Genomic DNA, 45500 nt, shown 5'->3' with positions numbered 1-45500 from the left:
GCTCTTCCGATCTCCGCCACTTCGGCGTACTGGCTGTGGGTCAGCGCCGCCCCAGCACCTCGGCGATCCGCAGGAAACCGTCCGCGCCGTGGCCCAGCCCGACGGCCCGGCGGGCCATGCCCTCGGCCGCACGCATCACCCCGGCGTCGATGCCGTGCGCCTCGGACGTGTGGACGATGTGCGCCATGGACGACACGGCGGAGGTGATCGGGTTGCCGTCGCCGGGGAAGCTGCCCGTGTCCATCTCCGCCGCGCCCTCCTCGAAGATGGGCGGCAGGATCGCGGCGATACCGGTGGCGAACGGCGCGAGTTCCCGAGCCGTCACGCCCTCCGCCTTTGCGACCGCCAGCGCGTGCGCGTAACCCGCCATCGCGGTCCAGAAGACGTCGAGCAGCGCGATGTCGTACGCCGCCGCGCGCCCGATCTCCTCGCCGAGGTGCGTGTGGGTGCCGCCCAGCGCGTCGAGCACCGGCTGGTGCTCCTGGTAGAGGCCGGCCGGACCGCTGTAGATGAGCACCGCTTCGGGGGTGCCGATGGTGGTGGTCGGCGTCATGATCGCGCCGTCCAGATACCGAATGCCGTAGTCGGCCGCCCACCGCGCGGTGTCGCGGGCCCGGTCCGGGGTGTCGGCCGTCAGGCTGACGACCGTGCGCCCCTCGAGCGCGGCGGTCACCGCATCGCGTCGCAGGATCGCGTCCGACGCATCGGAGTTCACCACGCAGACCACAGTCAACCCGCTCGCGGCGATCGCCTCCTCGGCGGTCCGGGCGCTCGTCGCGCCGCCCCGGAGAGCCGCGCCGGCAGCTTCCGGGCCTCACCGAGAAGGTGCTGACTCAGGCGCTACGGGAGATGGAGGGCGACGGGCTGGTGCACCGGGAGGCGTACGAGGTGCTGCCGTTGAAGACCGAGTACTCGCTCACCACTGTCGGCCGCGACCTGGCCGAGGCGCTGGCTCCCCTCTCCGACTGGGGCCACCGCCGCCTGGACAAACTCGCCGAAGCCCGTACCGCCTCCTGACCTGCCCTTTTCCGCCTCCACCCACAACCAGGTTCGTCGTGGACGCGCACGCCGGCAAGTACCCACAAAAAGTGGCTACGCCTGTTGATCGACCGCGAGACTCGGGTCATGGAATTCTTCTGCTACCACCGCGATCGGCTCGGCTCGGCGCCTCTGCGCCAGAAGCTGATCGAGGAGCACTGGGCCTACATGGACGGGTACGCGGAGCAGATGATCGCTCGCGGACCGACCCTCGCCGACGACGGCTCGCCGACCGGCAGCGTGCACATCCTGGGCCTGCCCGGCCCCGCCGCCGCCCGGGCGTTCGCCTTCGACGAGCCCAACTACCAGGCCGGCGCGTACCGGGACGTGATGCTGCGGCGGTGGCGGAACATGCTGGGCCGCACCATGTGGGAGTTCACCGGGGGCCGGAGGGGCGGCAACCGCTACCTGGTGCTCGGCCTCGGCCCGGAGCAGGGTGCCGGCCCGGTGCTGCCGCAGCGGCAGGATGAGCTGATCGCGTACGGACCGTTGCTGTCCGACGACGGCGTGAGGTGGCTCGGTACGGCGGCGCTGGTGCGGGCGGTCGACTCGGACGAGGCGCGGGCGGTGCTGGCCGCCGACCGGTACGCCGAGCTGGAGGTGCAGAACTGGACGTTCGGCGGCCGCCCGGCGTAACCGGCTACTCGTGGTCTCCCCACCGCAGCAGCCACTCGTCACTTAGGGATGCGACGACCAGATGGGCCCCGTTGATCGCGACGAGGTTCCGGCCGATGACCTGACGCCGCACCGCTTCGGCGGGCTGGAGCGAATCACGCACGGCCACCTCCGGCGGTATCGGTGCGGCGAAGGCGGTTCGCCGACTGGGACACGCCGCCACGTATCCACAGGTGGCTAGGCTGGCGACATGCCAAGCGATCCGGAGTGTGCGCGGCAGGCGCTGGCGATGTGGGACGGTTTCCCCGTTCACCGCGAGCCGCGTCCGATCGTGCTGACAGCGATGGGCATCAGGGCGCTCGACCGACTCATGGTGGACACGCAGTGGCGGTCGTTGTTCGACGCCCCCGGCGTCCCGGAGTCCGAGTTGCCGCCGGAGATCGCGCCGGCCGCCGTCGACTACTGCCGTGACGTGCAGAGCGGGGCGCAGAGGCCGCTGGCGAACATCATCCGGGCTAACGGACCGTTCGCCACCGACCGGGGCACTCGCGAACTCCCGGCATGGATGATGCACCCCGACGACCGGCGGTGGCCCTTCATCGCTCTGGACCCGGACTTCGAACGTCGGATGACGTGGCGGCCACCCGGCGTAGGAGCCGCTCATCACGAGGAGGCCGTGCTCGCGCACGATGGGCGCACCCTGACGTTCCGGTTCGTCGGAACGCCCGCGCAATACGCCGACTACCCCGACGCAGTGGTGTTCGAGACGGACACGGCGGTGCTCGTCGAGCCGGTGGAGGTCGCCCGCGACGGGAACGGCTATCGGCTGGACTACGCCGAGGAGCGCGAGGTGGTGGTGCGCCTGGCCGCTCCGCTCGGCAACCGGGTCCTGATCGGCGTCGGGCACGGTCCCGGAACAACCACCTTCGGCCTCCCCATAACGGTGCTCACCGCGGCCTGACCGGGGTGAGCACCGTTATGGCGCCACCATCCCAGAGCGCCTCAGCGCTGGACGGGAGCGACCGGCTGTGCCGTCCGAGCACGTCAATCCGTCTCGGGCGTTGATCGACGGCGTCTGCGCTCCCAACGGGCTCGTCGCTCGGCATAGGCACGACGGGCATCCGTCAGACTGAGCGCGCCGTTGGGGCCGCCCCGCACCGTGTCAGCGTCCTCGTCGTCCTGCCCGTCGTCCTCCCAACCGCAGGCGAAGCAGATCTCGAACTGACCTCGCCCTTTGAGCGTCGGGTGCCGGCAGCAGGGACACGCGTAGGGTTCACCACCCGCTTCAGCCACCACAGAACGCTGGTTCAACCCCTCGACGTACTGCTCAAACCACCTGGTGCGACGCGCCAGTTCCTCTGCGGACGGCCCTTCCTGCTCGCCGGCATGCTCGTCCATCCTCTGCACCGCGCGTTGTCGATCGGTGAGAAGTGACCGGGATACCGCTACTTCCAGCGGAAGTGGACGAACAGGCGGCCGAAGTTCTTCGAGTCCTTCTCGACCCGGTGGTAGAGCTGCTTCACGTCCTTCTGGTCGAGGAACCGCAGCACCTTCTTCTTCAGCGCGCCCGACCCCTTACCCGGGATGATCTCCACGAGCGTGGCCTTCTTCGCCACCGCCTCGTCCATGATCCCGCGCAGCGCACGATCGATGTCGTGGCCCTTGTTGTAGATGTCGTGGAGATCGAGCTTGAGCTTCACGGTCCCATCCTAGGTACGCGGAAGGGCAGCCCGCCCGGGCTGCCCTTCCGCGTCATCGGTCAACGACCGACCTTGCCCTCCACCCGGCGCAGCGCGGTGGCGTAGTCGGTGTTCGTCGAGTACATCGCGGCCGCGATGCGCAGGTGCCGCAGCGCGTCCACGGGCCGGTTCATCCGCTCCAGCGTGCGGCCGAGCACGTGGTGCGCGTAGTGGTCGCTCGGGTCGCGGTCGACCAGCTCGCGCAGCTGCTCCTCGGCCCGGTTGAGCTGGGCCGACTGGAAGTACGCGCGGGCCAGCAACTGCCGGACCGAGGAGTTGTCCGGCTCCGCCTCGATGATCGGTTCGAGCAGCCGGGCCGCCCCGGTCGGGTCACCCGCTTCGAAGAACATGGTCGCCCGCCGGTACTCCGCCAGAAGATCCACTCGACCCACCTCCTCGTGTCGCGCCAGGCCCTAGGTCCGACGCTGGCACAACACCGGCGGAACCGCGAGTGTTCCTGCGGTCGAAGATCAGGTGGTCGGGTCGTACCGGCCGCCGATCAGGTCCCAGGCCCGGACACCACCGACGATTCCAGCAGTGTTCGGGACGATCACCACGTCGTCGCCCATCCGGGCCACCTGCTCGGGCCGGATCAGCCGGGAGTTGCCGCCGCCGAGATACAGCCGGTCCCAGCGGAACACCGGCCGCAGGCCGTCCACCACCTGCCGGATCCGCCGCGACCAGAACGCGTCGCCGAGCCGCCGCCGTTCCGGCTCCCCCACGTACGTGTCGTACGTGGTGTTCCACCGCACCGGCGCGTGCGACAGCTCCAGGTGCGGCGCCAGCACCCCGCCGTCGAACAGCGCGCTGCCCAGCCCGGTGCCGAGCGTCAGCACCAGCTCGCAGCCGGTCCCGGCGACCACGCCCGCGCCGTGCACCTCGGCGTCGTTCAGCACCAGCGCCGGCACGCCGAACGCCTCGGCCAGCGCGGTTCGCGCGTCGTACCCGGACCACTCGGCCAGCAACTCGGGGTCGACGCGGCTGCGCGGCCCGGAGCGGGTCACATAGTGCGGCGTCGCCACCACGACGCCGTGCCGGATCATGCCGGGCATGCCGACGGTGAGCCGGTCCGCCGTGGGCAGGCGGGCGCCGAGATCCAGCAGCGTCTTGACGAACAAGGCCGGCGGCAACGGGTACGGCGTGGGCACGCGCATCGGCCGCGCGCGCATGGTTCCGGCGGCATCCAGTACGGAGGCCTTGATCCCGCCGCCACCACAGTCGATCGCCAGTGTGGTCACCACGGCTGTGAGTCTCCCTCAGACCGGTGCCGCCGTGAGCGCGGGTCACGGTAATCCGGATGCGCCCGCCGGTAGGCTCGGTCACCTGATGAGCGCCACGTTGATCGCCAAGGACCTCACCGCCGGCCACGGTGACCGCCTCCTCTTCGAAGACCTCGACCTGGTCGTCGCACCCGGCGACGTGGTGGGGCTGGTCGGGGTCAACGGCGCGGGCAAGTCCACGCTGCTGCGTACCCTCGCCGGTCTGGTCCCCCGCGAGCAGGGCTCGGTCTCGCTCAGCCCGCCCACGGCGACCGTCGGCTACCTGCCGCAGGAGCCGGAGCGCCGGCCCGGCGAGACGGTCCGCGAGTTCCTGGCCCGGCGCACCGGGGTGAGCGCCGCGCAGGCCGCGCTTGACGCCGCCACCGAGGCGCTCACCGCCGGGGCGGCGGGCGCCGACGACGCGTACGCGAATGCTCTGGAACGTTGGCTCGACCTCGGCGGCGCGGATCTGGACGAACGGGCCGCGCAGGTCGCCGCGGAGCTGGGTCTCGACGTCGGCCTCGACCATCCGATGACCGGCCTGTCCGGCGGGCAGGCCGCCCGCGCCGGGCTCGCGTCGCTGCTGCTCAGCCGGTACGACGTCTTCCTGCTCGACGAGCCGACGAACGACCTCGACCTGGCCGGGCTGGACCGGCTGGAACGCTTCGTCACCGGGCTGCGCGCCGGGACCGTGGTGGTCAGCCACGACCGCGAGTTCCTCACCCGCACCGTCACCCGGATCGTCGAGCTGGACCTGCACCAGCGGCAGGTCAACCACTACGGCGGTGGCTACGCGGCCTATCTGGAGGAGCGGGAGGTGGCGCGCCGCCACGCCCGCGAGGAGTACGAGGAGTACGCCGACACGAAGGCCGACCTGGAGGCGCGCGCCCGCACCCAGCGGGCGTGGATGGAGAAGGGCGTCAAGAACGCCCGCCGCAAGGCCACCGACAACGACAAGATCGGCCGCAAGTACCGCGCCGAGTCGACCGAGAAGCAGGCCGCGAAGGCCAAGCAGACCGCCCGGCTGATCGAGCGGCTGGAGGTGGTCGAGGAGCCGCGCAAGGAGTGGGAGCTGCGGATGGAGATCGCCGCCGCGCCCCGCGCCGGCGCCGTCGTGGCCTCACTGCGAGGAGCGGTGGTACGCCGTGGCGGCTTCACGCTCGGCCCGGTGGACCTGCAGATCGACTGGGCCGACCGGGTGGCGATCACCGGGGCGAACGGCTCCGGCAAGAGCACCCTGCTCGCCGCGCTGCTCGGGCGGCTGCCACTGGACGAGGGACACGCCGCGCTCGGCCCCGGTGTGGTGGTCGGCGAGGTCGACCAGGCCCGGGGACTGTTCCTCGGCGACCAGCCGCTGCTCGACGCGTTCGGCGCCGCCGTAACCGATCTGGCCCCGGCGGACGTGCGGACGCTGCTGGCGAAGTTCGGGCTGCGCGCCGACCACGTGCTGCGGCCGGCGGCGACGCTGTCCCCCGGCGAGCGGACCCGGGCCGCGCTGGCCCTGCTCCAGGGGCGGGGCGTCAACCTGCTGGTGCTCGACGAGCCGACGAACCACCTCGACCTGGCCGCGATCGAGCAGTTGGAGTCGGCGCTGGCGAGCTACCCGGGCACGCTGCTGCTGGTGACCCACGACCGGCGGATGCTCGACGCGGTGAGCGTGAACCGGCGGCTGCGCGTCGCGGACGGACGGATCGCCGAACACTGATCCGTGCCGACCGGCGCGCGCGGGTCCACAATGAGCGCATGCTCAAGTGGGAGTACGCGCTGCTGGTCCGCCGCCGCCAGGCCGCCGCCACCGACGCCGGGTGGGAGGTCGTCTTCATCTGGTACGGCCCGGACGGCTCCATGATCGACGTGACGCCGTACGGCGACACCGCGCTGGCCCACCTGAACCGGGCCGGGGACCAGGGCTGGGAACTGGTCGCGATGAGCGAGGATCCGTCGTTGCCGGGCAACAACGAGCTGCACCGCTACCACCTCAAGCGCCCGAAGGCAGCCGCCGCCCAGCCGCGCCAGCGCATGCGAGGCTCCCGAACAGTCCGCCGAACCCTCTCCCCCTGACCGCCCTCGCCCCCGCCTGTTCCCTGTTCCCCTGTTCCCGTTGATCTTGCAGTTGCCCCCCGGTGCCCCTTTTGCGAGCTTGGTCCGGGCCGCAAGCGCAAGATCAACGGCGGCGGGGCGCGGGAGCCGGCATCGGCGCGCACACCCCCGACCGCCGCCCAGGTGATCAAGGAGTTTGCGTCAACGTCGCGCTCACAACAGGACACGAACTCCTTGATCATCGAGGACTGCGACCTCGGGCACCCTGCTTGATCAACGTGTGACGGGGGCGGTGCCGGTGGGTGGGTGGGGGCATATCGGGGCGAATCGGGGGTAACGGGCCGCCGGAGGTGGCGCATGGTGGCGATGGGGCAGACCGCGCTCTCGGGTGAGCGACTCCGGCAGACCGACGGCTTCCTCGCCGAGGCGTGGGCCGACATGGTCCGGCACGACGAGCGGCTTCGCGGAACCGCGGTCGAGGTGCGCTTCGACCGGGGAGTCGCGCACCTGACCGGCGAGGTCGCCGACCAGGAACAGCTACGGCTGACACGGGAGCTGATCGGCCGGCTGTCCGGCGTACTCGGGGTCTGGTGCCGGGTGACAGTGGCCGGGCGGGCGCCGGTCGTGGTCGACCTGGGCTGCGGCGCGACCAAGCAGTGGCCGGGCAACCTCGGGCTGGACATCTATCCGGCGCCGGGCGTCAACGCGGTCGCCAACCTGGCCGGCTCGCTGCCGCTGCGCGACGACTCGGTGGACGTGTTCTTCGCGGTACACATCGTCGAGCATCTGATCGACTTCCTGCCGCTGTTCGACGAGTGCCACCGGGTGCTGCGGCCGGGTGGGGTGCTGCACGTGATGAGCCCCTGGTGGCGGCACGTCAACGCGGTGGCCGACCCGACGCACGTACGCCTGCTCGACGTGCAGACGTTCAAGGGCATCTGCGGTCAGCGCCCACCCGGTACGCCGCGCTGGTACCCGCTGCACGTCGGCTGCGACGGCGCCTCGATCTTCGCCGACCTGACCCCCCTGCCACCGGACGCCCCCGCCCCCGCCCCCTCCCACCTGGCCCGCTTCTTCGACTGAGCCCGCGCCGACCGCCCCAGGCCCCACCCCGTCGATCATGAAGTTGACGGCACTCAAGGAGATCGACTTCGCCGTCAACTTCATGATCGACGGGGCCGACCTGAAGGGGGACGGCCAGAAGAGGGCTAGGCGGACTCGCGCAGGGCCACGTGGTGGGGGGCCACCAGCTCGCGCGGTGGGGCGTCGCGGTCTGGGCCCAGGCGGCCCGCCAGCAGCTCGACCGCCAGGCGGGCGATGCGCTCCTTGTCGGGGGCGACTGTGGTCAGCGTCGGGATCGAGAAGCGGCCGTCCTCGATGTCGTCGAAGCCGGCCACCGCGACGTCCTCCGGCACGCGCAGGCCCATCTCGTGCAGGGCACGCAACGCGCCGAGCGCGAGCGTGTCGTTGAAGCAGAAGACGGCGTCGGGGCGTACCCCCGTGGTGAGCAGGTGCCGCATGGCGGCGGCGCCGTCCGCGCGGTGCCAGGCCGGCGCGGGCGCCACCAGGCGCTCGTCGTAGGCGATGCCGGCCTCGGTCAGCGCGGCGGTGTAGCCGGACAGGCGGAGCCGGGCACTGGCGCCCTCGGGGGTGCACTGGGAGCCGATCGCGGCGATCCGGCGGCGGCCGAGCCCGATCAGGTGAGCGGTGATCTCGCGGGCGGCGACCACGTTGTCGATCATGACGTGGTCGACAGAGCCGTGGTCGACGCGTTCGCCGAGCAGCACCATGGGCAGGCCGGCCAGCGCGGCGAGGTCGTCGGCGGTGAGCGCGAGCGGGCTCAGGATCAGGCCGTCGATCATGTGGTCGCCGATCCCGCTGGCGGCCTTGCGCTCCTGCTCGGAGCGGCCACCGGTCTGGTCGATGAGCACCGTCCAGCCGTGGTCGGCTGCGGCGGTGACGACGTGCCGGGCCAGCTCGGCGAAGTAGGGGATGTCCAGTTCGGGTACGGCCAGCGCGATCACCCCGGTGCGCCCCTTGCGCAGGTTGCGGGCCGACAGGTTGGGCCGGTAGTTGAGCGCGGCGATGGCCTCCTCGACGCGGGCCCGGGTGTCGGCGCGCACGTGCTGGTAGCCGTTGACGACGTTGGAGACGGTCTTCACCGACACTCCGGCGCGCTCCGCGACGTCCTTGAGCCTGTGCCGCACTGCACTTCCTTCCGGTGAACGCTGGCCGCACTGTACCGCGCCACGACGACGCGACTGCCTCTTTACACGGGCGCTTACAACGTTGTAGAAACCACTGACAGCGAAGTGACAGCGGTCACCCGCACCAGCAGCGAGGGAGAGGTTGGCATCGTGCCGAACGCGCAGCTCACGATCGATCCGGCGTTCCGGGTCGCGCCGGCGGACCGCCGGATCTTCGGTTCCTTCGTCGAGCACATGGGCCGCTGCGTCTACGGCGGGGTGTACGAACCGGGCCACCCCACAGCCGATCGGCGAGGGCTGCGGCGCGACGTGCTGGACCTGACCCGTGAGCTGGGCGTCTCCGTGGTCCGCTACCCGGGCGGCAACTTCGTCTCCAGCTACCGCTGGGAGGACGGCATCGGCCCGGTCGGTGACCGCCCGCGCCGGCTCGACCTGGCCTGGAAGACCGTCGAGACAAACGAGTTCGGGCTCGACGAGTTCATGACCTGGGCGGCCGAGGCCGGGATCGAGCCGATGATGGCGGTCAACCTCGGCACCCGCGGCGTGACCGAGGCGCTCGACCTGCTGGAGTACACCAACCACCCGGGCGGCACCCAGATGTCCGACCTGCGCCGCAAGCACGGCGCCGAGCAGCCGTACGGGGTGCGGCTGTGGTGCCTCGGCAACGAGATGGACGGACCGTGGCAGGTCGGGCACAAGACCGCCGACGAGTACGGCCGGCTCGCCGCCGAGACCGCCCGCGCGATGAAGATGATCGACCCGTCGATCAGCCTGGTCGCCTGCGGAAGCTCCGGCCGGGGCATGCCCACGTTCGCCGCGTGGGAGGCGACGGTGCTGGAGCACACCTACGAGCACGTCGACTACATCTCCGCCCACACCTACTACGACCCCTCCGACGGCGACCGGGCCAGCCTGCTCGCCTCCGCCGTCGACATGGACGCCTTCATCACCGAGGTCGTCGCCACCGCCGACTACGTGGGCGCCAAGCTGCGGCAGAAGCGCAAGCTGAAGATCTCCTTCGACGAGTGGAACGTCTGGTACCAGTCCCGCCTCCAGTCCGATCTGGACCGGCGAGGCTGGGTCGAGGCGCCGGCGCTGATCGAGGACGACTACACGGCCGTCGACGCGGTGGTGGTGGGCGACCTGCTGATCACCCTGCTCCGGCACGCCGACCGCATCGGCGTGGCGTGCCAGGCGCAGCTCGCCAACGTGATCGCCCCGATCCGTACCCGCAACGGCGGTCCGGCCTGGCGGCAGAGCATCTTCCACCCGTTCGCACTGACCGCCCGGTACGCCCGCGGCACCGTGCTGCGGACCGAGCCCACCGGCCCCACCTACGAGACCCGGCGGTACGGCGAAGTGCCCGCGCTGGACACCGTCGCCGTGCACGACGAGGAGACCGGCGCGCTGGCCGTCTTCGCGGTCAACCGCAGCCCGCAGGACGTCCCGCTCGACCTGGACCTGCGCGGCCTGCCCGGCCTGCCCGGCCTGCGGGCCGAGGCGCACACCACCGTGGCGGCCGGAACCGACCCGGACGCCACGAACACCGAGGCGGACCCCGAGCGGGTCACACCCCGGGACCTCACCACTCCCGCTGTCGACGGCGGCCGGATCTCCGTGCTGCTGCCGGCCACCTCCTGGAACCTGCTGCGCTTCGTGCCGGCGTAAGGAAGGGCCCCTTGTTAACGCCTCCGGTAGTAGAAGGGCCCCTTCTTAACGCCAGGCGTTAAGAAGGGGCCCTTCCTTCGGGGGGCCCGCATCAGGGGGTGGGGGCGGGCTCGGGGGTGTCCGAGTGCTCGCGCCGGGCGAGCCGGTTCTTGCGGTGGCCGTACCCGAAGTAGATGACCGCGCCGATCAGCATCCAGGCGAGGAACCGCAGCCAGGTCTCCACCGACAGGTTCAGGCTCAGGTAGAGACACGCCACGGCGGTGACGATCGGCAGCACCGGCGAGAACGGCACCTTGAACGGCCGCTCCAGGTCGGGACGGCGCTTGCGCAGGATCGGCACCGCGATCGCGACCAGCGTGAACGCGCAGAGCGCGCCGATGCTGACCAGGTCGGCCAGCGCCGACAGCGGCAGGAAACCGGCGAGCAGCGCCACCGCCACCGTCATGATCCCGGCGATCCGGTACGGCGTGCCCCAGCGCGGATGCACCTTCGCGATGGCGGGTGGAATGAGCCCGTCGCGGGCGATGGCGAAGCCGATCCGGCCCATGGCCACCAGGTCCACCAGGATCACGCTGGTGAGCCCGGCGACGGCGGCGATGGAGACGAGCACCGCGGCCCAGCCGGCGCCGACCGCCCGGAACGCGGACGCGATCGGCGCGCCCTCGTCGATCTCGGTGTACTTGACCATGCCCACCACGACCAGCGAGACGCCGATGTAGAGCACAGTGGAGATGAGCAGCGTGCCGAGCAGACCCAGCGGCAGATCCCGCTTGGGCTTGCGGGTCTCCTCACCCAGGTTCGCCACGGCCTCGAACCCGGTGTACGCGAAGAACACCACTGCGGCGGCGGTGAGCACTCCGACGAAGCCGAAGACGGAGGGTTCCAGCCCGAAGATGGCCTGGGTCACCGGTTGCTTGACGCCGTCGTCCCCGGCCCCGGCCGGCTCGGCGGACGGGATGAACGGGCTGAGGTTGGCCGCCTTGACGAAGAACAGCCCGGCGATGATGACGAAGGCACAGATCGCCACCTTGACCAGCACCAGCAGGTTGGTGACCCGGGCCGACTCGCGGATGCCGACGATGGCGACCACGCCGAGCACCAGCACGATGCCGATCGCGCCGAGGTTGACGACGCTGCCCTCCTCGGCGAACCAGGCGCTGGGCAGGCCGAACAGGTCGGCGAGGTAGCCGGACCAGCCGCGGGCCACCACCGCCGCGCCGAGCGCGAACTCCAGCAGCAGGTCCCAGCCGATGATCCAGGCGACGATCTCGCCCATCGTCGCGTACGCGTAGGTGTAGGCGCTGCCGGCGGTCGGCACGCTGCTGGCGAGTTCGGCGTAGCAGAGCGCGGCGAGCAGCGCGACCAGGCCGGCGATGCCGAACGAGATCACCACGCCCGGCCCGGCGCTGTTGCGCGCCTCGACACCGGTGAGGGTGAAGATGCCGGTGCCGATCACGATGCCGATGCCGAAGCCCATCAGGTCGACCGCGCCGAGCCGGCGCCGCAGTCCCGGCTTGCCGTCCTCGCCGTCGGCGTCGCCCTGGGCGAGCACGTCCCGGATCGGCTTGGTACGCAGGACCGACATCTGATCACCTCCCCCGCCGTGTGGCCGCCACGGTGGCGGTCCGTGACCGGGCAAGCTACCCAGCCGTTTTCCGCTCCAATCCCGCACCGCGGGTATCGGAATCGTCACGATCCGGCCGATCGGACGAAGCCGGACATCGATCGGCCGTCAGGGTCTTGCGCCGGACACGGATAGATGAAAGTTTTCTACCGGTGGCATGGGTGACACGGCGAATCTTGCCGTGACGTCTCGCCGCCGACCGTCCCCCCGGACCCGACGAAGGGACCGCACCGCATGAAGGCAACTCGGCTCGGAGCCGCCGCGCTGGCCGCGGCGCTGCTCGGCACGCTGGTCGCCGGCACGCCGGCGCAGGCCGCCCCCGGCGCCACCGGCACGACCACTTCCCCCTCCACCGACTGCGTCACCGACCCGGCCACCCCCAAGCGCCAGTTCCGGGCCATGTGGATCGCCTCGGTGACGAACATCGACTGGCCCAGCAAGGACTCCTGGACCGCGCCGGACCAGGTGGCCAAGCAGAAGGCCGAATACCTGGCCTGGCTCGACCTGGCCCGGAAGCTCAACCACAACGCCGTCGTGGTCCAGGTCCGCCCGACCGCTGACGCGTTCTGGCCCTCGCCGTACGAGCCGTGGTCGGAGTACCTGACCGGCGTACGCGGCAAGAACCCCGGCTGGGATCCGCTGGCCTTCCTGGTCGACGAGTCGCACAAGCGCAACCTGGAGTTCCACGCCTGGTTCAACCCGTACCGCGTCTCCATGCCCGCCCCCGGCGGCGCCGGCGCCGACCTGTCGCAACTGGCCCCGGACAGCCCGGCCCGCCAGCACCCCGACTGGGTCTTCGCCTACCCGCCCGCCGGCGTCGCCGGCAGCCGGCTCTACTACAACCCCGGCGTCCCCGAGGTCCGCGAGTTCGTCCAGACCGCGATGATGGACGCGGTCAAGCGGTACGACATCGACGGCGTGCACTTCGACGACTACTTCTACCCGTACCCGAGCGGCACCCACCAGGTGCCCGACGACGCCACGTTCGCGGCGTACAACAGGGGCTTCACCGACAAGGCCGACTGGCGGCGGGACAACATCAACCTGCTGATCCAGGAGATGAACGCCAAGATCAAGGCAGTCAAGCCGTATGTGAAGTTCGGCGTCAGCCCGTTCGGCATCTGGCGCAACGCGTCGGCCGACCCGAACGGCTCGGACACCACCGGCTCGCAGTCGTACGACATCATCTCCGCCGACTCCCGCAAGTGGGTCAAGGAGGAGTGGATCGACTACATCGTGCCGCAGCTCTACTGGTACATCGGCCAGTACCCGGCCGCCGACTACGCCCGGCTGGTGCCGTGGTGGGCCGAGCAGGTGCGCGGCACGCGCGTCCAGCTCTACATCGGCCAGGCCGACTACAAGAGCGGTGACCCGGCGTACGGGTCGTTCTGGATGAACCCGCAGGAGCTGTCGAACCACCTGACGCTCAACCGGTCGTACCCGGAGGTGCTCGGCAACGTGCACTTCTCCGCGGTGCAGGTGCGGGCGAACCGGCTCGGCGCCACCGACATCTACGCCGCCGAGCACTACTCCCGCCCGGCGCTGGTGCCCACCATGACGCACCTGCCGCGCAAGCCGCTGCTGTTCCCGGTGGTCACCAAGGCCCAGCGGGAGTCGGACGGGGTACGCCTGAGCTGGCGTCAGCCGGCCGACGGCAAGGGCCCGCTCGGCACCGCCGCGTCGTACGCGATCTACCGGTTCGACGGGCACGGCCTGGCCGGGCGCTGCGACTTCGCGGACGCCTCGCACCTGGTCGGCACCGTCCGGGCCACCGACGGCGCCGTGCAGTCCTGGGTGGACACGACGGCGGCGGACGGCGCCCGGTACACGTACTACGTGACCGCGCTGGACCGGCTGGCGAACGAGAGCCCGGCGAGCCCGCCGCGCTTCGTCCGCTGATTCACCCCGGATGCCCCCGGGCCGCTCGCCGGCCCGGGGGCATTCGTCTGTTCAGGCGGATGTCAGCGAGCCGTTCCCCGAGGCATCGCCCCAGCTCACCCATTTGATCGACACTTGTCGACATCCGGAGATCCCGGCCACCACCCCCCGGAGGTTCCCGTGTCCCGTCGACTCGCCACCACCCTCGCCGCCGGCGCACTCGCCCTGCTCACGCTGCTCGGCCTGGCCACACCGGCCGCCGCCGCGGTGAGCACCCAGCAGAAGCTGTCCGTCCTGACCAGTTGGACGCAGACCAGCGCGTCCAGCTACAACGCCTGGAACAGCGCCCGGCAGAACCGGGCGCCCTGGACCGAGTACGGCTTCGACTGGTCCACCGACTACTGCTCGTCCAGCCCGGACAACCCGATCGGGTTCAACTTCAAGCTCTCCTGCTACCGGCACGACTTCGGCTACCGCAACCACAAGGCGATGGGCGTCTTCTCGTCCAGCAAGTCCCGCCTGGACAGCGCCTTCTACGCGGATCTGAAGCGGGTCTGCGCCACGTACAACGCGGTGGTCCGGCCCGCCTGCTACAGCCTCGCCTGGACGTACTACCAGGCGGTGAGCGTCTTCGGCTCGGTCGCCGCGGTGTCGCAGGCCGACCTCGACCGCGCCGCCCGGATGAAGGCCGACGCCCAGCGCCGCGCCGCCGCGCCCGCCTGACGCACCGCACGGGGAGTCCGCCACCCGGCGGGCTCCCCGCCGCGCTCAGCCGGCCGACCCGCCGCGCTCAGCCGGTCGACCCGCCGCGCCCGGCCGCCGGCCCGCACGCCCGGCCGGCTCAGCCCGCTGTGCTGCGTGGCTCGAACGCCGGCCACGAGCCCGGCGTCTGCGTGCCGAACCGGGGCGAGTCGGCCGCCAGGTCCGGATGCTCGACGTGCAGCGCCAGCGCCGCCACCTCGTCCAGCCGCAGCCCCGTCCCGGCGCCGTATGCGGCGTCGAACGCCTCGTCGCCGAGCACCCGCCGCAGTTCCGCCTGCCGGGCCGACCAGTACGGGCCGTATATCCCCGGCGTGGCCCGCAGGTTCGCCCGGGTGGCCTGCGCCGCCCCGAACAGCCGGGCCGCCGCCAGCGCGTCCCCGGCGAGCGCACAGCGCACCGCTATCGCGTTTATCGTGTCGCAGGCCCGGCCCAGGTAGCCGTGGCTCATCCGGGACCGCAACGCCACCAGCAGGTGCTCGTGCGCGGCGACCAGATCACCCCGGGCCAGGGCCACCATGCCGAGCAGCATGTCCACCGACCGGCCGCCCCGCTCGGCCGGCCGGGCCGCCTCGACCGGGCGGGCCGCGGCGAGCAGGTCGGCCGCCTCGTCCAGCGCGCCCCGGCGCCAGAGCAGCTCGGCGAGGTTGTAGACGGCCAGCAGCGCGTCCCCCACCACGTCCTGCGCGTACGCCCAGTCGATCACCTCGCGGCAGATCCGCTCCGCCTCGGCGAACTGCCCCATGTCGACGAGCGGCGCCGCGCGCCCGGCCAGCACCCGGGCCAGCAGCCCCCGGTCGCCGGACTGCCGGGCGGCCGCCTCGGCCCGTTGCGAGTACCGCAGTTCCTCGCCGAACTCGCCGTCCGCGCCCGCGTGCAGCGAGTGCATGTGGTACGCGGCCGCCAGCTCGGCGTCCGGCATCGGCTCGCCGGTCTCGGCGAGCCGGCCGTAGAGCCGGAACAGCCAGAGCCGCCCCTCCCGGGCCAGCCCGCGCTCCCGCCACCACTGATCCAGGTCACCCGCCAGCGACAGCCCCGACCGGGCACTGCCGCCGGTGGCGCACCAGCGCAACGCGGCCCGCAGTTCGTTCGCCAGCGGGTCGAGCGCGTACAGGGACAGCGTCACCGGGCGGCCGTCCGGGCCCAGGTGCGCCCGGTCCAGCGCGTGCCGGCACCAGGCGACGTGCCGGTCCCGGGCGCTCTGTTCCTCGCCGGCCTCGACCAGCCGCCGGGCCGCGTACGCGCGGATCGGGTCGAGCATCCGGTAGGTGCTGCCGGAGGCGTGCGGCTCGGCCAGCACCATCGACTTGTCCACCAGCACCGAGAGCGGGTCGAGCGGGTCCTCGTCGAGCAGCCACTGCACGGTCGGCAGGTCCACCGGGCCGGCGAACACCGCCATCCAGCGCAGCAGCCGCGCCGAGCGCGCGCCGAGCGTCCGGTACGACCAGGTCACAGTGGCCTGGATGGTCAGGTGCCGCTCGCTCGCCGACCGCTGCACCGCCCGGGTCGCCGGGGTGGGCGGTGCGGCGCCGGTGGCGGCGGCCACCAGGTCCACAGTGTCCTGCTGGTTGCCGCTCCAGCCCGCCTCCACGGGTGGCGGTTCCGCCGTCTCCCGCCCGGCGTCGAGCGTGCCCAGCATGTCGTCCAGCCGCTCGGCCAGTTGCCCGGCCGAGAGCACCCGCAGCCGGGCGGCGGCAAGCTCTATGGCCAGCGGCAACCCGTCCAGGCGGCGTACCACCCGGTGCAGGTCGGCCTGCTCGGCCGGCTCCGGCGCTCGCCCGCCCCGCGCCACGGCGGTACGGTCCAGCAGCAGTGCCACCGCGTCGCTCGCCCCGCCGTCGGGGCCCTCGTCCACCGACAGTGGCGGTATCCGCCACACCACCTCGCCGGGCACGCCGAACGACTCCCGGCTGGTCGCCAGCACCCGCACACCCCGGCCACCAGCGAGCAGCCGGCCGATCACCTCGGCCGACGCGGCGGTCTGGGCGTCGCAGGTGTCGAGCAGCACGAGCATCCGGCGCGGTGCCGCGTACTCCACGAGGGTGTCGACCATCGGCCGGCCGGGCTCCGGGCGGAGGCCGAGCACGGCGGCGATCTCGAACGCCACCAGCCCCGGGTCGGTCACCGCGGCGATGTCGACGAACCAGACGCCGTCCGGGTAGTCCTCGACGAGTCCGGAGGCCAGCTCCACCGCCAGCCGGGTCTTGCCGGCGCCGCCCGCGCCGAGCACCGTCACCAGCCGGTACGCCTCGACCAGCCGTCCCAGCTCGGCGCGCTCGGCCTGCCGGCCGACGAACGAGGTGACCTGGGTGGGCAGGTTGTGCGCTGTCGCGTCGGCGGTACGGGGACGCGGGAACCGCCGCTCCAACCCGGGCGCGACGAGTTGGAACAGCCGCTCCCGGTCGTCGAAGCCGCGCAGCCGGTGCAGTCCGAGGTCCAGCAGGGACACCCCGTCCGGCAGCGGGTCGGCGTGCCGGGCGGTGGCGGCCGAGCAGAGCACCTGCCCACCGTGCGCGGCGGCAGCCACCCGGGCGGCCCGGTGCACCTCGGGGCTGGCGTACTCGCCGTCGCGGGGCTCGGCGTAGCCGGTGTGCAGTCCCATCCGTACCCGGGGGGTGGCGTCCGGGTTGGGCCACTCGTGCCCGGCGAGCGCGCGCTGCGCGGTCAGGCAGGCGCGGACCGCGGCGGCGGCGTCGGGGAACGCGAGGAAGAACGAGTCCCCCTCGGTCAGCAGCTCGGCCCCGTCGGTGCCGGCCAGGGTGTCGCGCAGGAGCCGCCGGTGCTCGTGCAGGACCGGGCGGTAGACCGGGCCGAGCATCCGGGCCAGCCGCGTCGAGCCCTCGATGTCGGTGAACACGAAGGTCACCCACCCGCTGGGGAGGTGGTGTCCTTGCGACATACGTCGAACCTCCGCCCGGTGACGTCGGGTTCATGCTGCCCTATGGTCGTGCCGTCACGCATCGTGAGAACGGCTGGGCAGATTCCGCCCCAAGGTGCCAAAAGATCACACCGGCGGCAAGACCCCGATCGACCCGCGGGACGGAAGGCGGAAAGTCAGCAGCCGCAGGAGCCGCCGCAGCAACCACCGCCGCTGGGAATCCCACCACTCGGGGCGGAGCCGCCGCGTCCGGTGACGGCCACCGTGGACAGCAGTTTCACCGTGTCGGCGTGGCCCTGCGGGCAGGTGGCCGGCTGCGCGGCCTCGGCCATCGGACGGCTGACCTCGAAGGTGTCGCCGCAGGCGCGGCAACGGAACTCGTACCGGGGCATGTCCCAAGCGTACGGCCGGGCCTGACGTCGTCACCCGGATGGGTGATACTCGACGGGTGGTGGACGGCGAACGGCGAGCGACGGCCCGGCCCCTGCGACCCGCCGCGCCACCCGACGGCGGCACCCCGGCCGTCCCGCGGCCCCGCCGATCCGGCGCCGAGCCGGTCGAGAAGCCGCAGATCAAGCCGGACGCCGAGCCCGACGCGGACGCCGAGCCCGCCGGGAAGCCGCAGCCCGAGCCGGCGGTGAAGGCGGACGGCGAACCCGGGACGGGCGGAGACGAGCAGCCGGATTCCGCACCGGAGACGAAGGCCGAGGCGGCGGCCGAGAACGGCGGGCGGCGTCGGCGGATGCCGTTCGCGCACGCCGTCCGGACGCGCCCGAGGCAGCTCACCGTCGGTGCGGCCCGGGCCACCCGTGCCTGGTCCCGGCGGCCCGGCGGGCGCACCACGATGCCCGCGCTGTTCCTGCTCGCCCTGGTCGCCGCCGCCACCACCGCCGGTGCGGTGGTCGTGCCGGCAGCGGTCGGCCGGCCGGAGACGGTCGCCGAGGCCACGCCGTCGCAGAGCGTGCCGCAGACCGCCGCGGCGCCCGCCACGCCGCCGTTGCCGGAACTGACCGGCCTGCCCGGCACCGCCGCGCCCACCGGCACACCGCTGCCCGGTGCGACCACCGCCCCGGTGCTGCCCGCCGGGCGCCCGGCCGACGCGCTCACCGGCTGGGCGCAGCGGGTCGGCGCGGTGACCGGCGTCCCCGTGGTGGCGCTCCAGGCGTACGCGTACGCCGAACTGGTACTCGCCCAGACCAACCGTGGGTGCCAGCTGAGCTGGACCACGCTGGCCGCCATCGGGTACGTCGAGTCGCGCCACGGCGCCGCAAACGGCGCCACGCTGCAGGCCGACGGCCGGGCCCTGCCGGAGATCAAGGGAGAGCCGCTCGACGGGCAGGGCGGCCGGTCCAGAATCCTCGACACCGACCAGGGGCTGCTCGACGGCGACCGGGTCCACGACCGGGCGCTCGGCCCGATGCAGTTCATCCCGACCACCTGGCAGGAGATCGGCGCGGACGCCGACGGCGACGGGGTGAAGAACCCGCACGACATCGACGACGCGGCGCTGGCCGCCGGGCTCTACCTGTGCAAGGGCGGCCGGAACATGACCATCCCGGGTGACTGGTGGGGCGCCATCCTGTCCTACAACGATGTGCGTCGGTACGCCCAGGCCGTCTTCGACAAGGCCGACGAGTACGGCAGGCTCAGCCGCAACGTGAGGTGACGGCTCGCGTACATTCGCGGACTGAACCCTTCCCCCCGGCTGCCGTTGACGGCAAGCTAGACGGGTGATGGTGCGCGAGTGGGATCCCAGGACCGCGTCGTCCGCCGAGATCGCGTCCCTGCTGGACACGCTGAACGCGGTCCTGGCGGCCGATCTGCCGCAGGACCCGCCTTGGCGGGAGAGCTCCATGCGGGAGTATCTGTCCGAGGTGATGCCCGGCGAGCGGCGGATCTCGTGGGTCGCGCAGGACGACGCCGCCCCGGACGGCACGGCCGGGGCGATCCTCGGGCATGTGCACGTGCTGCTACTCGGCGGGATCGGCGTGCTCGAGGTGCTGGTGCACCCGGCGGTCCGGCGCAGCGGCATCGGCCGTGAGCTGGTGCGGGTGGCCGCCCGCCGGGTCTGGGACGAGGGCTTCCAGTCGATCGGCGTGGAGGTGGTCGGCGACACCCCGGCCGTGGGGTTCTACGAGTCGCTGGGCTTCACCCGCGACTACGTGGAGACCCGCAGCGTGCTCGACCTGCGCTCGGTGGACTGGCCGGCGCTCACCGAGATGGCCGCTGAGGTCGGCGCGGGCTACCGCGTGGAGTTCTGGCCGGGTGGTCCGCCGGACGAGCTGATCGAGGCGTACGCGCGGGCGAAGGCCGAGGTGCGCGACTCCGACGACGTGGAGCTGCGGCCCAGCTCCTACGACCCGGACCGGCTGCGCGACAGCCTCGCCACGCTCCACCGGCGCGGCATGAAGCCGTACATCGTGCTGGCGTTGCACGAGCAGACCGGCGAGGTGGCCGGGTTGACCGAGGTGGTGGTGCCGGCGCAGCACCCGACCCGAGCCGACCAGTACGACACGATCGTCGTCCACGACCACCGCGGCTACGGCATCGACCGGGCCATCAAGGCACGGATGCTGCTGGAGCTGCGCTCGGCCGAGCCCGAGGTGGCCGAGGTGCAGACCTGGAACGCGCAGGACAACGAGTCGATGCTGAAGGTCAACGCCGAGCTGGGCTACCGCCCCGACCGCGACTGGTGCGAATACGGTGTGGACGTCGCCGAACTGGTGCACCGGCTGGACAGTCACCGCTGACCGTTCACCGCCCGGCCATCGAAGGGCTGGACGGTGTACCCACGAGAGCCTTAACGTTCGTTAGTTCCTGTCCACCCATCGTGGAGGCCCCATGCGCCCGCGCCGCACCCTCGCCGCGCTCGCGACCACCGCCGCCGTCACCCTCACGGCGATCGCTGTCGCACCCACCGCGGCCAGCGCCGCGCCCACCGACCTTTTCATCTCGGAGTACGTCGAGGGGTCGTCGAACAACAAGGCCGTGGAGCTGTACAACGGCACCGGCGCCCCGATCGACCTGGCCGTCGGCGGCTACCAGCTCCAACTCTTCTTCAACGGCGCCACCACCTCGACGAACGTGGCCCTCACCGGGACCGTCGCCGCCGGTGACGTGTTCGTCTTCGCCGCCGCGGCGGCCGCGCCCGCGATCCTCGCCCAGGCCGACCAGACGTACTCCGGTTCGCTGTTCAACGGCGACGACGCGATCGTGCTGCGCAAGGGTGACACGGTGGTCGACTCCCTCGGCCAGGTCGGCGTCGACCCGGGCACCGAGTGGGGCAGCGGGCTGACCAGCACCGCCGACAACACGCTGCGCCGCCTGCCCTCGGTGACCGCCGGCGACACCGACCCGGCGGAACCGTTCGATCCGGCCGCGCAGTGGGCCGGCTTCGCCACCGACACGTTCGACGGGCTGGGCAGCCACACCGTCGGCGGCGGCGGACCGGTCGACCAGCCGGCCACCCTGGCCTGCGGCGGCGCGCTGACGCTGTCGGCGGGCGCCACCGCGACCCGCGAGGTGACCGCTACCGACGCCGACGACACGATCACCGACCTGGTGGTCACCTCGGTCGTGCCGGTGCCGGCGAGCGGCTCGATCAGCCGTACCGCGTTCACCCCGGCGACCACGGACGGCGGCACGGCCACCGCGACGCTCACCGCCACCGGCCTGCCGGCCGGCAGCTACGCGGTCACCGTGACCTCCACCGACACCGACGGCGACAGCGCCACCTGCACGCTCACCGTGCAGGCCACCAGCGTGCTGTCGATCGGCGAGGTGCAGGGCCGCACCGCCGACGACGAGGTCGGCCGCACCGACCGGTCGCCGCTCGCGCCGGCCAGCGGCAACGGCACCAGCTCCACGCTGTACGACGTACGCGGCGTCATCACCGGCATGTCGCTGACCCGCAGCTCGGCCGGGGCCGACCAGTGGGGCTTCTACCTCCAGAGCCGGCTCGGCAGCGACGACGGCGACCCGCTGACCTCCGACGGCCTGTTCGTCTTCATGGGCTCGTTCACCACGCTGATCGGCGGGTACGCCCCGGCCGTCGGTGACGAGGTCGTGCTGCGCGGCCGGGTCTCCGAGTACTTCAACCAGACCCAGCTCTCCGGCGCCTCGCTGGTCCGCAAGCTGGACTCCGGCCTCGACGTGGACACCGCCGTCCGGGTCGACGACGCGGTCCCGCCGGCCGAGGCGGCCGCCGCCGACCTGTTCTGGGAGCGGCACGAGGGCGAGCGGATGCGGGTACGCGCCGGCAGCGGCGTCTCCGCGCCCCGGCACATCTACTCCTCCACCGCCGACTCCGAGATCTACGTACTGGACCGCGAGGACCCGATCATGAAGCGGTCCGACCCGTACGCCCGCCGGGTGTTCCGGGACGCGCACCCGCTCGACGACATCCCCGGCACGCTGTTCGACAACGGCAACAACCAGCGCATCCTGCTGGGTGCGGGCGGCGTGAAGGCGACCGCCGGTGACTCCCGGGCGCTGCTGCCCGAGGCGCGCACGTTCGACACGCTCACCGAGGACGCCTACGGCTCCGTCTCGTACGCCTTCAGCAAGTACAGCGTGCAGCCCGAGCAGCTCACCCTGACCGGTGGCGCCGACCCGGCCGCGAACCACCCGCCGCAGCCGGCCGACCGCGGCAGCGAGGTAGCGATCGCCACCTACAACGTGGAGAACCTGTACGACTACCGGGACGACCCGTTCGACGGCTGCGACTTCGCCGGCAACACCGGCTGCCCCGGCGTCAGCCCGCCGTTCGACTACGTGCCGGCGAGCCCGGAGGCGTACGCCGCCAAGCTCGCAGTGCAGGCCCGGCAGATCGTCCAGTCGCTGCACAGCCCGGATCTGATCCTGGTGCAGGAGGCCGAGGACCAGGACATCTGCTCGGTGGTCGACGGCGCTCTGGCCTGTGGCGACACCAACAACGCCGACGGCGCGCCGGACACCGTGCAGGAGCTGGCGCTCGCCATCGCGGCGAACGGCGGCCCGGCGTACGCCGCCGCGTACGACCGGACCGGCGCGGACGCCCGGGGCATCGCCTCGGCGTTCCTCTACCGCACCGACCGGCTGACGCTGGCCGAGGCGACCGCCGCGGACCCGCTGCTGGGCTCCGCCCCGACGGTCCAGTACCGCTCGGCGGCGCTGCCGTCCAACGCCGACGTGCAGAACCCCAAGGCGCTCAACGCGGTGCTGCCGGCCGACGTGGACCGGTCGACCGGGGTGGACGGCAGCAACGTCTACACCCGCGCGGCGCAGGTGGCCCGGTTCACTGTGAAGGCCGGTCCCGGGTCGAGCGAGCGGTTCACGCTCTGGGCGGTCGCCAACCACTTCTCGTCCGGGCCGGACAGCCGGGTCGGGCAGCGCCGTGAGCAGGCCGCGTACGGTGCGGCGATCGTGCAGGCGGCCGAGGCGAGCGACCCGAACGCCCGCGTGGTGTACGGCGGCGACCTGAACGTCTTCCCCCGCCCGGACGACCCGATCGCCACCGCCCAGAACCCGACCCCGTCGGACCAGCTCGCCCCGCTGTACGAGGCCGGGCTGCACAACCTCTGGGACGACCTGGTGAGGGACGCGCCGGCGTCGGCGTACTCGTACACCTTCAGCGGGCAGGCGCAGACGCTGGACAACCTGTTCGTGAACGACCCGATGCACGACGATCTGGTGCAGGTACGGACGGCGCACATCAACGCCGACTACCCGACCGACGCGCCGGAGCTGGGCGACCGGGGTGCCAGCGACCACGACCCGCAGGTGGCCCGGTTCCGGTCGCGCGCCTCGCTGCGGGTCGCGGACACCTCGGTCACCGAGGGAGACAAGGGCACCAGCACGATGACGTTCACCGTCACCGTGTCCCGCCCGCTGTCCGAGCCGGCCCTGATCTGCGCCACCACCTACGGCACCACCGCCCAGGCCGGGTCGGACTACGACCCGTACGTGGGCTGCCGGGTGCTGGCCGCGGGCCGGACCTCGCTGACGTTCCCGGTCACCGTGCGCGGCGACCGTAAGCGCGAGGCGGACGAGAAGCTCACGCTGTACGTGGCCGGCGTGCCGGGCCTGCGGCTGGCCGACCCGTCCGGCGTCGGGACGATCCTGAACGACGACTGAGCGGTGTGCCGCGCGGCGCACCCGTCCGGCGTCGGGACGATCCTGAACGACGACTGAGCGGTGTGCCGCGCGGCGGCCCGTCGATCCCCTCATGGGCGGATCGGCGGGCCGCCGCGGTATCCGCACCGTTGCGGGTCGGGCGGGGGCGGCACGCTCCGGTACTTGGCCACCCGCACCTCCCACTGGCTGCGGCGGCGCAGCCAGTCCCGGACCTCCCGGTTGCGGTAGAACGTCTCCGGCGGGCGGGCCAGCCCGTACCGGTCGGCCCACCACTCCCCCGGCTCCGGGTCGGTGACGATGTCGAGGTGGGACGGGTATCGCCGTTCCGCGCCGTCGCGCAGGTCTGCCCGGTCACGCATCGGCTTGAGCACCCGGCCGGCCTCGTCGACGACCACGAGCCGGAAGCCGGCCGTGCCGATGATGCGCGACAGCATGGCCAGGCTCGGCGTCAGCGTCCCCGCCTCGATCCGCCCGATCGTGCTCGGATGCACCCGGGCGAACCGGGCCAGCTCACGCTGGCTGGCGTCGGCCCGGCGACGCACCGCCCGGACGATCCCCGGCGCCGGGAACGGGACGTCGAACGGCTCCGTGAGCAGAGCCGGCCCGCCGTCTGCCGCCGCTGAGGCGGGCACGCCGGGCACGCCGGGCGCGGTAGGCACGCCGGGCGCGGTGGGCGCCTCCGGCTCGGTGTCGGCGATGTCTGTCACGCCGCCCACGGTCCCGTCCCCCGCACCGACCGGGCAACCCCGCTCCCCGCCCCTGTGGAAAACCCGGGATGCGACGTCCGACTCCGCTTGGCAGCGACCGTCGGCACACACAGAGAGTGATTCTTACTCAGCGTTAATGGCTGCCACCAAAGCGAGCGACCCGACCGCAGCACAAAACCGACTTAAGCGGACACAAGCCTCGCGATCGCCGCAGAAGAGATAACTACCTCGGCAGACTTTGCTCTGCAGCCACCGGCGCAGCGCTCACGATTCGTGAGAGTTGCGCCAATGGCTGCAGAGCAAAGTCGGTGAGGGGTGAAGTGTCCTGCCGACCGAAAAGATACGCACAGTGACCAACTTGGGCTGTGGACAACGTGCGGCGACCACGACGAGGAGGGCGAGACCGAGGAACTCGGCGAGCCGGGCCCCGGCCGCCGCCGCACGAGCCGTCAGCACGGGCCGACAGCACGGGCCACGTCGGCCGAGCAGCGGTCGGTAGACCAGTAGGTCAGTACCGCTCACGCAGCAACTGGGCGGCCTCGACGGCCCAGTAGGTGAGGATGATCTGGGCGCCGGCCCGGCGGATCGAGGTGAGCGTCTCCAGCATCACCCGCTCCCGGTCGATCCAGCCGTTCGCGGCGGCCGCCTCGACCATCGCGTACTCGCCGGAGACCTGGTAGGCGGCGACCGGGACGTCCACCGCGTCCCGGACCGCCGACACCACGTCGAGGTAGGGCAGCGCCGGCTTGACCATCACCATGTCGGCGCCCTCGGCCACGTCCAGCTCGACCTCGCGCAGCGACTCGCGCAGGTTCGCCGGATCCTGCTGGTAGGTGCGCCGGTCCCCCTCCAGCGCCGACTCCACCGCGTCGCGGAACGGCCCGTAGAAGGCGGAGGCGTACTTCACCGCGTACGCGAGCACCGACACGTCCTGGTGCCCGGCTGCGTCCAGCGCCTTGCGGACGACGCCGACCTGGCCGTCCATCATCCCGGACGGACCGACCACGTGGACCCCGGCGGCGGCCTGGGCCACCGCCATGTCGGCGTACGCGGCGAGCGTGGCGTCGTTGTCGACCCCGCCGTCCGGGGTGACCAGGCCGCAGTGCCCGTGCGAGGTGAACTCGTCCAGGCACAGGTCGCTCATCACCACAGTCGCATCGCCGACCTCGGCGATCACGTCCCGGATGGCCGTGTTCAGCACGCCGGCCGGGTCGATGCCACCGGAGCCGGTCTCGTCCCGCGTCGCCGGCACCCCGAACAGCATGATCCCGCCGACCCCGGCCTGGACCGCCTCCGCGGCGGCCTTGCGCAGCGAGTCCCGGGAGTGCTGGAGCACTCCCGGGAGCGACGCGATGGCCCGCGGCTCGGTCAGGCCCTCCTTGACGAACATCGGCACGACCAGCTCGGCCGGGTCGACGCGGGTCTCGGAGACCAGCCGCCGCACGGCCGCGTTGCGGCGCAGCCGGCGGGGCCGGATCTCGGGGTACGGCATGACGGGGCCTCCTGTCAGCGGAACCGCAGGGCGGTCGGGCCCTGCACCTTGGAGCCCCGGCGCTGCTTCGCCGGCATGGCGGCGAGCTTCTCCCGCAGCTCGACGGCGTACGCGGCGAGCGCCTCCACCAGGTCGGGTACCGAGGCGTGCGGCGGCTGCACGTCGACGCGCAGGCCGAACTCGGTGGCGGTCTCCGCCGTCTTGGGCCCGATCACTGCAACGACGGTCCGGGCGTGCGGCTTCCCGGCGATGCCGACGAGGTTCCGCACGGTGGACGACGAGGTGAACAGCACCGCGTCGAACCCGCCCGACTTGATCGCGTCGCGGATCTCGGCGGGCGGCGGGGCCGCGCGCACGGTCCGGTACGCGGTCACGTCGTCGACCTCCCAGCCGCGCTCGGTGAGCCCGGCGGCGAGGGTCTCGGTGGCGATGTCGGCGCGCGGCAGCAGCACCCGGCCCACCGGGTCGAGGATCTCGTCGTGCGGCGAGAACTCGGCCAGCAGGCCCTCGGAGGACTGTTCCCCGGAGGGGATCAGCTCGGGCTGGATGCCGAAGGCGCGGACCGCCTCGGCGGTGGCGTCACCGATGCAGGCGATCTTCACGCCGCCGAAGTGGCGGGCGTCGAGGCCGTGCTCGGCGAACTTCTCCCACACCGCCCGGACCGCGTTCACCGAGGTGAAGATGACCCAGGCGTACCGGCCGTCGACCAGGCCCTTCACTGCCCGCTCCATCTGCGCCGGGGTACGCGGCGGCTCGACCGCGATGGTCGGCACCTCGCACGGGATCGCCCCGTACGCGCGCAGCCGCGCGCTCATCACGCCGGCCTGCTCCTTGGTGCGGGGCACCAGCACCTTCCAGCCGTACAGCGGACGGTTCTCCCACCAGCTCAGCTTGTCGCGGTCGGTGACTGCGGCGCCGACGGTGAGCACCACCCGGCCGGTGAAGCCGAGCGCCGCCGCGACGAAGGAGTCGACGGTCGACGTGGTGGTGTACTGCGTCTCGCCGGTGCCGTCGCCGGTCACCCCGACCGCTGTGGTGCCGTCGACGCCGGCGGCCAGCAGGCCGTCCCGGACGGCGGCCAAATCACCGGCGTCCACGGCGAGCGCCAGCGAACCCCGTCCGACGGCGGTGGCCAGCGCCTCGAAGTCCAGCGCGGTGACGTCCTCGACGTCGGCGGCGGTGCGTACGCCCGGCAGCGGGACACCCGCGTAGGTGGCCACGCCCTCGGCCTGGCCGACGCCCGGCACGACCTCGAAGTGCGCGGCGGTACGCGCGACCGCCTGCACCTCCTTGACCACCGAGTCGTGGCCGAACGGGTCACCGGCGACCAGGTGCACGGCGTTCTGCCCGGACCGGGCCGCGGAGATCAGCACCTTCGCCACGTCCCCCGGCACGCCCTCGGCGGGGCTGAACTCGGCGTCCGGCCGGGCCTGGGCGCGGACGTGCGCCAGGAGCGACTCGGGTACGCCCCGGTCGTAGACCACCTGGTCGGCCTCGACCAGGGCGTCCAGCGCCCGGCGGGTCAGCAGGCCCGGGTCGCCGGGTCCGGCCCCGACGAATGCGATCTGGCCTACGGGCTTACGGGTGCGGGTCATTCTGTGCTCCCAAGTTGCTGGGTCCCCGGGCCGGCCTGTGCGTCCTGGCCGAGGATCGAGTCGGCGCCGAGTTCGAGGAGTTCGGCGGCGAGTGCCTTGCCGATCTCCGCCGCGTCGGCGGGCGTTCCGGTGCGGGACAGCCGGAGGTCACGCGAACCGTCCGGGCTGATCACCGCACCGCGCAGATAGATCTCCTGATTGACGTCGCCCTCGTCGGTGGGCTCGCCTTCGGCGAGGACGGCGTACGCGGCCACGGGTGCGCTGCACCCTGCCTCCAGGGTGGCCAGCAGCGCCCGTTCCGCGGTGATCGCGGCACGGGACGGTGCGTGGTCGAGCAGCGCGAGCAGCTCGATCACGTCCTGGTCGTCGGCCCGGCACTCGACGGCCAGCGCACCCTGAGCGGGCGCGGGCAGCATGAGCATCGGGTCGAGCGTCTCGGTGATGACGTCGGCACGGCCGATCCGGTTGAGCCCGGCGCGGGCGAGCACGACGGCGTCGAGGTCGGCGTCCGGGCCCAGCACCCGGCCGAGCCGAGTGTCGACGTTGCCCCGGATCGGGGTGACCTCCAACTGCATGCCCAGCGCGTGCAGCTGGGCGATCCGGCGCAGCGCGCCGGTGCCGACGAGGGCGCCGGGCGGCAGCTCGGCGAGCGTACGGCCGTTCGTCGCCACCAGCGCGTCACGCGGGTCCTGCCGGGGCGGTACGGCCGCGACGTGCAGGCCGGGCGCCGCCGCGGTGGGCAGGTCCTTGTACGAGTGGACGGCGAAGTCGATCTCGCGGGCGGTCAGCGCGTCGCGCAGCGCGGACACGAACACGCCGACGCCGAGCCGCTGCACCGGGGCGGTGGACCTGTCGCCGGCGGTCACCACCTCGACCAGCTCGACCGGCCGGCCGGTGGCCGCGGTGAGGGCCTCGGCGACGTGGCCGGACTGGGCCATCGCCAGGGCGCTGCCCCGGGTACCGAGGCGAAGGGGGGCGGTCATCGCGCACCTCCGGTGGGCGGGACGTCGGCGGCGTCGAACGACGGCCGGCCGTCGAGGTCGGTGGCGACCACGTCGGGGACGGTGTCGACCGGGGACGTCTGCGGGACGTCCAGGTCGAACAGTTCGCGCAGCAGCGCCGCGTACTGGTCACCGCCGGGCTCGGCGGCGAGCTGGCGGACCCGCACTGTCGGCTGGTGCAGCAGGCGCTGCACGACCCGGTGCACGGTGCGGGCGACCTCGGCGCGCTGGTCGTCGCTGAGGTCGGGGCGGCGCTGGCCGAGGCGGCGCAGCTCGGTGCTGACGACGTCCTCGGCCCGGCCGCGCAGGGCGGCCACCGTCGGCGCGACGTCGGCACCGCGCAGCCAGCTCAGGAACGCCTCGACCTCGCCGGTGACGATCCGGGCCACCTCGGCGGCGTCGGCGGCGGCCGGCCCGTCGGCGAGGACGGCGGCCATCCGGTCGATGTCGATCACCTCGACGCCGGGCAGCTCGGCGACGCCGGGCTCGACGTCGCGCGGGACGGCCAGGTCGAGCAGGACCAGCGGGCCGCGGCCGGCGTCCCGGCGGGCCAGCGCCCGGGTCACCACGTCGCGGGTGAGCACCGGCTCGGTGGCGGCGGTGGCGGCGACCACGACGTCGACGGCGGCGAGCGCGGTGATCAGCTCGGCCATCGGTACGGCGGACGCGCCGTACGACTCGGCGAGCCGGACGGCACGGGCGGCGCCCCGGTTGGTCACGGTGAGCGGGCCGGCGCCCAGCCGGGACAGCGTGGCCACGCCCAGCGAACCCATCGCACCCGCGCCGACCACCATGGCGGGCCGGCCGGCCAGGTCGCCGTCGAGCAGCTCGGCGGCGAGGTCGAGCGCGGCGGTGACGACGCTCTGCCCGGCCCGGTCGATGTCGGTCTCGGCGTGTGCGCGCTTGCCGACCCGCAGCGCCTGCTGCATCAGCTCGTGCAGCAGCCGGCCGGCCGAGTCGGCGCCACCGGCGGAATGGTAGGCGTCGCGGAGCTGGCCGAGGATCTGCGCCTCGCCCACCACCATCGAGTCGAGCCCGGCGGCCACCCGGAAGACGTGGTCCACGGCGGCGGCGTCGTAGTGCACGTACAGGTGCGGGGCGAGCGCCGCGGGCTGGCAGCCGGCCTGGTCGGCCAGGACCGCGCAGATGTCGCCGAGTCCGCCGTGGAACCCGGAGACGGCGGCGTAGACCTCCACCCGGTTGCAGGTGGAGACCAGGACGGCCTCGGCGACGTACGGCTGGGCGATCAGGCGGTCCAGCGTGCGGGTGAGGTCGGCGGGCGGGACGGCCAGCTGTTCCAGGGTGGCGACCGGGGCGGTGCGGTAGGACGCGCCGACGACGAGCAGTTTCACGTGCCGATCGCCTCCTGGGTGTCGGTTGCCGCGAGTCCGCCGGGCAGGGCGGTGAGGGCGGACCCGCCGGTGGCGGGGAGCGCGGTCAGCGATGCCTTGCGGTGCTCGTGGAAGGACAGGATCTGCAGCTCGATGGCGAGGTCGACCTTGCGCACGTCGACCCCGTCCGGAACCGAGAGTACGCAGGGCGCGAAGTTGAGGATGCTCGTCACGCCGACGGCGACCAACTGGTCGGCGACCGCCTGGGCGGCCGGGGCGGGCGTGGCGATGACGCCGATCGAGATCGACTCCTCGGCGACGATCCGGGGCAGGTCGTCGACGTGCTGGACGACCAGGCCGTTGATCTCCTCGCCGACGCGGGACCGGTCGGCGTCGACGAGTGCGGCGATGCGGAATCCGCGGTTGGCGAAGCCGTCGTAGCCGGCCAGGGCGTGACCGAGATTACCCACGCCGACGAGCGCGACGGCGCGGCACTGGGTGAGCCCGAGCACCGAGGAGATCTGGTCGACGAGCAGCGCGACGTCGTAGCCGACGCCCCGCGTGCCGTACGAGCCGAGGTGGGACAGGTCCTTGCGGAGCTTCGCGGAGTTGACGCCGGCGGCGTTCGCCAGGCCCTCGCTGGACACCGTCTCGTGCCCGGCGTCGGCGAGCGCGTGCAGCGCACGCAGGTATTCCGGGAGCCGGGACACGGTCGCCTCGGGCAGGTCCGGAAGTGCCGGTACGGCACCGGTGCGACCGGGCGCGCCTGGTTGACGGTGCTGGCTCATGAGACTCCGTGCGGTGCGATCCTCGACCAGCGACGGGGGCCGGTCGTTTCGGGACTCCCGCTGGCGACCGAGATTGCCGGCTGTGCTAGCAGGGCGCGTCGGAACTACAGAGTAGGTGTTTGTGAAGGGGTGCACAAATCGCGATCTTGAAAGCTCGCGACGCGCCTTCACCTGCCCCTCCATTCCCGCAAGATCGATCAACCGCAGCTCTTGGCGGCGCGTGACGATTATTGCTCAATCCAGACTTCCCTGACCAATCGCGCGGGGCCCGTTGCGCTCCGTGACCGGCGTGGCGAGGCGAGTCTCACGTTTTCGAGTAGGGAGAACCCCACCCCGAAGAGGCCAGCGTGCGGGATGGGTGGGCGGGGCACGCGCCCATAGCCTCGAATCATGACCGCAGCACCACTGGCCACCGCGCCCACTCCGCTGTCCCCCGTCCACGGGCTCCTGCGCCGCCTCGCCCGCGACACCACCTACGTGCTCGTGGGCTTCCCGCTGGCGATCGTCAGCTTCGTGCTCGCCGTGGTGGGGATCGCACTCAGCGCCGGGCTGCTGGTGACCACGCTCGGCCTGCCGATCCTCGCCGGCTTCCTCTACGCGGCCCGGGGACTGGCCGACATCGAGCGGCTCCGGCTCGCCGGGGTGCTGGACCGGCCCCGGGTACGCCCGGTCTACCGCACCCCCGAGCCGGGCGCCGGGTTCTGGCGCCGCGTGTTCACCCCGATCCGGGACGCGCAGTCGTGGCTGGACCTGCTGCACGCGTTCGTCCGTCTGCTCGTGGCGGTGCCCACGTTCGTGCTGCTCGTGGTCTGGTGGGTGCTGGCGCTGGGCGGCACGCTCTACATCACCTACGACTGGGCCATCCCGCGCGGCCCGGGCGAGCAGGACCTGAGCCAGCTCCTCGGGATGGGCGACGGCGCGGGCGCACGGATCGTCCTGAACACCGCGATCGGGCTGTTCGCCCTGTTCACGCTTCCGCTGGTGGCGCGCGGCTGCGCCCGGCTCCAGGCCGGGCTGGCGTACTCGCTGCTCACCGGCGTCGCCGAGATGCGGCAGCGGATCATCACGCTGGAGGAGCAGAAGCGGGCCGCCGCCTCGGCCGAGGCGGTCGCGCTGCGCCGGCTGGAGCGTGACATCCACGACGGCCCGCAGCAGCGGCTGGTCCGGCTCGCCATGGACCTCGGCCGGGCCCGTCACCAGCTCGCCGCCGACCCGGAGGCGGCCCGGCAGACGCTCGACGAGGCGGTCGCGCAGACCCGGGAGACGCTGGACGAGCTGCGCGCCCTGTCCCGGGGCATCGCGCCGCCGATCCTCGTCGACAGGGGCCTGCCCAGCGCGCTCGCCGCGCTCGCCGCCCGTGCGCTCGTACCCACCGAGCTGACCGTGGACGACGACCTGGGCACCGCCGCCGGACGGCTCGACCCGGGGCTGGAGAGCACCGCGTACTTCGTGGTGGCCGAGGCCCTGACGAACGTCTCGAAGCACAGCCGGGCGAACACCTGCCGGGTGGAGGTCACCCGGAAGGTGGGCCGGCTGGAGATCACCGTCACCGACGACGGCGCGGGCGGCGCGCACCTGGCCAAGGGCCACGGTCTCAGCGGCATCGCCGACCGGGTCCGGGCGGCGGGCGGCACGCTGGAGGTGGACAGCCCGGCCGGCGGCCCGACCCGGATCCACGCCGAACTGCCGAGGTGACGCGCCGCGCCCGGCATCCGGACCGCCGGCCCGGCGCCGGGTCCGGGCGTGATAGACACCGGACCCATGCGGGTGGTGATCGCGGACGACGCCGTGCTGCTCCGGGAGGGGCTGGTCCGGCTGCTGACCGAGTACGGGCACGAGGTGGTGGCGGCCGTCGGTGACGGTGCCGCGCTGGTCGAGGCGGTGGTGGCGCACCGGCCCGACGTCTCGGTGGTGGACGTGCGGATGCCGCCGTCACACACCGACGAGGGACTGCGCGCCTCGGTGGAGGCCCGCCGCCGGGTGCCCGGTACGCCGATCCTGGTGCTGTCCCAGTACGTCGAGGTGTCGTACGCCGACGACCTGCTGGACACCGCGGGCGGGGGCGGCGGCGGGATCGGCTACCTGCTCAAGGACCGGGTCGCCGCGATCGACGAGTTCCTCGACGGCCTGGCCCGGGTGGCGGCCGGCGGCACCGTGCTCGACCCGGAGGTGATCAGCCAGTTGCTGGTCCGGCGGCGGCGCGACGACCCGCTGGCGTCGCTGACCCCGCGCGAGCGCGAGGTGCTGGCGTTGATGGCCGAGGGCCGCTCGAACACCGCCATCGCCCGGACGCTCGTGGTGAGCGACGGCGCGGTGGAGAAGCACGTCCGCAACATCTTCACCAAGCTGGACCTGCCCCCTGATGCGACCACCCATCACCGCCGCGTCCTGGCCGTCCTGGCCCACCTGCGCGCCTGACCGGGCCGGTCAGGGCAGCGTGCGGGCCAGCGTCACCGCCTCGGTGAGCGTGTCGGCGGCCGGGTGGCCGCTGCCGCGCAGGCGGTCCGGGTCGGACAGGCCACCGGTGTAGAGGACGCAGCGGGCGCCGACCGAGGCGGCCGCGTCGGCGTCGTCGAGCGAGTCGCCGATCAGCACCACCTCGTGCCCGCCCAGCCCCAGCTCGGCCAGGTGCTTCTCCAGCCACTCGGCCTTGTGCCCGCCGCCGACGCTGGCGCGCAGCCCGTCCACGCGGCGGAAGTGCGGGGTCAGCCCGTACGTGTGCACTGTCGGCACCAGCTCGTCGTGGAACCACATGGACAGCAGCGACTGGCTGCCCTCCCAGGACTCGATCGCGGTGGTGGCGTCGGCGGCCAGGGCGCAGGTGGTCAGCCCGGCCCGGTAGGCGTCGTGGAAGACCCGGTCGAGCGTCCCGAACGCCTCGGCGTCCACGGCCCGGCCGAGCATCTCGGCGTAGTAGTCGGCGATCGGCCGCCGGAACCGCACCCGGTGCTCGGCCGCGGTGACCGCCGGCCCGCCGGCGCTGGCGAAGGCGACGTTCGTGGCCTGGACCACCAGGTCGAGGTCGTCGAGGAGCGTTCCGTTCCAGTCCCACACGAGGTGGCGTCGCATACCCGTCACCCGAGCACCATAATGCTAGAGCTGCGGCGTGGTCAGATCGCGCAGCAGCCGGTCCTCCTCGACCCGCCAGTAGCCGTGCTCCTTGCCGTCGAGCAGCACCACCGGCAGCCGGTCGCCGTAGTCGCGCTCCATCTCCAGGTCGCCGGTGACGTCCCGCTCCACCCAGCGGTCGCCGGTGACCGCCACCACCCGGTCGAGCGCGGCCTTCGCGTCGTCGCACAGGTGGCAGCCGGGCCGGGTGATCAGGATGAGCCTCGGGTCACTGGACATCGGATACCTCCGTGCGGATCTCGGTCGGCGTCGCCGGGGACGGCACCGCGGGCGCCGGGCGCAGCTCGGTCTTGCGTACCTTCCCGATCGCCGAGTACGGCAGGCTGTCGACGAACTCGACGGCGGTCGGGCACTTGAACCGGGCCAGGTTACGCGCGCAGTGGGCGAGCAGGTCGTCCGCCGTCACCGGCGGGCCGGCCGCCCGGACCACGTACGCCCGGACAGTCTCGCCGGTTCGCGGGTGCGGCACGCCGAGGACCGCCGACTCGGCCACGCCGGGGTGGGCCCGGAGCACCAGCTCCACCTCGTGCGGGTAGACGTTGAAGCCGTTGACCAGGATCAGCTCGCCGAGCCGGTCGACCAGGAACAGGTCGCCGTCGCCGTCGGCGTACGCCACGTCACCTGTGGCCCACCAGCCGTCCGGGTCCGGCCCGCCCCGCCCGTCCGGCCAGTAACCGGCGAACAGGTTCTCCCCGCGTACCACGATCTGCCCGGGGTCGGTGCCCGTCGCCTCGTCGGAGAGGTCCATCTCGTCCTCGTCCGGGGCGTCGGCGGGCACCCCGTCGCGCCACAGCTCGGTGCCGTCGGACCCGACCAGGCGCAGCCCGACGCCGGGCAGCGGGCGGCCGATCGACCCCGGTTTCGGCTCGCCGCCGACGAGCGTCGAGGTGAGCACCGGCGCGGTCTCGGTGAGCCCGTAGCCGACGTGCACCGGGTGCCCGGTCAGCTCGGTGAAGCGCGCGCCGGCCGCGAGCGGCAGCGGTGCCGCGCCGCACACCGCGACGCGCACGGAGGCGAGCGCCGCGGCCGGGTCACGCTCCGCCTCGGCCCAGGTCAGGAACATCGACGGTACGCCGACGAGCACTGTGACCCGGTGCCGGGTGATGTCGTCCAGCGCACCGTACGGGCCGGGCTCGTCGACGAGCACCCCGGTCGCGCCGTGCCGCACGACGGCGCCGAGCGCGGAGTTCAGCCCGTACGCGTGGAACAGCGGAAGGGCGAGCAGCACGACGTCGTCGGGGCCGACCACTGGTGGTTCGATGCGGTCGACCTGGTCGTGGTTGGCAGCGAGCGCCCGGTGCGGCAGCATCGCGCCCTTGGGCCGGCCCTCGGTGCCGGAGGTGTAGAGCAGGACGGCGAGGTCGCCGCCGGAGCGGGCCGGGAACCGGGCCGGGACGTCGTCGCCGGCCACCGGCGGCGCGGTGTGCACGGCACGCAGCGCGGGCAGTTCGGCCGGATCGACGCGGCCGGTCACCTCGGGCGCGCCGATCAGCACGGCGGCGCCGGAGTCGGCGAGGACGTGCCGCAGCTCGCGGGCGGTCAGCGTGGGGTTGACAGGTACGGCCACCAGGCCGGCCCGGAGCGCGGCGAGGTAGGTGACCACGAAGTCCGGCGTGTTGCCGAACGCGACCGCCACCCGGGGCGGGTGGCCGGTTCCGTCGGCCGGTGGCGTGTCGGCGAGCAGCGCGCGGGCGGTGGCGGTGACCGCGTCGTCCAGCTCGGACCAGGTCAGCGTCCGGTCGCGCCAGTGCAGCGCGGCCCGGTCGCCCCGCTCGAGGGCGGCGTGGCGGAGCCGGTCGGCGAGGTTCGGCGCGGAGCTTTCGGCGGCGTCCTGCACGGTGGCTGAGTCTGGCACAGCGGTGTCCGACAGGCCATGCCCGAACACGGCGCCGGGTCCGCCGCACGGGACTGCAATTGCCGTACGGTGGGATTCCTAGCCACGGGATGAGGATCTCCACGGTGCCCGGGCGGACAGCCGGAAGCGACCCGGCCGCACCGCTCCCGCGACACGCCGAGCGAAAAGAAAATCGGCTCCGACCAGGACTTTCCACTGCGGACCAGGTTCCGGCGCGAAAGTCAACCACACGCGACGGACAACCGGTCCGCCATGTGTGCGACCTGGCGGGAAATACTTCCGCTCTGTGTAACGGACTTGCCACGCGTGGGTGACGTTGGCCCTATCATCACTCGGGTCGGCTCACCCCATTTGCCGTGAGTCGACACCCCTCAGCCCGAGGAGGCCCCCGTGCCCGTGAGCGCATTGGACCAGCACCTCAAGGGGATCTGCCGCCCGTCGGCACGTCCCGACCCGGCCGTGCCCGACCGGGTGTTACCCGGTCCTCCGGCGCGGTCACTGTCCGCCAAGCCTGGGGAGGCGCGGTGACCACCTTCGGTTACGCCGAACGACCGGCCGGCGTCACCGGCCCGGCCCAGCGCAACCCGCTCAACGAGCGCGCGGACCCCGGCCCGCGGAGCGCCGACGGCCAGCTCGCGGTACGCGGTGACGGGCGGCGCGTCCGCAGCCGCGCGCACCACACCAACGAGGCGCCGCCACGCCCCGCGACCCCGGGCGGCAACGCGAAGCCCGCGACCGGCCGCCTGGGCAGCCCGGCCCGCCCGACGATGCCGGCCCAGGCGCGACGCGGCGACGCGGCGACCGGGACCGAGCCGTCCGCCGCCGCCGAGACGGCGATCCTGCCGGCGGTGACCACCGGTGACACCGCGGTCCTGCCCGCCGTACCGGCCGCCCCGCCCGCCACCGGCTTCCCCAGCCGCCCCGACCCGTCCGACCCGGCCACCGAGGTGTGGACGCTGGTCGAGCGCGCCCAGGCGGGCGAGTCCGAGGCGTTCGGGCTGATCTACGACAGGTACGTCGACACCGTCTTCCGGTTCGTCTACTTCCGGGTCGGCAACCGCCAGCTCGCCGAGGACCTCACCTCCGACACGTTCCTGCGGGCGCTCAAGCGGATCGGCAGCTTCACCTGGCAGGGACGCGACCTCGGCGCCTGGCTGGTCACCATCGCCCGCAACCTGGTCGCCGACCACTTCAAGTCCGGGCGCTACCGGCTGGAGGTCACCACCGGTGACGTCCTGGACGCCGACCGGGAGGACCGCGGCCCCGAGGGCAGCCCCGAGGCCGCGGTGGTGGAACACATCACGAACGTCGCCCTCCTCACCGCCGTCAAGCAGCTCAACCCGGAGCAGCAGGAGTGCATCGTGCTGCGGTTCCTCCAGGGCTTCTCGGTGGCCGAGACGGCCCGCGCCATGGGCAAGAACGAGGGTGCCATCAAGGCTCTGCAATACCGGGCCGTCCGGGCGCTGGCCCGGCTGCTGCCCGACGGCTTCCACTCCTGATCGGTCCGACCCGGCCGGCGCACGCTCGCCGGGCGGTGTCGCATGCCCGACGTACCCCACCCCGCCCCTCACTCCCGGTGATTTCGCCGCCGCCCCAGCCGTAACCGGCGACCGGCGCGGTCCGTTTCTCCGGGTGCGACCAGTGGTTGTCCCGGCGTCCCCCGGGCCACCCGGTCCGGCGGGTCAGGTCGGCCGTCCCGGTCGGCTTCGGGCCACACGCTGCCACCGGTCGCTGGTGACGACGACGGCCGCCCGGCCGTGACCAGCGAGAGGGGGTGCCGCGGTGGACAGCGACCTCTTCTCCCGTCGGCGAGCCGAGCGCTTCGCGCAACTCCTCGACGAGGCCAACGGCGGACGCCGGCACCACGTCCGGTCCAAGGCGGACGGTGAACTCACCGCGCTCGTCGAGGTGAGCCGCCGGATCACCGCCGATCGGCCCGACGTCGAGGTGGACGCCGAGTTCCGTACCGGCCTGCGGGCGATGCTCGTGGCCACCGCCGAACGCGAGGGCGTCGGCGCTCCGGACAAGACCGGCACCCCCGGCGTACGCGGCGCGCTGATCCCCGCCATCACCGGCCGCCGGGCGCGGGCCCGGGGCGCGATCCTGGTCGGCGTGGCCGCCGGGGCGGTCGCCCTCTCCGGCATCTCCGCCGCCAGCGAGAACGCGCTTCCCGGTGACGCCCTGTACGGCATGAAGCGCTCCACCGAACGTGCCCAGCTCGCGCTCGCCAGCTCGGACATCAGCCGCGGGCAGCTCTTCCTCGACTTCGCCCGTACCCGGCTCGACGAGGCCGCCTCGGTCCGCGACGACCGGCTCGGCTTCAGCGCCGTCCTGGACGACATGGACGCGGACACCCGCCAGGGCGTACGCCTGCTGACCACCGTCGCCGCGCAGCGCTCCGACCCGGCGGCGCTGGACGCGGTGGACACCTTCCTCGCCGGCCAGCGCCGGGTGGTCAGCGGCCTGCTCGACCGGCCCGACCACGCCGACCGGGAGCGCACCCGGCGCTCGCTGTCCCTGCTCGACGCGGCCGGCAAGCGCGCCGACGCGCTCCGCGAGGCGATTGCCTGCGGGCTGCCCGCGCCGCAGGCCAGCGACATGCTCGGGCCCGCGCCGTCCACGTGCCCGGCCGCCCGCTGAGCGGTCGACGCCTACCGCGCCACACTTCTCCCGGCGGACACCCGGCCGTCACACCGTGCCGGATACGCTCGACTCGGAGCACGTACGCGTCGTCGAGGCAGGGAGGTCGCCGTGGCCGGGAGCCGGAAGGTGACCGTCAGCACCGACGCGCACGGGCACACCGCGGGCTGGTCGGAGACCCCCTCGGCACCGGCGACCACTGTCACGCCCGACCCCACCGCGGCCGCGTTCTTCGACGTGGACAACACGATGATGCAGGGCGCGTCGATCTACTGGTTCGCCCGCGGGCTGGCCGCCCGGAAGTACTTCACCACCGGCGACCTGGCCCGGTTCGCCTGGCAGCAGGCACGGTTCCGGCTGCTCGCCACCGAGCACGCGGGCGACATGTCGCAGGCCAAGGAGGCGGCACTCGCCTTCGTCCAGGGCTGGCGGGTCGACGACATGGAACGCCTCGCCGACGAGATCTTCGACGAGCTGATGGCGCCGCGCATCTGGGCCGGCACGCGTCGCCTGGCCCAGCGCCACCTCGACGCGGGCGAGCGGGTCTGGCTGGTCAGCGCCGCCCCGGTGGAGATCGGCCGGGTGATCGCGGCCCGGCTCGGCCTGACCGGCGCGATCGGCACGGTGGCCGAGGTGCTCGACGGCGCGTACACCGGGCGGCTGGTCGGTGACCTGATGCACGGGCCGGCGAAGGCCGAGGCGGTCACCCAGCTCGCCGCCGTGGAAGGGCTGGACCTGGCCCGGTGCGCCGCCTACAGCGACTCGGCGAACGACCTGCCGATGCTCTGCGCGGTCGGCCGCGCGGTGGCCGTCAACCCCGATCCGGCGCTGCTGCGGCAGGCCCGAGAGCGGGGCTGGGACGTGCGCGACTTCCGCACCGGGCGGCGGGCCGTACGCATCGCCGTGCCCTCCACCGCGGCGGCCGGGCTGCTCGCCGGCGCGGTCACCGCCGGCCTGGCGCTGCACCGGCGCCGCCACCGCGAGGCCTGAACCGGCTCAGGGGCCGAACGGGTCCGGCCGGCGTTCGAGCAGCTTGTGCAGCGTCTGCTGGATCGTCTCCCGCACCTGGTCGGCGAGGTTGAACACCACCAGCGGATCATCAGCCGCGTCACGCAGGTGCGCGGTCGGGATCGGCGGGCAGAACTCGATCAGCCACTTGCTCGGCAGCGGCACCATGCCCAGCGGCCCCAGCCAGGGGAACGTCGGCGTGACCGGGAAGTACGGCAGTTTGAGCAGCCGGGCCAGCGGCTTGATGTCGGCGAGCATCGGGTAGATCTCCTCGCCGCCGACGATCGCGACCGGCACGATCGGCGTACCGGTGCGCAGCGCGGCGGAGACGAACCCGCCCCGCCCGAAGCGCTGGAGCTTGTAGCGGTCGGCGTAGAGCTTGCCGACGCCCTTGAAGCCCTCCGGGAACACGCCCACCAGTTCCCCGTTGCCGAGCAGCCGCTCCGCGTCCGGGTTGCAGGCGACGGTGCCGCCGGTCTTCCGGGCGATCTCGGAGACGACGGGCATCCGGAAGACCAGGTCGGCGCCGAGCAGCCGCAGGTAGCGGTGCGCCGGGTGCCGGTCGTGCAGCGCGGTGGAGAGGATCAGCGCGTCGAGCGCCACGGTGCCGGAGTGGTTGCCGACGACGAGACCGGCACCCTCGTCCGGTACGTGCTCGATGCCGCTGACCTCGGTGCGGAACCAGTCCCGGTAGAGCAGCCGGACCAGCGGGTGGACCACCGCGTCGGTCAGGTCGGGGTCGAAGCCGAACTCGTCGACCTCGTAGTCACCGGCGAGCCGCCGCCGCAGAAATGCCAGCGCCTGGGCCACCCTGCGGTCCCAGTGGTCCCCCGGCCGGTCGGCCACCGCCGGACCCGACGGCGCGTTCCCGGTCGACGCCTCGTCCGCGGGGGCCTGCGGCGCGACGGTCTTCTTCGCCACCGCTTTCTTGGCGACCGTCTTCTTCGCCACTGTCTTCTTCGCCGGCTGGTGCGGCGTGGCCGGGCCCGGAACGCCCGGCTCGGCAGCCGCGCCCGGCTCGTCGGCGGAGGTGTCCGGCTCGTCCGGCGGCGCGGCAGGGCGGGCGGACGGCGCGGTCACCCGGCGGTGCCCGTTGCGCCGCGCCGGCTCCGCGCCCGGATCCGGCACACCCAGCGGTACGTCGAAGCGCCCGTCACGCCGCTCGTCGGGGCTGCTCACGAACGCTCCCGGACGGTCGAGCGGACCTGCCTGATGCTCTCCAGCACCAACTGCTCGGCGGCGGCGAGCTGGTCGCGGGTGACCACGACGCCGCCGTGGTGGGCGCGGATGAAGTCCTCGAACGCGGCGGCGGTCGAGCGGGGCGTGAAGCCGTACTCCCGCTCCAGTCGGCTGGTGTCCACCACCCGACCGTGCACGAAGAGGTCCACCTGATCCAAGCCGTACCGGCCGAAGCCCAGACTGCGGGCGATCGCGGCGACCCCGGCCAGGCCCGGTTCCAGCACCGGCACCGCTACCCGGCCGGCCCGGCGGATCGCCTGCGACAGTGACAGCACCCCCGGCCCGGCGACGTTGTACGTGCCCGGGTGGTCCTCGGCGACGGACCGGTGCAGCACCTCCAAAGCGTCGTCGAAGTGCACGAACTGCAGGCGCGGGTCGCGGCCGAAGACGGTGGGCACCACGGGCTGGGAGAAGTAGCGGGTGAGCGTGGTGTCGGCGGCGTACCCGATGAACGGGGCGAAGCGCAGCACCGTCGCGGTGACGTCGGGCCTGCGGCGGCGGAACCCGCGGACGTACCCCTCGATGTCGAGGATGTCGCGGCCGAAACCGCCGCGCGGCACCTCGCGCGGCTCGGTCTCCTCGGTGAAGACGGCCGGATCGCGGAACGACACCCCGTACGCGGCGGTGGACGAGCGGACCACGAGCTTGCGCAGCCGGGGCGCGCGTTGCGCGGCGGCGAGCAGCTGCATGGTGCCGATGACGTTCTGTTCCTTCATCCCCGCCCGGCCGCCCTGCTGCGGGTCGGGGGCGGTGACGAGCGCCAGGTGCACCACGGTGTCGACGTCGAGGTCGTGCAGGAGGCCGCCGAGCGAGTCGAGGTCCAGGCGGATGCGTTCGACGTCGGAGAGCAGGTCGGTCAGCTCGGGGTTGGGTGGTGCCGGGTCGACCCCGATGACGCGTTCGATCCGCTCGTCGGCGGCGAGCCGGGCGGCCACGTGGGCGCCGAGCCAGCGGCCGACCCCGGTGACGACGACGACCCCCGGGGCACCGGAGGTGTCACCGGGGGTCATGTCGTGCGCCTAGCGCGGCAGGCGGGATCGAGCCGGGACGTCCGCGGCCTGATCACCTGAGCCTCCGAGGGTCGACAGTTGGCAAGTGGTGCCGGTGCCGGGCTGCTGCCCGGCCCCGGTCACTTGCCGAGACGGCGACGCTGGACGCGGGTCTTGCGCAGCAGCTTGCGGTGCTTCTTCTTAGCCATGCGCTTGCGGCGCTTCTTGACCACCGAGCCCATACGACAGCCTTTCGATGCAACGTGCGGGGCGGACCGGACGGCACCACCACGGGTGGCGCCGTGACCGCTTGCGGACAACGGACCGGACCAGCGTGGTGGGCAGGGCACACCAGAGAGCGGTCACGGTCGTGGCCCAGCCTAACCGGAGTGCGTCAGCAGGACCAACGCGCCCCCGTCGATGCCCCTTTTCGTCGCACTCGGCGGACCGGTGCGCCGAGGGCTCAGGCGGACTCCTGGAAGGCGCCCCGGAGGTATTCGTGCACGGCGTGCTCGGGCACCCGGAACGACCGGCCGACCCGTACCGCGGTCAGCTCACCGCTGTGCACGAGGCGGTAGACGGTCATCTTGGAGACCCGCATGACCGTCGCCACCTCGGCGACGGTCAGGAACCTGACATCCGACAGCCGTGCGTCGGACTGCGACCCGGCCATGGCTCACCGACCCATTCCCGTGCCCGGCGCGTGTCACCGGGCAGGTGTTCCCGCCTCGACGAGCGACGCGCGTGTAACCAGTACGGTAGCGGGACGGCTGTGACCTGCGCGATCCCTTCCACCCTTTGATCATGGCGAGGCAGCCGTTCACCCGATGTCCACCAGGGCTTTTTCGCCCGGACGGGTGTCTCGTCCGATCCGGCTGCCGGGCGGGCGACGCCGCCCGGTGCTCCGCGCGCAGCACCATCTCCTACTCGGCGCGCAGCGCCACCACCGGGTCGAGCCGTCCGGCCCGCTGCGCCGGCACCACGCCGAAGACGATGCCGACCGCTGCGGAGACGCCGAACGCCAGCGCCAGCGACCACCAGGTGATCGCCGCCGGAATCGGCGAGAACGCGTCCACGAGCAGCGCGGTGCCCACGCCCAGCGCCATCCCGGTCAGGCCGCCGACCGAGGTGAGCAGCACCGCCTCCAGCAGGAACTGCACGCCGATGTCGCGAGGGCGGGCGCCGACCGCCTTGCGCAGGCCGATCTCGCGGGTCCGCTCGCGTACCGAGACCAGCATGATGTTGGAGACGCCGACGCCGCCGACCAGCAGCGAGATGCCCGCGATGGCGGCCAGTACGCCGGTGAGCACGCCCAGGATGTCGCCGAGCACGCCGAGGATCTGCCGCTGGGTGACGGCGCTGAACTCGGTGTCCGGGTGCCGGCGGGACAGCTCCGCGACGATCCGGTCACCGAGTTCGTCGATCCGCTCCCGGTCCGGCGCCTTCACCGCGATGCCGTCGATGCGCTGGGTGCCCCAGAGCCGTTGCGCCGCCGTCACCGGTACGTGCACCTCGTCGTCCCGGTCCACGCCGAGGCTCTGCCCGAGCGGGGCGAACACGCCGATCACCCGGAACCGCACCCCGGCCAGCGTGACCTGCTGGCCGAGCGGATCCCGGTCGGGGAAGAGCGCCCGGGCCACCGAGTCGCCCAGCACCGCCACCCGGCGGCTGGTGTCCACGTCCGCCCCGGTGAGGTAGCGGCCCCGTGACAGCGACCTGGTGAACACCGACGGGGTGGTCTCCAGGACGCCCTGCACGGTGGTGAAGTCGGACCGGTTGCCGGCCCGCGCGGTCGCGCCGGAGGCCACCGTGACGGCGACCCGGCCGGGGTCGCCGACCACCCGGGAGACCGCGTCCGCGTCGCTGAGGTCCAGCGGCGAGACCACCGGCGCGGTGCCCACCTCGATCCGGCCCGGCACCACCAGCAGCAGGTTCGAGCCGAGCCCTTCGACCTGCTGCTCGACCTGCTGTTTCGTGCCGGTGCCGATGGCTACCAGGATCACCACCGAGGCCACCCCGATGATCACCCCGAGCATGGTCAGCAGGCTGCGCATCCGGTTGGCCCGCAGCGCGTCCGACGCCACCCGCCACGCCTCGGCCAGCCTCATCCGGCGTCGCCCCCGCTGCGCGGAAGGCGCCCGGTGGCCCCGGTGGCGCCACCGGGGCCACCGGGCGGGTGCCCCGGGCCGCTTCCGGACGCGGACCGGGGCTCCGCGCTGGGAGCGGGGTCCAGTGTCGCAGGTACGCCGGAGCCGTCCGACGGCGGTCGATCATGAAGGCTGTCGGACCGGATGAGTCCGTCCCGTACCGCGATGCGCCGGTGTGCCCGGGCGGCCACCTCCTGGTCGTGGGTCACCATCACCAACGCCACCCCGGACTCGGCGTTCAACTGTTCCAGCAGTTCCAGCACCGCCTCGCCGGTGGCGCTGTCGAGGTTGCCGGTCGGCTCGTCGGCGAGCAGCACCGCCGGTTCGGTGACAAGCGCCCGGGCGATCGCCACCCGCTGCTGCTCGCCGCCGGAGAGCTGGTTGGGCCGGTGGTGCAGCCGGTGGCCGAGCCCGACCCGGCCCAGCATCGCCGCCGCCCGCTCCCGCCGCTGCCGCGCCCCGACACCCCGGTAGACGAGCGGCAACGCCACGTTGTCCACTGCCGACGTACGGGCCAGCAGGTGGAACGCCTGGAACACGAAGCCGATGGTCTCGTTGCGCAGCGTCGCCAGCTCCGGCGCGGTGAGTGTGGTCACGTCCCGCCCGCCGATCACCAGCCGGCCGCCGCTGGGCCGGTCCAGCCCGCCGAGCAGGTGCATGAGCGTCGACTTGCCCGAGCCGGACGGGCCGATCACCGCCACGTACTCGCCCTGGTCGATGGTGAGCGACACCCCGCGCAGCGCGGACACCGAGACGCCGTCCAGCTCGTACGTGCGCCAGACGTCGACCGCCTCGACCGCCGGTACGGTCACCGCAGTTCCTGGCCGTCGCGCACCTGGTCGGCGCCGCGCACCACCACCCGGTCACCGGCTCGTACGCCGTCGACGATCTGCACCAGGTCCTGCCCCTGCACGCCCACCGTCACCGGCACCCGGTCGGCCCGGCCGTCGCGCAGCACCCAGACCGCGTCCCGCCCGTCGGTGGAGAACACGGCCGACGCCGGTACCGCCACCGCGTCGGCTGCCTCCCGCACGCGCAGCCGTACGACGGCGTTCATGCCGGGGCGGGGCGCCGGAGCGGCCTCGGCCTCACCGAGGCGGCCGGCGCCCAGGTCGAGCCGGACCCGGTAGGTGACGCCACCCCGCGCCGAGTTGGTCGGCAGCACGTCCACCGACCGCACCGTGGCGTCGTACGTCGCGCCGGTCACCGCGTCCAGCTCGACCGACGCGGGCACCCCGGCCCGGACCAGCAGCACGTCGGTCTCGTCCACCTCGGCGAGCAGGCCGAGCCGGCCGATGTCCACCACGGTGAGTACCGCCGTGCCGGCGGTGACCCGGCCACCGGCCGGGATCGCGTCGTCCACCCCCGGCGGCGGCCCGCCCTGCCCGCCACCGCCCAGCGCCGACGGGTCGAGACCGGGCACCCCGGCGCCACCCGCCGCACCGAGCAGCCCGGCCAGGTCGGCCGGTGCCGCCGACCGGGTGCCGCCCGGCTGCACCACACCGGCGATCGGCGCGCGCAACGTCAACGCGTCCACTGTCGCCTTCGCCAGGTCGTACGCCTGCTGGGCCTGAAGTCGTTGCGCGGCCGACAGCGCGCCGACGGCGCTGTTCAGGCCGGCGACGCCGCGCTGCACCTGGGCCACGGCCCGGTCGGCGGCGCGGGCGGCCGACTCGTACTGCCGCTGCGCCGAGGAGACCTGGAGCAGCAGTGCGGCGCGTACCCGCGGGTCGCCGACCTTGCCGGCGGCCGCGCGGGCG

Annotated in this window: 43 protein-coding genes; 17 read left to right on the top strand and 26 right to left on the bottom strand. The window is 73.1% G+C overall.

What is annotated here, in order from left to right:
- Nucleotides 1-40: 40 nt before the first annotated feature.
- The gene (locus ACPCK6_RS19065) at nucleotides 41-748 is read right to left on the bottom strand and encodes an NAD(P)-dependent oxidoreductase (protein WP_423481791.1); all 708 of its coding nucleotides are present in this window, start codon (nucleotides 746-748) and stop codon (nucleotides 41-43) included.
- A 77-nt stretch (nucleotides 749-825) separates the two neighbouring features.
- Here ACPCK6_RS19065 and ACPCK6_RS19060 point away from each other — a divergent pair, with 77 nt between their 5' ends.
- Together ACPCK6_RS19060 and ACPCK6_RS19055 are read left to right on the top strand one after the other, a co-directional pair.
- Nucleotides 826-1017 (top strand): winged helix-turn-helix transcriptional regulator, encoded by a 192-nt coding sequence (locus ACPCK6_RS19060; protein WP_423481789.1) that lies wholly within the window; start codon nucleotides 826-828, stop codon nucleotides 1015-1017.
- 108 nt (nucleotides 1018-1125) lie between these two features.
- A complete protein-coding gene (locus ACPCK6_RS19055; RefSeq protein WP_423481788.1) occupies nucleotides 1126-1674 on the top strand; it encodes a YciI family protein in 549 nt (182 codons plus the stop codon).
- A 4-nt stretch (nucleotides 1675-1678) separates the two neighbouring features.
- Here the strand turns inward: ACPCK6_RS19055 and ACPCK6_RS19050 are convergent, their stop codons facing one another.
- Nucleotides 1679-1816 (bottom strand): hypothetical protein, encoded by a 138-nt coding sequence (locus tag ACPCK6_RS19050; RefSeq protein WP_423481787.1) that lies wholly within the window; start codon nucleotides 1814-1816, stop codon nucleotides 1679-1681.
- A gap of 87 nt (nucleotides 1817-1903) precedes the next feature.
- Between ACPCK6_RS19050 and ACPCK6_RS19045 the strand changes: the two genes are divergently transcribed.
- Nucleotides 1904-2614, top strand: a complete 711-nt coding sequence (locus tag ACPCK6_RS19045; protein ID WP_423481786.1) for a hypothetical protein — start codon at nucleotides 1904-1906, stop codon at nucleotides 2612-2614.
- 83 nt (nucleotides 2615-2697) lie between these two features.
- On the opposite strand, the gene ACPCK6_RS19040 is transcribed toward ACPCK6_RS19045, so the two are convergent.
- The 4 genes from ACPCK6_RS19040 to ACPCK6_RS19025 all read right to left on the bottom strand — a co-directional run bounded on the left by ACPCK6_RS19040 (nucleotide 2698) and on the right by ACPCK6_RS19025 (nucleotide 4633).
- Entirely contained in the window at nucleotides 2698-3051 is a 354-nt protein-coding gene (locus ACPCK6_RS19040; RefSeq protein WP_423481785.1) for a CPCC family cysteine-rich protein, read from the bottom strand.
- 47 nt (nucleotides 3052-3098) lie between these two features.
- Nucleotides 3099-3353: a Smr/MutS family protein gene (locus ACPCK6_RS19035; RefSeq protein ID WP_013288724.1), complete on the bottom strand. Its 255-nt coding sequence runs from the start codon at nucleotides 3351-3353 to the stop codon at nucleotides 3099-3101.
- Nucleotides 3354-3412: 59 nt separating this feature from the next.
- A complete protein-coding gene (locus ACPCK6_RS19030; protein ID WP_018787684.1) occupies nucleotides 3413-3775 on the bottom strand; it encodes a tetratricopeptide repeat protein in 363 nt (120 codons plus the stop codon).
- Nucleotides 3776-3862: 87 nt separating this feature from the next.
- Complete coding sequence (locus tag ACPCK6_RS19025; protein ID WP_423481784.1) at nucleotides 3863-4633, bottom strand: ROK family protein; 771 nt, start codon at nucleotides 4631-4633, stop codon at nucleotides 3863-3865.
- Nucleotides 4634-4718: 85 nt separating this feature from the next.
- On the opposite strand from ACPCK6_RS19025, the gene ACPCK6_RS19020 reads away from it, so the two are divergent.
- From ACPCK6_RS19020 to ACPCK6_RS19010, 3 genes are all read left to right on the top strand, one after another.
- The gene (locus ACPCK6_RS19020) at nucleotides 4719-6356 is read left to right on the top strand and encodes an ABC-F family ATP-binding cassette domain-containing protein (RefSeq protein WP_423481783.1); all 1638 of its coding nucleotides are present in this window, start codon (nucleotides 4719-4721) and stop codon (nucleotides 6354-6356) included.
- A 38-nt stretch (nucleotides 6357-6394) separates the two neighbouring features.
- On the top strand, nucleotides 6395-6712 hold the full coding sequence (locus ACPCK6_RS19015; protein ID WP_013288728.1) for a hypothetical protein: 318 nt from the start codon (nucleotides 6395-6397) through the stop codon (nucleotides 6710-6712).
- Nucleotides 6713-7048: 336 nt separating this feature from the next.
- A complete protein-coding gene (locus ACPCK6_RS19010) occupies nucleotides 7049-7774 on the top strand; it encodes a methyltransferase domain-containing protein (protein WP_423481782.1) in 726 nt (241 codons plus the stop codon).
- Nucleotides 7775-7899: 125 nt separating this feature from the next.
- Here the strand turns inward: ACPCK6_RS19010 and ACPCK6_RS19005 are convergent, their stop codons facing one another.
- Nucleotides 7900-8898 carry a LacI family DNA-binding transcriptional regulator gene (locus ACPCK6_RS19005; RefSeq protein WP_423481781.1) on the bottom strand — a complete coding sequence of 333 codons (999 nt, stop codon included), beginning with the start codon at nucleotides 8896-8898 and terminating at the stop codon, nucleotides 7900-7902.
- A gap of 150 nt (nucleotides 8899-9048) precedes the next feature.
- Between ACPCK6_RS19005 and arfA the strand changes: the two genes are divergently transcribed.
- On the top strand, nucleotides 9049-10566 hold the full coding sequence (gene arfA, locus ACPCK6_RS19000; RefSeq protein WP_423481780.1) for an arabinosylfuranosidase ArfA: 1518 nt from the start codon (nucleotides 9049-9051) through the stop codon (nucleotides 10564-10566).
- Between the two features lie 91 nt (nucleotides 10567-10657).
- Here the strand turns inward: arfA and ACPCK6_RS18995 are convergent, their stop codons facing one another.
- The gene (locus ACPCK6_RS18995) at nucleotides 10658-12151 is read right to left on the bottom strand and encodes an amino acid permease (RefSeq protein ID WP_396881041.1); all 1494 of its coding nucleotides are present in this window, start codon (nucleotides 12149-12151) and stop codon (nucleotides 10658-10660) included.
- A 273-nt stretch (nucleotides 12152-12424) separates the two neighbouring features.
- Here ACPCK6_RS18995 and ACPCK6_RS18990 point away from each other — a divergent pair, with 273 nt between their 5' ends.
- Nucleotides 12425-14089, top strand: coding sequence for a glycoside hydrolase family 10-like protein (locus ACPCK6_RS18990; RefSeq protein ID WP_423481779.1), 1665 nt, complete (start codon nucleotides 12425-12427; stop codon nucleotides 14087-14089).
- A gap of 159 nt (nucleotides 14090-14248) precedes the next feature.
- A complete protein-coding gene (locus tag ACPCK6_RS18985; RefSeq protein WP_262013160.1) occupies nucleotides 14249-14791 on the top strand; it encodes a phospholipase in 543 nt (180 codons plus the stop codon).
- A 118-nt stretch (nucleotides 14792-14909) separates the two neighbouring features.
- On the opposite strand, the gene ACPCK6_RS18980 is transcribed toward ACPCK6_RS18985, so the two are convergent.
- The gene (locus tag ACPCK6_RS18980) at nucleotides 14910-17726 is read right to left on the bottom strand and encodes an ATP-binding protein (protein ID WP_396881039.1); all 2817 of its coding nucleotides are present in this window, start codon (nucleotides 17724-17726) and stop codon (nucleotides 14910-14912) included.
- 155 nt (nucleotides 17727-17881) lie between these two features.
- A complete protein-coding gene (locus ACPCK6_RS18975) occupies nucleotides 17882-18097 on the bottom strand; it encodes an FmdB family zinc ribbon protein (protein ID WP_318335801.1) in 216 nt (71 codons plus the stop codon).
- Between the two features lie 38 nt (nucleotides 18098-18135).
- Between ACPCK6_RS18975 and ACPCK6_RS18970 the strand changes: the two genes are divergently transcribed.
- The 3 genes from ACPCK6_RS18970 (at nucleotide 18136) to ACPCK6_RS18960 (ending at nucleotide 23819) form a co-directional block, all read left to right on the top strand.
- Nucleotides 18136-19371, top strand: coding sequence for a lytic transglycosylase domain-containing protein (locus ACPCK6_RS18970; RefSeq protein WP_423481778.1), 1236 nt, complete (start codon nucleotides 18136-18138; stop codon nucleotides 19369-19371).
- A gap of 67 nt (nucleotides 19372-19438) precedes the next feature.
- Entirely contained in the window at nucleotides 19439-20455 is a 1017-nt protein-coding gene (locus ACPCK6_RS18965) for a GNAT family N-acetyltransferase (protein ID WP_262013268.1), read from the top strand.
- A gap of 91 nt (nucleotides 20456-20546) precedes the next feature.
- Complete coding sequence (locus ACPCK6_RS18960; protein ID WP_423481777.1) at nucleotides 20547-23819, top strand: lamin tail domain-containing protein; 3273 nt, start codon at nucleotides 20547-20549, stop codon at nucleotides 23817-23819.
- Between the two features lie 89 nt (nucleotides 23820-23908).
- Here the strand turns inward: ACPCK6_RS18960 and ACPCK6_RS18955 are convergent, their stop codons facing one another.
- The 6 genes from ACPCK6_RS18955 to ACPCK6_RS18930 form a co-directional block, all read right to left on the bottom strand.
- Nucleotides 23909-24526: a helix-turn-helix domain-containing protein gene (locus tag ACPCK6_RS18955; RefSeq protein ID WP_423481776.1), complete on the bottom strand. Its 618-nt coding sequence runs from the start codon at nucleotides 24524-24526 to the stop codon at nucleotides 23909-23911.
- A gap of 508 nt (nucleotides 24527-25034) precedes the next feature.
- On the bottom strand, nucleotides 25035-26018 hold the full coding sequence (gene hemB / locus ACPCK6_RS18950) for a porphobilinogen synthase (RefSeq protein ID WP_423481775.1): 984 nt from the start codon (nucleotides 26016-26018) through the stop codon (nucleotides 25035-25037).
- 14 nt (nucleotides 26019-26032) lie between these two features.
- Entirely contained in the window at nucleotides 26033-27613 is a 1581-nt protein-coding gene (locus tag ACPCK6_RS18945; protein WP_013475156.1) for a bifunctional uroporphyrinogen-III C-methyltransferase/uroporphyrinogen-III synthase, read from the bottom strand.
- Nucleotides 27610-28596 (bottom strand): hydroxymethylbilane synthase, encoded by a 987-nt coding sequence (hemC, locus tag ACPCK6_RS18940; protein WP_396881034.1) that lies wholly within the window; start codon nucleotides 28594-28596, stop codon nucleotides 27610-27612. The genes ACPCK6_RS18945 and hemC overlap by 4 nt, the downstream gene beginning before the upstream one ends.
- The gene (locus tag ACPCK6_RS18935) at nucleotides 28593-29966 is read right to left on the bottom strand and encodes a glutamyl-tRNA reductase (protein WP_396881033.1); all 1374 of its coding nucleotides are present in this window, start codon (nucleotides 29964-29966) and stop codon (nucleotides 28593-28595) included. Before ACPCK6_RS18935 ends, hemC begins: the two co-directional genes overlap by 4 nt.
- The gene (locus ACPCK6_RS18930) at nucleotides 29963-30733 is read right to left on the bottom strand and encodes a redox-sensing transcriptional repressor Rex (RefSeq protein ID WP_396881032.1); all 771 of its coding nucleotides are present in this window, start codon (nucleotides 30731-30733) and stop codon (nucleotides 29963-29965) included. The genes ACPCK6_RS18935 and ACPCK6_RS18930 overlap by 4 nt, the downstream gene beginning before the upstream one ends.
- Nucleotides 30734-31123: 390 nt before the next feature.
- Here ACPCK6_RS18930 and ACPCK6_RS18925 point away from each other — a divergent pair, with 390 nt between their 5' ends.
- On the top strand, nucleotides 31124-32428 hold the full coding sequence (locus ACPCK6_RS18925) for a sensor histidine kinase (RefSeq protein WP_396881031.1): 1305 nt from the start codon (nucleotides 31124-31126) through the stop codon (nucleotides 32426-32428).
- Nucleotides 32429-32494: 66 nt separating this feature from the next.
- Nucleotides 32495-33151 carry a LuxR C-terminal-related transcriptional regulator gene (locus tag ACPCK6_RS18920; RefSeq protein ID WP_396881030.1) on the top strand — a complete coding sequence of 219 codons (657 nt, stop codon included), beginning with the start codon at nucleotides 32495-32497 and terminating at the stop codon, nucleotides 33149-33151.
- A gap of 9 nt (nucleotides 33152-33160) precedes the next feature.
- Here ACPCK6_RS18920 and ACPCK6_RS18915 read toward each other — a convergent pair whose 3' ends face one another.
- From ACPCK6_RS18915 to ACPCK6_RS18905, 3 genes are read right to left on the bottom strand one after another with little or no spacing between them, the layout of a single operon-like run.
- Nucleotides 33161-33802, bottom strand: a complete 642-nt coding sequence (locus tag ACPCK6_RS18915) for an HAD family hydrolase (RefSeq protein WP_396881029.1) — start codon at nucleotides 33800-33802, stop codon at nucleotides 33161-33163.
- Between the two features lie 24 nt (nucleotides 33803-33826).
- Nucleotides 33827-34081 (bottom strand): glutaredoxin family protein, encoded by a 255-nt coding sequence (locus tag ACPCK6_RS18910; protein ID WP_013288752.1) that lies wholly within the window; start codon nucleotides 34079-34081, stop codon nucleotides 33827-33829.
- Nucleotides 34071-35747 carry an AMP-binding protein gene (locus tag ACPCK6_RS18905; RefSeq protein ID WP_423481774.1) on the bottom strand — a complete coding sequence of 559 codons (1677 nt, stop codon included), beginning with the start codon at nucleotides 35745-35747 and terminating at the stop codon, nucleotides 34071-34073. Before ACPCK6_RS18905 ends, ACPCK6_RS18910 begins: the two co-directional genes overlap by 11 nt.
- Before the next feature lie 494 nt (nucleotides 35748-36241).
- Between ACPCK6_RS18905 and ACPCK6_RS18900 the strand changes: the two genes are divergently transcribed.
- From ACPCK6_RS18900 to ACPCK6_RS18890, 3 genes are all read left to right on the top strand, one after another.
- Nucleotides 36242-37216 (top strand): ECF subfamily RNA polymerase sigma factor, BldN family, encoded by a 975-nt coding sequence (locus ACPCK6_RS18900; protein WP_396881027.1) that lies wholly within the window; start codon nucleotides 36242-36244, stop codon nucleotides 37214-37216.
- 283 nt (nucleotides 37217-37499) lie between these two features.
- Nucleotides 37500-38357, top strand: coding sequence for a DUF5667 domain-containing protein (locus ACPCK6_RS18895; RefSeq protein WP_423481773.1), 858 nt, complete (start codon nucleotides 37500-37502; stop codon nucleotides 38355-38357).
- Nucleotides 38358-38468: 111 nt separating this feature from the next.
- Nucleotides 38469-39347: an HAD family hydrolase gene (locus ACPCK6_RS18890; protein ID WP_423481772.1), complete on the top strand. Its 879-nt coding sequence runs from the start codon at nucleotides 38469-38471 to the stop codon at nucleotides 39345-39347.
- 6 nt (nucleotides 39348-39353) lie between these two features.
- Here the strand turns inward: ACPCK6_RS18890 and ACPCK6_RS18885 are convergent, their stop codons facing one another.
- From ACPCK6_RS18885 to ACPCK6_RS18855, 7 genes are all read right to left on the bottom strand, one after another.
- Nucleotides 39354-40211, bottom strand: a complete 858-nt coding sequence (locus tag ACPCK6_RS18885) for a lysophospholipid acyltransferase family protein (protein ID WP_423481790.1) — start codon at nucleotides 40209-40211, stop codon at nucleotides 39354-39356.
- Between the two features lie 329 nt (nucleotides 40212-40540).
- On the bottom strand, nucleotides 40541-41614 hold the full coding sequence (locus ACPCK6_RS18880; protein WP_366625822.1) for an NAD-dependent epimerase/dehydratase family protein: 1074 nt from the start codon (nucleotides 41612-41614) through the stop codon (nucleotides 40541-40543).
- A gap of 119 nt (nucleotides 41615-41733) precedes the next feature.
- Nucleotides 41734-41835, bottom strand: coding sequence for a 30S ribosomal protein bS22 (locus tag ACPCK6_RS18875; RefSeq protein WP_007465623.1), 102 nt, complete (start codon nucleotides 41833-41835; stop codon nucleotides 41734-41736).
- 221 nt (nucleotides 41836-42056) lie between these two features.
- A complete protein-coding gene (locus ACPCK6_RS18870) occupies nucleotides 42057-42266 on the bottom strand; it encodes a helix-turn-helix domain-containing protein (protein ID WP_013288759.1) in 210 nt (69 codons plus the stop codon).
- 250 nt (nucleotides 42267-42516) lie between these two features.
- On the bottom strand, nucleotides 42517-43701 hold the full coding sequence (locus ACPCK6_RS18865) for an ABC transporter permease (protein ID WP_269697712.1): 1185 nt from the start codon (nucleotides 43699-43701) through the stop codon (nucleotides 42517-42519).
- Nucleotides 43698-44552 carry an ABC transporter ATP-binding protein gene (locus ACPCK6_RS18860; protein WP_423481771.1) on the bottom strand — a complete coding sequence of 285 codons (855 nt, stop codon included), beginning with the start codon at nucleotides 44550-44552 and terminating at the stop codon, nucleotides 43698-43700. The genes ACPCK6_RS18865 and ACPCK6_RS18860 overlap by 4 nt, the downstream gene beginning before the upstream one ends.
- Nucleotides 44549-45500: efflux RND transporter periplasmic adaptor subunit (locus tag ACPCK6_RS18855; protein WP_423481770.1), on the bottom strand; the 952-nt coding region annotated here is incomplete at its 5' end. The genes ACPCK6_RS18860 and ACPCK6_RS18855, both read right to left, overlap by 4 nt.

This window comes from Micromonospora sp. AB353 (assembly GCF_049538395.1).
GTDB lineage: Bacteria > Actinomycetota > Actinomycetes > Mycobacteriales > Micromonosporaceae > Micromonospora > Micromonospora aurantiaca.
The sequence above is the reverse complement of the archived record's forward strand: the minus strand, read 5'-3'. Positions and strand labels throughout refer to the sequence as shown.

What these genes read in the sequence shown, in the direction of transcription:
- ACPCK6_RS19055 (WP_423481788.1), top strand. Translation starts at nt 1,126, where the DNA reads ATGGAATTCTTCTGCTACCACCGCGATCGGCTCGGCTCGGCGCCTCTG.
- ACPCK6_RS19045 (WP_423481786.1), top strand. Translation starts at nt 1,904, where the DNA reads ATGCCAAGCGATCCGGAGTGTGCGCGGCAGGCGCTGGCGATGTGGGAC.
- ACPCK6_RS19040 (WP_423481785.1), bottom strand. Translation starts at nt 3,051, where the DNA reads ATGGACGAGCATGCCGGCGAGCAGGAAGGGCCGTCCGCAGAGGAACTG.
- ACPCK6_RS19020 (WP_423481783.1), top strand. Translation starts at nt 4,719, where the DNA reads ATGAGCGCCACGTTGATCGCCAAGGACCTCACCGCCGGCCACGGTGAC.
- ACPCK6_RS19015 (WP_013288728.1), top strand. Translation starts at nt 6,395, where the DNA reads ATGCTCAAGTGGGAGTACGCGCTGCTGGTCCGCCGCCGCCAGGCCGCC.
- ACPCK6_RS19010 (WP_423481782.1), top strand. Translation starts at nt 7,049, where the DNA reads ATGGTGGCGATGGGGCAGACCGCGCTCTCGGGTGAGCGACTCCGGCAG.
- ACPCK6_RS18995 (WP_396881041.1), bottom strand. Translation starts at nt 12,151, where the DNA reads ATGTCGGTCCTGCGTACCAAGCCGATCCGGGACGTGCTCGCCCAGGGC.
- ACPCK6_RS18990 (WP_423481779.1), top strand. Translation starts at nt 12,425, where the DNA reads ATGAAGGCAACTCGGCTCGGAGCCGCCGCGCTGGCCGCGGCGCTGCTC.
- ACPCK6_RS18980 (WP_396881039.1), bottom strand. Translation starts at nt 17,726, where the DNA reads ATGTCGCAAGGACACCACCTCCCCAGCGGGTGGGTGACCTTCGTGTTC.
- ACPCK6_RS18975 (WP_318335801.1), bottom strand. Translation starts at nt 18,097, where the DNA reads ATGCCCCGGTACGAGTTCCGTTGCCGCGCCTGCGGCGACACCTTCGAG.
- ACPCK6_RS18970 (WP_423481778.1), top strand. Translation starts at nt 18,136, where the DNA reads ATGGGTGATACTCGACGGGTGGTGGACGGCGAACGGCGAGCGACGGCC.
- ACPCK6_RS18965 (WP_262013268.1), top strand. Translation starts at nt 19,439, where the DNA reads ATGGTGCGCGAGTGGGATCCCAGGACCGCGTCGTCCGCCGAGATCGCG.
- ACPCK6_RS18960 (WP_423481777.1), top strand. Translation starts at nt 20,547, where the DNA reads ATGCGCCCGCGCCGCACCCTCGCCGCGCTCGCGACCACCGCCGCCGTC.
- hemB (WP_423481775.1), bottom strand. Translation starts at nt 26,018, where the DNA reads ATGCCGTACCCCGAGATCCGGCCCCGCCGGCTGCGCCGCAACGCGGCC.
- ACPCK6_RS18945 (WP_013475156.1), bottom strand. Translation starts at nt 27,613, where the DNA reads ATGACCCGCACCCGTAAGCCCGTAGGCCAGATCGCATTCGTCGGGGCC.
- hemC (WP_396881034.1), bottom strand. Translation starts at nt 28,596, where the DNA reads ATGACCGCCCCCCTTCGCCTCGGTACCCGGGGCAGCGCCCTGGCGATG.
- ACPCK6_RS18930 (WP_396881032.1), bottom strand. Translation starts at nt 30,733, where the DNA reads ATGAGCCAGCACCGTCAACCAGGCGCGCCCGGTCGCACCGGTGCCGTA.
- ACPCK6_RS18925 (WP_396881031.1), top strand. Translation starts at nt 31,124, where the DNA reads ATGACCGCAGCACCACTGGCCACCGCGCCCACTCCGCTGTCCCCCGTC.
- ACPCK6_RS18920 (WP_396881030.1), top strand. Translation starts at nt 32,495, where the DNA reads ATGCGGGTGGTGATCGCGGACGACGCCGTGCTGCTCCGGGAGGGGCTG.
- ACPCK6_RS18915 (WP_396881029.1), bottom strand. Translation starts at nt 33,802, where the DNA reads ATGCGACGCCACCTCGTGTGGGACTGGAACGGAACGCTCCTCGACGAC.
- ACPCK6_RS18910 (WP_013288752.1), bottom strand. Translation starts at nt 34,081, where the DNA reads ATGTCCAGTGACCCGAGGCTCATCCTGATCACCCGGCCCGGCTGCCAC.
- ACPCK6_RS18880 (WP_366625822.1), bottom strand. Translation starts at nt 41,614, where the DNA reads ATGACCCCCGGTGACACCTCCGGTGCCCCGGGGGTCGTCGTCGTCACC.
- ACPCK6_RS18875 (WP_007465623.1), bottom strand. Translation starts at nt 41,835, where the DNA reads ATGGGCTCGGTGGTCAAGAAGCGCCGCAAGCGCATGGCTAAGAAGAAG.
- ACPCK6_RS18870 (WP_013288759.1), bottom strand. Translation starts at nt 42,266, where the DNA reads ATGGCCGGGTCGCAGTCCGACGCACGGCTGTCGGATGTCAGGTTCCTG.
- ACPCK6_RS18865 (WP_269697712.1), bottom strand. Translation starts at nt 43,701, where the DNA reads ATGAGGCTGGCCGAGGCGTGGCGGGTGGCGTCGGACGCGCTGCGGGCC.